Source organism: Moraxella nasibovis (assembly GCF_029581575.1).
In the GTDB taxonomy this organism is placed as follows: domain Bacteria; phylum Pseudomonadota; class Gammaproteobacteria; order Pseudomonadales; family Moraxellaceae; genus Moraxella; species Moraxella nasibovis.
The window spans coordinates 2186289-2227058 of record NZ_CP089975.1; the positions used below are offsets into that span (position 1 = coordinate 2186289).

At 45.3% G+C, this 40770-nt stretch carries 38 protein-coding genes (1 of these 38 cut by a window edge); 17 read left to right on the forward strand and 21 right to left on the reverse strand.

The genetic code is table 11. The annotated features are described in order from the left end of the window. Positions 1 to 97, forward strand: the end of a protein-coding gene (gene xerD / locus LU290_RS10455; protein WP_277808513.1) for a site-specific tyrosine recombinase XerD. 857 nt of this gene lie to the left of the window's left edge; only the last 97 of its 954 coding nucleotides appear in the window; the start codon falls outside the window, past its left edge; it ends in the stop codon at positions 95 to 97. Here xerD and LU290_RS10460 read toward each other — a convergent pair. From LU290_RS10460 to LU290_RS10470, 3 genes are read right to left on the reverse strand one after another with little or no spacing between them, the layout of a single operon-like run. Continuing rightward, on the reverse strand, positions 77 to 703 hold the full coding sequence (locus LU290_RS10460) for a hypothetical protein (protein ID WP_277808514.1): 627 nt from the start codon (positions 701 to 703) through the stop codon (positions 77 to 79). The genes xerD and LU290_RS10460 overlap by 21 nt on opposite strands. 2 nt (positions 704 to 705) lie before the next feature. After that, positions 706 to 2853 carry a restriction endonuclease subunit S gene (locus LU290_RS10465; protein WP_277808515.1) on the reverse strand — a complete coding sequence of 716 codons (2148 nt, stop codon included), beginning with the start codon at positions 2851 to 2853 and terminating at the stop codon, positions 706 to 708. Positions 2854 to 2900: 47 nt separating this feature from the next. Next, positions 2901 to 4886 carry a type I restriction-modification system subunit M gene (locus LU290_RS10470; protein WP_277808516.1) on the reverse strand — a complete coding sequence of 662 codons (1986 nt, stop codon included), beginning with the start codon at positions 4884 to 4886 and terminating at the stop codon, positions 2901 to 2903. Positions 4887 to 4990: 104 nt separating this feature from the next. Between LU290_RS10470 and LU290_RS10475 the strand changes: the two genes are divergently transcribed. Then, positions 4991 to 5596, forward strand: a complete 606-nt coding sequence (locus LU290_RS10475) for a class I SAM-dependent methyltransferase (RefSeq protein WP_277808517.1) — start codon at positions 4991 to 4993, stop codon at positions 5594 to 5596. Positions 5597 to 5695: 99 nt separating this feature from the next. Here LU290_RS10475 and LU290_RS10480 read toward each other — a convergent pair whose 3' ends face one another. Beyond that, entirely contained in the window at positions 5696 to 6148 is a 453-nt protein-coding gene (locus LU290_RS10480) for a type IV secretion protein Rhs (protein WP_277808518.1), read from the reverse strand. A 73-nt stretch (positions 6149 to 6221) separates the two neighbouring features. Here LU290_RS10480 and LU290_RS10485 point away from each other — a divergent pair, with 73 nt between their 5' ends. The 4 genes from LU290_RS10485 (at position 6222) to LU290_RS10500 (ending at position 10346) form a co-directional block, all read left to right on the forward strand. Next, positions 6222 to 7502, forward strand: a complete 1281-nt coding sequence (locus LU290_RS10485; RefSeq protein WP_277808519.1) for a replication-associated recombination protein A — start codon at positions 6222 to 6224, stop codon at positions 7500 to 7502. Beyond that, entirely contained in the window at positions 7489 to 7935 is a 447-nt protein-coding gene (locus LU290_RS10490) for a hypothetical protein (RefSeq protein WP_277808520.1), read from the forward strand. The genes LU290_RS10485 and LU290_RS10490 overlap by 14 nt, the downstream gene beginning before the upstream one ends. Before the next feature lie 172 nt (positions 7936 to 8107). After that, positions 8108 to 9301 (forward strand): MFS transporter, encoded by a 1194-nt coding sequence (locus LU290_RS10495; protein ID WP_277808521.1) that lies wholly within the window; start codon positions 8108 to 8110, stop codon positions 9299 to 9301. A 163-nt stretch (positions 9302 to 9464) separates the two neighbouring features. Continuing rightward, on the forward strand, positions 9465 to 10346 hold the full coding sequence (locus LU290_RS10500; protein ID WP_277808522.1) for a DMT family transporter: 882 nt from the start codon (positions 9465 to 9467) through the stop codon (positions 10344 to 10346). On the opposite strand, the gene LU290_RS10505 is transcribed toward LU290_RS10500, so the two are convergent. After that, positions 10324 to 10707 carry a winged helix-turn-helix transcriptional regulator gene (locus LU290_RS10505; protein ID WP_306417087.1) on the reverse strand — a complete coding sequence of 128 codons (384 nt, stop codon included), beginning with the start codon at positions 10705 to 10707 and terminating at the stop codon, positions 10324 to 10326. The genes LU290_RS10500 and LU290_RS10505 overlap by 23 nt on opposite strands. A gap of 209 nt (positions 10708 to 10916) precedes the next feature. Here LU290_RS10505 and LU290_RS10510 point away from each other — a divergent pair, with 209 nt between their 5' ends. Then, positions 10917 to 11396 (forward strand): NAD(P)H-dependent oxidoreductase, encoded by a 480-nt coding sequence (locus tag LU290_RS10510; protein ID WP_277809610.1) that lies wholly within the window; start codon positions 10917 to 10919, stop codon positions 11394 to 11396. 206 nt (positions 11397 to 11602) lie between these two features. Continuing rightward, positions 11603 to 12226 (forward strand): DsbA family protein, encoded by a 624-nt coding sequence (locus LU290_RS10515; RefSeq protein ID WP_277808523.1) that lies wholly within the window; start codon positions 11603 to 11605, stop codon positions 12224 to 12226. 25 nt (positions 12227 to 12251) lie between these two features. Here the strand turns inward: LU290_RS10515 and LU290_RS10520 are convergent, their stop codons facing one another. After that, positions 12252 to 13103: a helix-turn-helix domain-containing protein gene (locus LU290_RS10520; protein ID WP_277808524.1), complete on the reverse strand. Its 852-nt coding sequence runs from the start codon at positions 13101 to 13103 to the stop codon at positions 12252 to 12254. Between the two features lie 153 nt (positions 13104 to 13256). Between LU290_RS10520 and LU290_RS10525 the strand changes: the two genes are divergently transcribed. The 3 genes from LU290_RS10525 (at position 13257) to LU290_RS10535 (ending at position 15230) form a co-directional block, all read left to right on the forward strand. Further along, positions 13257 to 14162, forward strand: a complete 906-nt coding sequence (locus LU290_RS10525; protein WP_277808525.1) for an alpha/beta hydrolase — start codon at positions 13257 to 13259, stop codon at positions 14160 to 14162. A gap of 101 nt (positions 14163 to 14263) precedes the next feature. Next, complete coding sequence (locus LU290_RS10530; protein ID WP_277808526.1) at positions 14264 to 14680, forward strand: MarR family winged helix-turn-helix transcriptional regulator; 417 nt, start codon at positions 14264 to 14266, stop codon at positions 14678 to 14680. Between the two features lie 118 nt (positions 14681 to 14798). Continuing rightward, complete coding sequence (locus LU290_RS10535; RefSeq protein ID WP_277808527.1) at positions 14799 to 15230, forward strand: organic hydroperoxide resistance protein; 432 nt, start codon at positions 14799 to 14801, stop codon at positions 15228 to 15230. A gap of 96 nt (positions 15231 to 15326) precedes the next feature. Here the strand turns inward: LU290_RS10535 and LU290_RS10540 are convergent, their stop codons facing one another. Then, the gene (locus tag LU290_RS10540) at positions 15327 to 16697 is read right to left on the reverse strand and encodes a serine hydrolase domain-containing protein (RefSeq protein WP_277808528.1); all 1371 of its coding nucleotides are present in this window, start codon (positions 16695 to 16697) and stop codon (positions 15327 to 15329) included. A 364-nt stretch (positions 16698 to 17061) separates the two neighbouring features. Between LU290_RS10540 and LU290_RS10545 the strand changes: the two genes are divergently transcribed. From LU290_RS10545 to LU290_RS10565, 5 genes are all read left to right on the forward strand, one after another. Continuing rightward, positions 17062 to 17949, forward strand: a complete 888-nt coding sequence (locus LU290_RS10545; RefSeq protein ID WP_277808529.1) for a 3-hydroxyacyl-CoA dehydrogenase — start codon at positions 17062 to 17064, stop codon at positions 17947 to 17949. 268 nt (positions 17950 to 18217) lie between these two features. Next, positions 18218 to 19822 carry an MFS transporter gene (locus tag LU290_RS10550; RefSeq protein ID WP_277808530.1) on the forward strand — a complete coding sequence of 535 codons (1605 nt, stop codon included), beginning with the start codon at positions 18218 to 18220 and terminating at the stop codon, positions 19820 to 19822. A gap of 90 nt (positions 19823 to 19912) precedes the next feature. Beyond that, entirely contained in the window at positions 19913 to 21025 is a 1113-nt protein-coding gene (locus LU290_RS10555; protein WP_277808531.1) for an HlyD family secretion protein, read from the forward strand. A 626-nt stretch (positions 21026 to 21651) separates the two neighbouring features. Next, positions 21652 to 22740: a 3,4-dihydroxy-2-butanone-4-phosphate synthase gene (ribB, locus tag LU290_RS10560; protein WP_277808532.1), complete on the forward strand. Its 1089-nt coding sequence runs from the start codon at positions 21652 to 21654 to the stop codon at positions 22738 to 22740. A 227-nt stretch (positions 22741 to 22967) separates the two neighbouring features. Beyond that, positions 22968 to 23216, forward strand: coding sequence for a GlsB/YeaQ/YmgE family stress response membrane protein (locus tag LU290_RS10565; protein WP_277808533.1), 249 nt, complete (start codon positions 22968 to 22970; stop codon positions 23214 to 23216). Between the two features lie 76 nt (positions 23217 to 23292). Here the strand turns inward: LU290_RS10565 and LU290_RS10570 are convergent, their stop codons facing one another. The 3 genes from LU290_RS10570 to dprA form a co-directional block, all read right to left on the reverse strand. Next, positions 23293 to 25860, reverse strand: a complete 2568-nt coding sequence (locus LU290_RS10570; RefSeq protein WP_277808534.1) for a TonB-dependent receptor — start codon at positions 25858 to 25860, stop codon at positions 23293 to 23295. Between the two features lie 133 nt (positions 25861 to 25993). Continuing rightward, entirely contained in the window at positions 25994 to 26620 is a 627-nt protein-coding gene (locus LU290_RS10575) for an L-threonylcarbamoyladenylate synthase (protein ID WP_277808535.1), read from the reverse strand. Beyond that, entirely contained in the window at positions 26607 to 27803 is a 1197-nt protein-coding gene (dprA, locus tag LU290_RS10580) for a DNA-processing protein DprA (RefSeq protein ID WP_277808536.1), read from the reverse strand. Before dprA ends, LU290_RS10575 begins: the two co-directional genes overlap by 14 nt. 385 nt (positions 27804 to 28188) lie before the next feature. Between dprA and LU290_RS10585 the strand changes: the two genes are divergently transcribed. Continuing rightward, on the forward strand, positions 28189 to 29190 hold the full coding sequence (locus tag LU290_RS10585) for an IS110 family RNA-guided transposase (protein WP_277807698.1): 1002 nt from the start codon (positions 28189 to 28191) through the stop codon (positions 29188 to 29190). Between the two features lie 189 nt (positions 29191 to 29379). On the opposite strand, the gene thrC is transcribed toward LU290_RS10585, so the two are convergent. The 11 genes from thrC to rpmH all read right to left on the reverse strand — a co-directional run bounded on the left by thrC (position 29380) and on the right by rpmH (position 40080). Then, on the reverse strand, positions 29380 to 30795 hold the full coding sequence (gene thrC, locus LU290_RS10590; protein WP_277808537.1) for a threonine synthase: 1416 nt from the start codon (positions 30793 to 30795) through the stop codon (positions 29380 to 29382). 87 nt (positions 30796 to 30882) lie between these two features. Further along, complete coding sequence (gene rsmB, locus LU290_RS10595) at positions 30883 to 32232, reverse strand: 16S rRNA (cytosine(967)-C(5))-methyltransferase RsmB (protein ID WP_277808538.1); 1350 nt, start codon at positions 32230 to 32232, stop codon at positions 30883 to 30885. Further along, entirely contained in the window at positions 32210 to 33220 is a 1011-nt protein-coding gene (gene fmt / locus LU290_RS10600; protein WP_277808539.1) for a methionyl-tRNA formyltransferase, read from the reverse strand. Before fmt ends, rsmB begins: the two co-directional genes overlap by 23 nt. Before the next feature lie 37 nt (positions 33221 to 33257). Then, positions 33258 to 33923, reverse strand: coding sequence for a riboflavin synthase (locus LU290_RS10605; RefSeq protein WP_277808540.1), 666 nt, complete (start codon positions 33921 to 33923; stop codon positions 33258 to 33260). Between the two features lie 268 nt (positions 33924 to 34191). Continuing rightward, complete coding sequence (ribD, locus tag LU290_RS10610; RefSeq protein ID WP_277808541.1) at positions 34192 to 35265, reverse strand: bifunctional diaminohydroxyphosphoribosylaminopyrimidine deaminase/5-amino-6-(5-phosphoribosylamino)uracil reductase RibD; 1074 nt, start codon at positions 35263 to 35265, stop codon at positions 34192 to 34194. Between the two features lies 1 nt (position 35266). Then, on the reverse strand, positions 35267 to 35734 hold the full coding sequence (gene nrdR / locus LU290_RS10615; RefSeq protein ID WP_277808542.1) for a transcriptional regulator NrdR: 468 nt from the start codon (positions 35732 to 35734) through the stop codon (positions 35267 to 35269). A 9-nt stretch (positions 35735 to 35743) separates the two neighbouring features. Continuing rightward, on the reverse strand, positions 35744 to 37147 hold the full coding sequence (gene mnmE, locus LU290_RS10620; protein ID WP_277808543.1) for a tRNA uridine-5-carboxymethylaminomethyl(34) synthesis GTPase MnmE: 1404 nt from the start codon (positions 37145 to 37147) through the stop codon (positions 35744 to 35746). Between the two features lie 132 nt (positions 37148 to 37279). Next, a complete protein-coding gene (yidC, locus tag LU290_RS10625; protein ID WP_277808544.1) occupies positions 37280 to 38920 on the reverse strand; it encodes a membrane protein insertase YidC in 1641 nt (546 codons plus the stop codon). Between the two features lie 131 nt (positions 38921 to 39051). Beyond that, positions 39052 to 39402, reverse strand: a complete 351-nt coding sequence (gene yidD, locus LU290_RS10630; RefSeq protein ID WP_277808545.1) for a membrane protein insertion efficiency factor YidD — start codon at positions 39400 to 39402, stop codon at positions 39052 to 39054. Further along, positions 39396 to 39761, reverse strand: a complete 366-nt coding sequence (gene rnpA, locus LU290_RS10635) for a ribonuclease P protein component (protein WP_277808546.1) — start codon at positions 39759 to 39761, stop codon at positions 39396 to 39398. The genes yidD and rnpA overlap by 7 nt, the downstream gene beginning before the upstream one ends. 184 nt (positions 39762 to 39945) lie before the next feature. Then, positions 39946 to 40080: a 50S ribosomal protein L34 gene (gene rpmH / locus LU290_RS10640; protein ID WP_003662232.1), complete on the reverse strand. Its 135-nt coding sequence runs from the start codon at positions 40078 to 40080 to the stop codon at positions 39946 to 39948. Between the last annotated feature and the right edge of the window lie 690 nt (positions 40081 to 40770).

Consider the following 40770-nt stretch of genomic DNA (forward strand, 5'->3'; position numbering starts at 1 on the left):
ACAGATTTATACCCATGTGGCAACCGCACGCCTACAAGCCCTGCACAGCGAGCATCATCCTAGGGGGTGGTCATCTTTATCCACAGAATCCTTTTAAGCATTCAAATAAAATCAAATAACAGTAACGAACAACTTCATGGTTTTTGTCATTTGGTTCTAAGCTACCATGAACCAAATGACAGCGTACTTGATAAATAATTTCAAACAACCCTGCAAAAATTTTTTGCGAATCATCATGTAAAACCAAGGTTCCTAAATCGTGTGCAGAGGCAAAATCCTTTTTTAATTTTCCATTCTTGGTTTTGGCATTGTCAATAATTAAATTTTCAAAAATCTTAGGATTGGCATTAAAATCCATTAAGGCGTTATTTAGGCTCATCTTTGAATTATTGGGAATATTATTCCCTGAATAGTCAAGTTCAGCTTGGATTAAGGCATAATGCAACTGCTCAATACAATTATAAATATTGGCTCGCTCTTTTGGGTTGTCTGACTCCACAAGGCGTTTGAAAGCAAAATAAACTTTATTTTGATTACTTGCATCACTCTTAATTTTATTTATATGCTCTCTGTCGTTAGTCAGACCATAATGAAAGTTGTACCAACTATTGCAACTTAACCATAAGGTTACAAATGGTGCATGGTAGTCTATCTTGGACTTCATAAACCATTCTTTCTTTAAATCTTGTTGGTAATTTGCCATATCTATCTCATCTTTTCAATCTCATTTTCCACCAAAATTTTGGCTTGTGCTAACAAATTTTCGCTTTGCTGTTTTAAGTCAAAACTCAGTTGCACTTTATCGGCAATCATTTCTTGAATGTCTTTGGGTAAAATCGGAATCACCACTTCTAAAATTTCAGACGGTTTCCAATGCTGGATAATTGAACCGCCTGCATCTCGCTCGGCTTGTAGCTGTACCGCCTCTGAATTTAGCACCAATGCCAAATAATCGGGCAAAATTTCATCAGTTTTTGGCGATAAATGTACAATCGCCCCCGATGTAATCACCTCCAAATCAGACGGCACACGATAAGCAATCCCCACCGTACCATCTTTTGAAAGTAGAATGGTGTCTTTTTTGGGACGAATGATGTCGGCAAAATCCGCAGGACTCACAAACTTATCCGTCTGGCTAATCCCAAATTTGGAAAAATCCGCCACACGCACAAAAGGCAAGCCGTCATCACGGTAATTTTCCGACCCCACTTCTACCGATTTTTGCAAATCCACCAATTCACCCAATGATTTATGATTTTGCTGTTTCAATTTTTGCAATAATCGCTCAAATTTTGGCTGGTAATATTCGGCATCAAGGCGACTGCTTAACCCAAAAGATTGGCTAAATGATTGTACCGATACATTGTCAGGTTGTCCAAAAAGCACAGTTTCCAACACTGTCCATTCTGCCAATCTCAAATAATAATCAGACTCATTTAAAAGTCTCTCTCTCTCTCTCTCTCTCTCTCTCTCTCTCTCTCTGCGTTCTAGTTGAGAATTATTTTCAATTTCACTTTCCACCGTGTGCTTGGCTTGGGCTAATAATTGCGTGGCTTGTTCTCGTAAGTCATTGCTTTGTTGGATATAATTTGCAATTTGAATTTGAATTGTCATATCGGGTATGGGAATAGATAATTCACCAATCTCGGTTAAATTCAAATTGGTTTGCAAGCCTTGTCTGGCATATTTGGCAATAAATTGCTTGCCCAATTCCGAATTAAAAAATGCCACCAAATACAAACGATTGACTTTGCTCTCATCAAATCGCAAAATTGCCACAGCTTGATTGATATTAGCTTGCATATTATGAGAAAATAATGCACATCGCCCAACAGTTCCTGCAATAGAAAGCAGAACATCATTTTGTTTTAATTGCGTTCTTTTTAAAGTGGTTTCGTGAATACTGGGTTTAATGTAATTCAAATTGGCAAGGCTCACTTCACCATTTTGCAAATCTACGGCACGAATAAAGGCAATACCACTTTCTTTATCAGCATAATCATCGCCGTTAGCTTTTGGTGTAATGCCGCTTGAAATGGGATAATTCACCAAATCAGCTAACTTAATGCGTTCAAAACGATTAAACAAGTTTTCCAATTCATCATATTTGGATTGATAAAATTCCGCATCCAATCTACCTGTTTTTAAAAAACTTTCTTTTAAAGATTTGATATTGACAGGTTCACTATTTGCTTGGAAATTTTGCAAACCCAAATTTTCTAATAATAGAGTTTCGGCTTCGGCGTATTTTTGTTGCGATTGTTTTAAATTATTTTGACTATCATCAAATAGTTTTACAACCATTGGATAATTATCCAATAAAGGAACTTTCAAATCTTTAATAATTCCTGTTGATATGGTTGGTTGGGCTGCAATTTTCAGTTGTCTTTCCAATTGCAGAAATCCATATTTTGTTTTAAAGAAAATAGCAAAAAATTTTGAAAAGTCAGCATCATTAAATTCAACCGCAATAATATTTGGGCTGATGGTTGAATTTTTCTGATTAAGAACCCCAACTTTAATATCACCAACTCTTGAAAATAGCAAAGTATTGATTGGGTAAATTTTTAGGCTATTTTCTTTTACCAATTTTTCAGATATGTAAACCAAATTATCCTTTTCAACAGTACTATTTTTTAGATTGAATGGTCTCACAACAAGAACACCCTCATCTAAATATTCGGTATCTAATAAATTTGAACCAAATGGACCACACTCTATTCTTTTGCTAATACTTCCCAATTTCTCAAAAGACTGAATAATATTATCCAAATCGGTATATTTGGACTGATAAAATTCCGCTTCCAAACGAAACAACTTATTGTCAATATCTTTAAAATTAACCTCACTCACTTCCAGCCCTTCCAATAATGCCCGATATTTGGCATTATCAAAAGGGCTTAATCCTTTCCCACAAAAGACAATTTTTCCTTTTTGGCAAATTCAATAAAAGCCTCAGCGATACCGTCGCCCGTCAAACCATCGTGATTAAACAAATCGTGAGCGACAATCAAATGCCCGTGACTGTCTAATTTGGGCGTGCCGTCTGTGTGTTTAACATAGATTTTATCGCCTGAATTGTCCTTACTTGGACTTTGCATTGTGGCAAAAAATATCGGATAATCCTCCACTTTTGGACAAAGTTCATCGTGCCATTTTTGCACAAATAAGACCGATGTTTTTGTGCCTGTATGTGGTTTAAACACATTGCCGTGCAGCCCCACCACCGCTAAAATACGGCAACGCTCGGCAATAAAATCACGAATGTATTTATCGCTAGAATTATTAAAACGACCTTGTGGCAAAACAATCGCCATTCGCCCGCCGTCTTTTAAAAAGTCCAAATTGCGTTCAATAAATAAAATGTCTCGCCCAACTTTGGACTGTTGTTTGCCTTTGCTGTTTTTGCCAAGTTCATAGCGGGCAAGAATGCGAGTTTCTTTAATATCGCCTGCAAAGGGTGGGTTTGCCATTAACACATCAAACCCAAAATCACGGTTTTGGTCTTTGGTCTTGCGTAATTTTCTTAATTTTTTCCAGCCATTGCCATAAACATCACTCCATTCTTCATCTTTGGTAAAATCGTCCCAGCGTTCATAGTCCAAGGTATTTAAATGCAATACATTGGTTTGTCCATCGCCTGCAATTAAATTGAGTGTGCGAGCAACTCGTACGGCTTTTTCATCAAAATCAATGGCAAAGACTTTTTCGGTGACATAATCAAGCTGTTCTGGTAGTTTTTGTTCAGCGGTAAATAAATGCGAACGCTCCAAGCCTTTTTCTTTAAGCTGTTTCTCCCAAACGTGAAAAATGGCATGCACAGGAAACCCACAACTGCCCGCTGCGGTATCAATCACGGTTTCATCTGCTTTGGGGTCTAGCATTTTGACACACATATCAATGACATAGCGTGGCGTGAAATATTGACCTTTTTCGCCTTTTGATGATTTATTGATAAGATATTCAAAGGCTTCGTCCACCACATCAAGATTGGAATTAAATAATTTGACTTCCTCCAATGATGACACACAGATTGCCAAATGCGATGGCGATAGATTGATTTTTGAACTTTCAGCAAATACACCTTCCCATTTATTTTTGGCTTTGTCAAATAGCGATTGAATTTTGTTTTTTAATTCACTTTCAGTATCGCCATAGTTACGAAATTCCAAATGACGGCTTTTATTTCTGGTGCTTTCCATTTCATCATAAAGTTTGGTAAAGATGAGCTGGAATAATTCCTCAAAAACATCCACGCCAGCATTTGCCAAAACCTCATCTTCCATTTCAATCACCAAATCTTTTAGTGATTTTCGTTGTGTGGCGATTTTGTCATTTTTAATCAAATCATCAATCGTCCAGCGTTCTTGCAAAATATCGGATAATTTTTCGTGAACGCTTGGAATATTGGGAATGTCTTTAAAATAATTGGGGTCTCGGCGATTATAATAAGAAATACTATCGCCATTTGTCCACACACCAATCGGCGCACCTGTGGCATTACAATAGGATTTTAATTGTTCTTTACCGTCTTTTAATTTTGGTTTTTTAAGCTCCACCATAATATAGACAACATTGGGATTGTCTTTGTCAAAAATCACAATATCGGCACGCTTTTTTTCACGCCCAAAATGCACCGAATATTCCAATCCCATACGCTCATAAGGATAACCATAATCATGGTGTAATTTCATCAGATACAGTTGGCGAACCGCTTCTTCTGGGGTCAGTTTAATGTCCTTTTTGCGTATCAAGCAACGCACATATGGCACATCACCATTTTTACTGGATTTTTGAAAAATGGTATTTTCCAATAGCGTGATATGCTCGGCAGAAAACTGGGTAAGCTGGTAATTGGTGTCTTTGAGTAGTTGTGATAAATTCATGGCATTCTCATTGTATAAAGTTGGCATATTCTAGCATTTTTACACCAGATTATGTTAGCCGCTATGCTATAATAATGGTTGTTTTTTGTACCTTGGAGAGACTTGTGCATCAGATTAACCAAATATTATTAGAAAAATCAAAATCTTGGCGACAAGACATCACTTTTAGCCAAGAAGTGCTTGGCAAAGCCTTTGATTTTCGCACCACTTGGGGGATTTTTAGCCCAGAGAAGCTGGACGAAGGGAGCCTCATGCTCTTAGATTATATTGATTTTAAGGCTGATGATAACTCCATTGATTTAGGCTGTGGCTATGGTGTGCTAGGCATGACAGCAGCTCGTGAATGCCCAAACGGCTCGCACCTTTTGATTGACAAAGACTTTGTGGCGGTGGAATACGCTAAGTTAAATTGCCAAAAAAATGGGCTGACGAATACCGAAGTCATGCTATCTAATGGCTTTGCCCATGTGCCACAGGGACGCACTTTTAGCCTTGTGATGAGCAATTTACCTGCCAAAGCAAGCAAGGAACAGCATTACCTGTACCTACTAGACGCTTATGAACGCATGGAAGTGGGCGGACGATTCTATGTCGTTACCATCAATGGACTAAGAGACTTCATGAAACGCTCCTTCACCGAAGTGTTTGGCAATGCTGACAAACTAAAACAAGGCAAAACCTACACCATCACGATGGCGACCAAAGAATAACCCACCTCATCACAGTGGCGGTGCAACAAAGATGGGCGAAATCATCGCCCATCAAACCCACAAAAGTAGCAACCAAAAACCCGACAAGACCGACACCCATCACGCCAAAAACGGCACGCATTCTCGCCACGCACTACAATCCTTTCCTAGCTCTCTTCTTACATAAAAATCCTCGACCATTTTGGCTTGTTGTTCAATGCCGTAGTTAAAGAACGATTTGCCTTTTTTAAATTCATAGCCATATTTACGATTAAAAATCGCCCGTCTGACTACCGCCATGCCCTGCTGAATCTGCCAAACATGGGTCAGCTCATGAACCAGCCACGCCCTGATGTGTAAAGACTTATCGCTAAAATCGGCACAAAAATCGTCCCTATGAAAATACACCCAGCCATTGGGCGAGACCGCATAGCCACGCAATACCCACCACGCAGTCGTAAGCCTAATGTCATCAAGATCAAGATGATTACCAAACACCGAATGAGCAATGGCTCTCTCGCCTTGTGTTAAAGGGCGTGGTGCATTGGTATGTGTCGTGGATTTTTGTGTCATATCAGCCCAAAGCATAAAAATACCGTGTATAATAGCGGATATTTTAGCAAGTTTTCGTAAGTTTTTGATAAAAATGACCAACCAACACACCCCACTTGCCGAACGAATGCGTCCTAAAACCCTAAGCGATGTCATCGGGCAGACGCACCTGTTGGGCGATGATGCGCCGATTGCTCGTATGATTGCCAGCGGACATCTGCCCAGCCTGATTCTACACGGCGAAGCAGGTATCGGCAAGACCACGCTGGCACGCCTGCTGGCTCATGCAGTGGGGCGTGAATTTCACCTACTCTCTGCCCTTGATTTGACCGTCAAAGAACTTAGGGAATTGATCGAGCGTGGTGCAGGTACTGGCGGTTTGGATTTTGGCGCGCCTGTGATTTTTATTGATGAGATTCATCGTTTTAATAAAGCTCAGCAAGATGCCCTACTAGGAGCGGTAGAATCTGGCAAAATCACACTCATCGGAGCGACCACCGAAAATCCCTCTTTTAGCGTGAATAACGCCCTATTGTCTCGCTGCCAAGTCTATCGGCTCAACCCCTTGACCACAGACGAGCTGACTGCGGTACTACAAAGAGCCTTAAACCAAGATCCTTTTATCCGTCACATTCAAGTACAAGGCGAACTTGGCAAAATCGCTACCCTTGCCAGTGGCGATGCTCGAAAAGCCCTAAACCTACTAGAAATCGCCTGCCAAAACGCCAACAACGGCACACTCACAATTGACGATACTCTCATCAAAACCATTGCCCAGACCGTCCTGCCACGCTACGACCGAGCAGGCGACATGCACTATGATGTGATCAGTGCTTTTATCAAGTCTGTGCGTGGCTCTGACCCTGACGCTGCCATTTATTGGCTGGCAAGAATGCTCCACGCAGGCGAAGATCCTGCCTTTATCGGTCGCAGGCTTGTGATTTTGGCATCTGAGGACATCGGTCTTGCCAATCCCAACGCCCTGCTACTGGCGGACACCGCCTTGCGTTCGGTGCAGTCCATCGGCATGCCAGAGGCTCGCATTATCCTCGCCCAAGCCACCGTCTATCTGGCGACATCGCCCAAATCCAACAGCACCTACACTGCCATCAACGAAGCACTTGCTTTTGTTCAGCAGGACAATTCGCCCGTGCCACTACACCTAAGAAATGGCGTAACCGAACTGATGAAAGCCCAGGGCTATGGGGCAGGCTACATCTATCCGCACGACTATCCCAACCACTACCATCCGCAGCAATATTTGCCCGATGCGCTGGTGGGTAAGCGGTTTTATGACTTTGCGGACAATCAAAAAGAGCAGGCAAGTTTTGCCTTTATCAACTGGTTAAAGGGCAATATGAATGAAAGCAGATAAATCCGTTTATATTATTTGGGTGATATTACTGTTATTGGTGTGTTTACATTATAACACTTATCATGGCTGGCTTAGCCTTGCTTTCTTTGGCGTGTGCTTACTGGTCACCACAGCGCTTACCAGATCAAGAAAATTTTCAATAAAATCAAACGCCTATGCCCACATCGTCATCACGGTGCTTGCCTGCATGTTCATACCAAACATCATCGCTCATAAGGTCGTCAGTAAACATCGGCAAACGGACTGCGGTGTCATAAGCGAGGTCAAACAGTCGTTTTGGCGCGCTGATACTTTTTTGTTAAAAGGCAATCCCACCAATTTTAGCCTAAAAAGACAGGCGGTGGAAATTGGCGATAAAGTGTGCGTTACTTATAATCCCAATGAAAAATGGTATGGTTATGCTTATGTGTTTGAATTAAAAAAGCACTCCTAAATCCCAAAAATCAGCACAAGCAGCAACAATCAAGCCAAGATGTGCTAAAATAATACCGCAAACTGATGTTTGACGACCTCCTTGCAAGACACGCTAGATAAGACACGCCACGAAAGGTGCGCCAAACATTGTCATATTGCCAAACCATCAATCATCACAAGGATTGTTCCACGTGAAACAGCCATCAAAATCGCCATCCACCAAAGCCGTCCCCATCGCCCTACTTGCCATCGCATTGATTTTATTGGCAATCAATCTGCGATCGCCCATCGTCATGCTTGGCTCGCTTGCCCCCATTTTAAAAGACGCCTTGGGGCTGACAGACACCATGATCGGCTGGCTGGGGGCGTTGCCAATGCCCGCCTTTGCGCTTGGCTCACTGCTATCGCCTTATGTCGCCAGACGACTTGGGCTGGAGCGGACGCTGGTCATCATGGTGGCTTTGATTGGGCTTAGTCTTGTGGTGCGTGTTTTGAGCGGCTCATGGCTGTTTTTTATCGGCACAGGCGTGATGGCGCTTGCCATTGGTTTTGTCAATACACTTGGCGCCCCCATCATCAAAAAACACGCACCAAACCACATCGCCTTAATGACAGGCTTATTAAGCCTATGTATGTCAATCTTTGCAGGGTCGGTGGCGTGGGCGGTGGTGCCTTTGACGCAGGCGGTGGGCTGGCGGCTTGGCATGGGACTGTGGGCGCTGGCAGCGGCGGCGACCGTGATCGTTTGGCTTGTCGTCAGCAGATACGCCCAGACAGGCGAAGCCACCGCCCAAGCACGCACGCAGTTTAACGCATGGAAGGACATCAACGCATGGCTACTGGCAGCGTTCATGGGCATTCAGTCGATGCTGTTTTATGGCGTGGCAGCATTTTTACCGATGATTGGGGTTGATAAGGGTCTGCCACTGGCGCGCGCCACCGAGCTTGCTTTGACCTTTCAGATCGCCGCACCCATCACCATCATCAGTCTTACTTGGTTCATCAAGCGAGGCGTGTCCGTGCGTATCTTGGCGATGGTGGCAGCGTTGCTCAATGTATTGGGCGTGGCAGGATTGATCTATTTTCCCACGCAGCTGCACCTGTGGTCGCTGTCGATGGGGCTTGGCGCAGCGTCGATTTTTACGCTGTCTTTGATGATGTTTTCGCTGCGCACCTATGACAGCGACACCGCACGAGATGTCTCTGGCATGGTGCAGGCGGTGGGTTATTCCATTGCATTTTTTGGACCGCTGATGCTTGGGCAGCTGTTTGAGCGCTATCAAGACTGGCACGAGCCGCTCACCGCCCTACTGGCGCTCATGCTCGTCAATGTGGTGATTGCATGGTTTGCCACTCGCCCTTATATGTTTGCAAACAAAGCATGACTGGCTTTGCATCAAGCACCAAAGAAGGCAGACACATTGCACCCCATGCCAAAGCGTAGCCGATGCTTTGGCAAATTTAATCTGATTATCCGCCACCAACACATATTGTCAAAATGCGCATTTTTGCTTACAATAAAGACACTCCAAGCCCTGTGACGCCGCCATGAAGTCTTATCTGTCATTTTTGCCTTTGTTGATTTTGCCGCCATTATTTTGGGCGGGCAATTTTGTGGTGGGCAAGGCGCTGCACAGCGACATTGCGCCATTTTCCTTAGTGTTTTTGCGCTGGGTGATTGCGTTTTTGGTGATTTTGCCATTTGCGTGGCGATTTTTGTGGCGTGATCATGCCTTGTACTGGGCGCATCGATGGCGGGTACTGGCGACGGCGATCGTCGGTGTGACGAGCTTTAACGCCTTGATTTACAAGGGTTTGCACGACACGACCACCACCAATGCCCTTTTGTTAAACTCATGCATTCCTGTCTTGATCGTGCTTTTTGGCGGGCTATTCTATGGACAAAAAATCCAGCCAAAACAGCTCATCGGACTCATCATCTCGCTCATCGGCGTGCTGACGATCATCCTACAAGGCGAGCTGGTCAGGCTCTTGTCGCTGTCGTTTAATATCGGCGATGTATGGGTGTTTTTGGCGATGATTTGCTGGGCGTTTTATACCATTTGGACCAAGTCTTTTCCAAGCCAAATCAACAAAATCGGTCTCACCACCGTGCAAATTGGCATCGCCATCATCGCCCTTTTGCCGTTTTTTGTGTGGGAAATTACCTCAGGGCAAGTGCCGCATTTTCATCAAAAATCACTGGCAGGGCTTGCCTACATTGGCATTTTTCCCTCCGTGATCGCCTATCTGCTTTATACGCTGGCGGTCGAGAAGGTGGGTGCCGTACGAGCTGGGCTATCCATCCACTTAATTCCTGTGTTTGGCGTGCTGATCGCCACGACGATGCTGGGTGAGCGATTCTTAGGCTTTCATGCCACAGGCATCGCCCTGATTGCGCTTGGTCTCATTCTCTGCCAAAAAAGCTGACGCCCCAACGCACCGCTTGCACTGACCTGCAAAATCTCCGCCAAATTATTCTCAAGCCAATCCACCAAATGATAAATCCGCTCGCCTGCCGTCCGTATTCGGTGAGCGTATAATCGGTATGCGGTGGCACGGTGTCGTACGAGTGGCGGATGAGCATGCCGTCTGATTCAAGCTGCTTTAAGGTCTCCGACAGCATGCGCTCGCTCACGCCTTCAATTTCACGGCGAATTTCACTAAATCGCTTGGTGCCGTCAAGCAGCTCAATCATCACCAAAACACCCCAACGGCTTGTTAAGTGATGAAAAATCTCACGACTGGGGCAATCTTTGGATAAAACACGCCCTTTTTCAAAATCTTTCATTAAAATTACTCTGATAAATCAATGAATTAACAATTATTTTTATACTTACTTTTTTGTAAGTACTTCTATTTTTAAATTTAATAATTATAATAAATCATACCAACACAAAAATCAATTTATCGTTTGGAGTTTTTATGAGTAAAATCCTTGTCATTTCCGCCCATCAAGATTTAAATCATTCGGTCAGTAACTAGTTGATTTTAAAAGAATTGGAGAACCATTTTGGCGAAAAAGTGAGCGTTCGCCGCCTCTCCGAGCTGTACCCTGATTACAATATTGATGTGAATGCCGAACAACAAGCCTTGCTTGACGCTGATGTGGTGCTATTTCAATACCCCACCTTTTGGTTCAATGTGCCGTCTATTTTGCAAAAATGGCTAGAAAGTGTGTGGCTCTACGGCTTTGCCTATGGCGAAGGTGGCGATAAATTGCACGGCAAAAAACTCTTGGTTTCTACCACTACTGGCTCGGTGGCGGACACTTATGATGGGCAAATCGTGGCGACAATGGACGATTTGGTCAAACCTGTCAAGCATTCGGCTCTTTATACAGGCTGTGAGTGGCAAGGCGTGTATCCATTGCACGGGGCGTTGTATTTGGCGGGCGTACACGATGAGAATTATTTGGCAAAGGTACAAGCTAATGCCAAAGCCCACGCCAAAACTTTGATTGAAAAATTGAAAAATTGAAAAATTGAAAAATTGAAAAATTGAAAAATTTGTAACTAATAAATAGGATAATAACAAATTATCCCATTTTAAATTTTAATTCATAAAATTTAAACTTTACCATAAATAGAATTATGCCTAAGGTGCCTATTATGCACCAATAAAAAAACATAATTCAAAATGGTGCGTTGTACGCACCTTACGACTAGTTTTAATTAGGAATAAAAATGCAATTTATCTATCTCTTTGACCCCTTATGCGGCTGGTGCTATGCCTCATCAAAAGGCATTGGCGAGCTTGCCAGAACGCACGATATTGATGTGTATGCCACAGGACTTTTTGCCAATACAGGCAAAATGATTGACGCACAATTTGCCCATCACGCTTGGAGCAATAACACTCGCATTAACCAATTAACAGGCTTGCCATTTAGCGAAAATTACCGTCAATTATTATTAAAAGGTGGCGAATTTAATTCTTTTTATTTAATCGTTGCTTGTGTGTTGTTAAAAAATTCTAAGCCTGATGAATTATTGCCAGTATTCTCACAGTTGCAAAAAATGCGGTATGTGCACGGATTGGATACAAGCAGATTAGCAGTCGTTAAAAATGGTTTAATCGCACTTGAACAAACTGACATTGCCGAAAAATTGGAAAATGCCGACAGTCAAAAATTGGCAAATGATTGGATAGCACAAGGGCAAAAACTGGCGTATCAGTTTGCCATCAATGGTGTGCCCAGTTTGATTGCCAAAACTGATAAAGGTTATGTGAATATCCCAAGCCAATTTTTATATCAAGATACAGAAAATGTGGCGAAAAACATTGAGCAGTTTTTAAGCCAAATCTGATCACAACACCCCTCATCAGCGTGATTTATGTGATTTGATATTCCAAGCGAAACTCATTCGCCGTTTGACCTTCGTATTTTTTAAAAAACTTAGCAAATTGCGTGCCGTCAATGAACCCAAGCTCTGCTGCGATGGCATTGATGGAGGATTTGCTATGCACAAGTAGGCGTTTGCTTTCTAATAGCACCCGCTTTTCAATCACGGTTTTGACGCTCTCGCCCGTTTTATTTTGGCACGCCAGATTTAAAGTTTTGGGCGAGCAGTTTAGGGCATTGGCATAAAACTGCACTTGCTTTTGAGTCAAAAAGTGCGCCTCCAACAACGCCATGAATGCCAAAAAGCGTTTTTCGGCTGGGGTTTTGGGGTGGTCTTGGGTGAATTTTTGGGTGAGATAATACAAAAAAGCGGTCAGCTGACTTTGTAAAAAAGGGATTTTGGCGTCCAATTCCTCAAAGGCATTGCCACTTTGTAATAATTGTCCAAAACTGGTCAAATCATCAATGTCTTTTTGATCAAAGGGTTGTACGCTGGGTAAATTGCTCAAATCCACGCTTTTTAATAAAAAATCCTCACGCCACGCCACAAAAAAACCGTTGCCATTGTCAAAATCCAGCACTTGATGCACTTGATTGGGGCGGATCAGCATGGCTTGCCCTGCCGCTAGGGTAATTTGTTCGCAATCAAGCATTTGCTTGGTCTGCCCTTCGATGCAAATGATCCACACAAAAAAACTGAGCCGATGCACGCTAAAAAGTTGACTGATGATGTGCTGCTGCTGGTCGTCTGGGGACTTTAAATAAGCATTTAAAAAATTACAATTAAAGCCAATGTTGTTTGAAGGACTTGCCTTCAATAAAGGAATGTCAAAAGGTTTCATTTTTACCCTAAAACTGTTTTATTTTGCCCTATTTTAATGTATTTTACGCTGTTAAAATAGAGTGTTTTTATGATAATTTAAAAAAATGATGTATGGGAGCATTTTAAAGTTATAATAATTTCAATTTTCGCAATTTTTTAAAGACACTACAAAATGCTTAACAAACCCAATTTGTCCCACTTGCCAATGTCGGCAATCACTCGTTTGTTGTTTTTAATCAACCGTAGAGCAAAATTTGAAAATGCCTGTGCGGTGGAAAAACACATCGCCAAGCGAAAAGCACGAGCCGACATTCCCAAATCTTTGCGTAAAATTTGCGACATTTCGCATAATGATATAATGGAGCGAGAAGTCATCACCCTTAGCCCAAAGCACGGTAAAAGTACGGCAACGCTGATGTATTTGCACGGTGGGGCGTATGTGTTTGATTTGGTCAGTCAGCATTGGCAACTGGTTGAATATTTGATTAAAAATGGCGGTATTAGCGTGGTTGTGCCGATTTATCGCCTTGCCCCACAAGGCACAGCAGACACAGAGTTGCCGTTTGTGTTGGCGGTGTATGATAGAGTGTGTGCAATGAGCGACAGGGTGTTTGTGGCAGGCGACAGTGCGGGTGGGAATTTGGCGATGAATTTGACGCTCTCCTTGCGTGATAAGGGCGTGGCGTTGCCAAAGCGTTTGTTTTTGTTTTCGCCGTGGCTGGATTTGAATACCGATAATCCTGATATTGACGAAAAATTACAAGCAAAAGACCCAATGCTGGCGGTGGACGGCATCAGGTGGTGTGCTGGACTTTGGGCAAATGGGGCGGATTTAAATTCGCCACTGCTTAGCCCAATCTTTGCCGATTTGACAGGCTTACCACCCTTGCATATCTATCAAGGGGAAAATGATATTTTCTGCCCTGATGCCAAAAAACTTGCCCAAAAAGCAAGCGAGCAAGGAGCGGATTGTACCTTAAATCTTTATGAGAATGCCTTTCATGTCTTTATGGCATTGCCAAAACTATTGCCAGAAGCAAGGGCGGTGCTTGATGATGTGATTGAAAGAATGAAATAAGACAAACGCCGTCCAAGTGGAAATTTGGGCGGTGTTTTATTTAAAAATAAATTTTGCAAAATATGATTTTATGATAAAATATTTTATTTTAATCCATTGCCATGTACGAACAATTACGCTTATCCAATCAAATCTGCTTTCCACTTTACGCCATTTCCAAAGAAATCGTTCGCAGGTATTCGCCCTTTTTGGACGAGCTTGATTTGACTTATCCGCAGTATCTGGTGATGCTGAGCCTTTGGGAATTTGGTGAGCAGAGCGTGGGCGAGATTGGCGAAAAGTTGCACCTTGACAGCGGGACGCTAACCCCCCTATTAAAACGCTTGCAAGCCAAAGACTTAATCACACGCACCCGTAGCCAAACAGACGAACGCACCGTGATGATAACCCCGACCAATCAAGGGCGAGCCTTAGAGCACAAGGCGGTCGACATTCCAACCAAGATGGCGGACTGCTTTAACCTAACGGCTGATGAGATGGCGGTACTACAAAAAATCGCCCATCAAATAACCCTTTGATTTTTATTTAAAATTTAAAAAGCACAAAATTCGTGGAAAAATTTTATAAAAAATATTGCACACAATTTAATTTTAAACTATAATAATTTCATCAATAATTAACGCTTTGGAGCAATTTATGAAAATCTTTTATCACACTTCGGCAACCGCCACAGGTGGACGAAACGGTCATACTCGTGTAGATGACGGCTCAATTGGCTTTGATTTGGTCGGCTTTCAAAACACAGACGGCAAAACTGGCACCAACCCAGAACAGCTGTTTGCGATGGGTTATGCGGCGTGCTTTGACAGTGCGATGAACCATGTCGCCCCAAGTTTGGGCATCAAACCGACCAAGTCCAGCACCACCGTTGCGGTCGGTATCGGTCAAAAGGCGGAAGGGGCGTTTGCATTGGATTTGGACATCACCGTTAGCGTTGAAGGCGTGAGCCGTGATGATGCCAAAAAATTGATTCAAAAAGCCCACGAAGTTTGCCCGTATTCTAATGCAACTCGTGGCAATGTGGAGGTGCGTTTGCATGTGAAAGTGATTGACGAGTTTGATTTGTGATTTTATGCAATTTATAAAATCAGACAAATTATAAAGATGCACAAAAATCCCCCAATTCATACTGGGGGGTTTTGTCTTTGGCTAAGTTAATTTTGATTATTTTTTATTCATCAAATAATCCGCCACCGCTTGATACGCAGGCAATGACCATGGGTCGTTATTGGCGTTGCTGGCGATTGGGTTTGATGAGAAACGCACCAAAACCATCTCGGCTTTTGGATCAATATAAATCGCCTGACCGTGAATGCCTCGTGCCATATACGCACCGTTGTCGTTGTGCGTTACCCACCACATGTTGCGATAGCTCCACCCTTTTAAGTTCGGATAGCCGCCTGTGGAGAATTTGGCACGGTCGCCACCTTTTTGGGTGTCAGCAACCACTTCGGGAGCGATGATTTGCTTGCCGTTGAATTTGCCGTTATTACGCATCATCTCGCCAAACATCGCCATATCACGCAAGTTTAGACTCATGCCACCGCCTGCAAAGGGAATGCCCGAACCGTCAATTTGCATATAGCCGTCCACATTTGCCCCAAGTGGCTTTAAGAAACGCTCAGAAAACAGCTCGTCCACGCCTTTGCCTGTGGTGCGAGCGATGATCCATGCCAGCACATCAGTGTTCACCGTTTTGTATTCAAAGCCTGTGTCGTGCGGGTGGTCGGCTTTCTCGACAGTCGTTAGGTATTCATAAGTGTTCTTAGGACCAGAATAACCCGGCTCTTGCAGACCTGGCGTGCTTGCCTTGCCAAAAGCGTGAATCTCTGCCTCTGGGTCGGCATAATCCTCGCTGTAATCAAGCGATGCCGTCATGTCCATCACTTGACGCACGGTGGCATCTTTCCATGCAGAAGTTTTTAGTTCTGGCACATAATGGGTTACTAATTTGGTGTCATCAATCACACCCTCATGCACAAGCTGTGCTGCTAGTGTGCCTGTAAAACTTTTGGTAACCGACATCAAAAGGTGTGTGCCTTCTGGCTTTAACGCCCCAAAATAATTCTCATAAACAATCTTACCCTTGTGCAGCACAATCATGCCATCGCCATAGACTTTGCGAACAAAAGCATCCTCCACCGTCATTGGCTTGGTGTCAAACATGGGAACAAAGCTGACATTGCCGATGTTTTTGTCAAGTGCCACAGGGAAAGTGTAGCGGTCTTGTTGGGCGGCAGAGACCACTTTGGTCGGCGTGATGCTTCGCACATTGCTAAATGCCCAACGAATGTATGGGTATTGCTGAGCGTTTAATAGATTCACCGTTTTGTCAGCAGGTGGCGGAAAGCCTTGCATGATGCCTAATTTGACAGGGTCAGACTCGATGCCATCTGGATAAGTGGGCGTGTCAGATTTGGCGGCTGGCTGCGAGGTGGCTTGTGGTTTGTGGCTTTGAGCGTGGCTTTGGCAAGCAGACAGCGTTAAAGCAGACAAGGCAAGCCCCATCATCAGATACAATGGTTTGATTTTCATCACAATTTCCTATATTAAGTTCAATTTGGTTAAAAGTTGGATTAAAAACTTTAAGAGATACATCCCTAAAATTTATTATAAAACATCTTGAAAACGCAAGATAGAGACAAAATGCGAAAATTTCAGGGTAAAAATAGGAAATTGACCATTTTAAAAGAAGATTTTAAAAGAAATAGAAGTAAAAAGCACGCACCGATTAAATTGCAAATCCAAATAAAAATTTCATTTCCCAAAAACCCAATTTAAATGTTAAGCGTGCCAATATTACCCATTTTTACCCTAAAATGGTGTGATTTTGACATTTTTTTGTTTGCTTATTTTTTGTTAGAATAGGATGAAATTCATTTTTTTAACGGAGTTTATGATGAGCTTAAATAATCTAACAGTTTTGGGTGCGGGCGTTTTGGGTTCGCAAATTGCCTTTCAAGCGGCGTTTCACGGCGTGAAAGTGGTGAGCTACGACATCAACGAGCAAGCCTTAGCAAACGCCAAAAAACGCTATGACGCATTGGTCGGCGATTACAAAAAAGATTTGAGCGCCAGCGATGAGCAAATCGCCCAAGCCTTTGACAATTTGACCCTATCGTCTGATTTGAGCGAAGCGGTAAAAAATGCCGACATCATCATTGAAGCCGTGCCTGAGAATTTGGAACTGAAAAAGCAAGTTTGGGCGGATGTCGGACAGCTTGCCCCTGCTCACACCATTTTTACCACCAACACTTCTACGCTACTGCCAAGTGCGTTTAATGAAGCCTCTGGCGACAAATCTCGCTTTTTGGCACTACACTTTGCCAACCGCATTTGGGTGCAAAACATCGTGGAAGTGATGGGAACGGCGGATACCGATCCAGAAGTCGTCAAAGCCACCGAACAATTCGCCCGCCAAATGGGCATGGAGCCAATCGTCCTGCACAAAGAGCAAGCAGGCTACATCATCAACAGCTTGCTTGTGCCGTTCTTGCACGCCGCCAGCCACCTGCTTGCCAATGATGTCGCCAGCGCCAAAGACATTGACAAAGTATGGCGTATGGCGTCAGGCTCGCCCAAGGGTCCGTTTGAGGCGATGGATACGGTGGGACTTCGCACCGTGCATACCATTCACTCTGCCAAAGCTGAGGCGACAGGCGATCCTTTGACCGCTCACTTTGTCGAAATTTTAAAAAGTGAGTACCTTGATAAAGGCAAAACAGGTCGTGAAAGTCGCTCAGGCTTTTATGAGTATGACGACAACGGCAAGGTGATTTTGGATTAAGATCTGATCATCATTGTGACTGAGCCGATCCGCCTTAGACACTCTTGGATGTCTTAGCACAATGACAAACCGCTCCCCCCAATCAAATGAGGGGCTGAGCGCTTTTTTGTTTTTTGGATCAGTCCGCTGAATTTTTTGAGTTTGATGCTTTTTTTGGGGTGTTCGTCGGTTTAAAAACTCCCATTTTTACCCCAAAATTTTCCAATTTTGACCTATTTTATAATAACAAAATCCATTAAAATAGCAAAATTTATGATGATGCGTTCACATGGCACTCCACGATAACGGTTATGTTTTTAAACCTGACGAACAGCCCTTCATGGCAGGCTCGCCTGCGTCGCCCATTCACAAGGGCAAGCGCAAATTGGCGTATGTGCTGATTGGGCTGTTGCTCATTTTTTGTGCAGGTTTGCAAAATGGACTACTCTCTGCCAATGTGCCGCAAATGCGTGGGGCGTTGGCGCTTGATGTGATGCAAGGCGTGTGGGTGCAGTCGGCGTATCTGATGGGTAATGCGGTCATGGGATTTATGTGGCTAAAAATCCGTCAGCATTATTCTTTGCAAAAGTTTGTGCGTTGGACATTACTGCTCATGTTTGTCAGCAACATGCTCCAAACTTTCAGCAATCGTTTCGAGCTTGAACTCATCGCTCGTTTTGTCATGGGCGTTGGCACGAGCGGGCTTCTGACTTTGGGCATGTTTTATTCCATGCAGACCTTTCGAGCGGGCAGTGCGTTGATTCCACTTGCTCTATCGGCGGGGCTGATGCAGGCGGTGTCTAGCCTGTGTTACATGATTTCGCCCACACTGATGGCAGATGGCAACATTGAGGCTATTTTTGTTTTTCAGCTCGCCATCACGCTCATTTGTCTGTCGGCGGTGCTATGGCTGCCCCTACCAAAGGGTTATCACGAGCCGTCTTTGACTTGGCAAGACTGGCTAACTTTTGGGCTGTTTGCCACAGGCATGGCACTTTTGTGTGGCTATTTGAGCTTGGGCAATGTACTGTGGTGGACGACCAACTGGCTTGGGTTTTTATTGGCTGGTGGCGTGGGCTTGATTGGCTTGGCGTTGTGGTTTGAGGCGGGACGAGAGAGACCACTCATTAACTGGCATTGGATTTCGGCACGGCAGATTGCCTATTTTTTATTGATGGCGATGATGACACGGCTGTTTACCACCGAGCAGAGCGTTGGGGCAGGGGGCGTGCTAAACCTGATGGGACTGTCAAGTGAACAGTTGTACGATTATTATAAAATCATCTTTTTGGCAAGTCTGGCAGGGCTTGTGATGAGTATCGTTACCCTAAACCCCAAAGATGTGCGTAAAAACACCGTCATCGCCCTGTTTGGCATTGCGTTGGGGGCGTATTTGGACATTGGCGTTACGGTGGATACGCCTGTGTCGCATTTTTATGTGAGCCAAGCCTTGATCGCTTTTGCCACTTTTTACTTCTCAGGGCCTGTGATGTTAGAGGGTATGGTGCGAGCGATTGCCGAGGGCATTGACCAGATTGCAGGTTTTATCGCCGTGTTTTCGGCAACCCAAGTTTTGGGCGGACTTCTGGGCAATGCCGTGTTTGGGGCGTATGTGAACATCAAAACCACAGAACATTTATCAAATCTCGCCGCCCAAATCGTGCTTGACAACGGCACCATCACCGCCCAAAACGCCACGCAAGCGATGCAAATGGCGAATATGGAAGCTCGTATTTTGGCGTATAACGATTTGTTTTTTGTCATTTGGGTGGTGGTCAGTGTGATGTTTGCCGTCAAATTTGTGGTGTGGGCGTATCGGCGGTATCATAAAATTGATGTGCTTGAAGTGGAAATGCAAAAACTGCAAGCCTATTTGGAAAGTACAAAAGCTTAACGATGAATTTAAAATAACTTATTGATTTAGTTTGTTAAATGAAATTTAAGTTTGATTTTAAAACTTAAAATTGGCAAAGCGAGAACCAAAATGACCGACAACAATCCAACAAACAACAATGATTTGCCAAATGACGCACAATCAGCACAAGATCAAACTTGGCAACCCAAGAAAAAATCCCCTGCCAAACGCTTGCTCGTTTTAGCACTGCTCATCGCAGGGGTGATTGGGATTTTGTACGCTTATCAACTACCGCCTTTTTCGCCTAGTTACATCGAGACCAACAACGCCTATGTGCGTGGCAAGCCCACCCAAGTCAGCCCAAAAGTGGCAGGCTATGTGCGTCAGATTATGGTGCAAGATTATCAGTTTGTGGAAAAAGGTCAGCCCCTTGTGCAGATTGAAACCGACCAATACGAGATGAGACTTGCCCAAGCCAAAGCAGGCGTGCTAAGCCAACAGGCGACTCTTGGCAAAATCAAGCAAGCCCAAAATTCCGCCGCCGCCAATGTCGCTGTGATGGATGCTAATATTGAGTCGGCAAAGGTCAATCTTGCCAACGCCAAAGCCCAGCACGCACGACTGGCAGAGCTTGTCAAAATGGACGCCGTGTCTCGTCAGGATTTTGAAAACTCGCTTGCCAATGTGCAAAAAGCCGAAATCGCCGTCTTACAAGCCCAAGCCCAAAAGAAAAATGCCGAACAAGAGATTGCCAATGTTGTTGTCAATGAAAAGAGCAATCTGGTGGCGATTGACAATGCCAAAGCAGGGCTTGAACTTGCCGAATTGGAGCTGTCGCAAACCTTGATTAAAGCCCCGATTAGCGGACGGCTGAACGAGATTTTGGTCAAAGAAGGTCAGCTTGTGGCGGTGGGGGCGAATTTGATGAGCATTGTGCCGTCTGATTTGTGGATTGTTGCCAATGTCAAAGAAACCGAAATTAGCCAAATCGCCATCGGACAACCTGCAACCATCACGGTGGATGCACTTGGCAGTAAGCAAGTTTTGACAGGCAAAGTGGTGCAAATCGCCCCTGCCACAGGCTCAGAATTTAGCGTCAATAAAACCGACCCTAGCACGGGCAATTTTATCAAAGTCGCCCAACGAGTGCCTGTCAAAATCGCCTTTGACAACCCAACTGACGCCAGCCAAATCCAAATGGGAATGAGTGCGGTGGTGAGGATTGATAAGGTAAAAGAATGAACACTTAAAAACAGCATCAAAAGCACCGCCCAAGTAAAACTTGGGCGGTGTTTTTATACCCTAAACCTCAAAACTATAATGATTTCAACCCAAAACACAACAAAATTTTTTTCCGTTCGTGGTGAGCCTGTCGAACCATGAATGAAAAAACCGCCACCCTTCGACAAGCTCAGGGCGAACGGTTTTTGTAGTATTTTAATATGAATTGAGCATACCACATTGGGCGTGTAACACCCCACCCCACCAAAAAAACAATTCTGTGGTAATTTTGTGTTCGGTGGGTATAGCATACCAATTGAACTTAAAAATTGACACGGATTTGTAGGGACGCATCGCATACGCCCTTTGGTTTTTTGGCATATCACATACGCCGTTTGTAAATTCATCAGGACAAATGCCATTCACCCTTACGGTGGTAAAATTTGGCTGATGTGTTTTGAGGTTAATTAACCATACATGCTATTCATTTAACCTCAAAAGCTGCCACAATTCATCTTTTTAAATCTGGGCAAGCTGACTGATGAGTAAATATCCACAAAAAAGCTCCCAAATTTCGCCCATCATCCTTTATAATGAGCAAAACACCCCCATATCTTTTATAATTTTAACAACTAGGCAGAAAGCTCATGGCACTAAATACCGCCACCGAAATCATCGAAGACATCAAAGCAGGCAAAATGGTCATCCTTATGGACGATGAAGACCGTGAAAACGAGGGCGACATCGTCATCGCAGCCAGTCACATCACCCCCGAGGCGATCAATTTCATGATCACGCACGCCCGAGGCTTGGTGTGCCTGACCATCACTGAAGAGCGTGCCGAACAGCTTAATCTGGGACTGATGAGCGACAAAAATGGCTCACAGTTTAGCACCAATTTCACCGTCTCCATTGAGGCAGCGACAGGCGTCACCACAGGTATCTCCGCCACTGACCGCGCCCTGACCGTGCAGCGTGCCATCGCCCCTTATGCCAAGCCCACCGACATCGTCAGCCCAGGGCATATTTTCCCCATCATCGCCAAAAAAGGCGGCGTGCTGCACCGAGCAGGACACACCGAGGCGGGCTGCGACTTGGCACGCCTAGCGGGGCTTGAGCCATCATCGGTGATTTGTGAAATCATCAAGCCAGACGGCGAAATGGCTCGCCGTGATGACCTGGAAATCTTTGCCAAAGAGCACGGGCTAAAAATCGGCACCATCGCCGACCTTATCCACTACCGCCTGACCAACGAGCAGACCGTCGAACTCATTGACAGCAGCACACTAGATACCGAGTTTGGCACTTTCAAACTACATCGCTTTAAAGAATATGGCGCCAGCGAGACGCACATCGCCTTGGTCAAGGGCGACCCAAAAAATGGCATCAGCACCGTGCGAGTACATAGCCTAAACCCGCTCAAAGACCTGTTTGGCGCCCATGTCAAAGACGGCTGGGACATGCGCCTAGCACTACAAACCATCGCAGACAGCGAACAAGGCGTGTTTTTGTGGATCGCTGATGGGCGAGTGCTCGATGTCAGCGCCGCCATAGACAAATGCCATCAACACAGCAGCGTGCATGAAGAAAGCGAGCCCTACCGCACCATCGGTGTCGGCGCACAGATTCTCAAACTCTTGGGCGTAGAAGACATGCGCCTATTATCAAGCCCTGCCAAATTCAATGTCTCAGGCTTTGACCTAAACATCGTAGAATCCATCAGCGCACCGAAATAACATCACAAAATCTGCCCCAAGCATTCACACAAATTTACAGTTTGGTCATGTTTGGGGCAGATTGGCGAATTTTAAGACAGACCTTATACAAATGTTTGCCTACCTTAACCAATAAACCCGCCCAAGTTATGTATAATTGACCCAAGAGCAATTCTCTTACTAGGTAAATTTATTTAGTAAATTTATTTAATAAATTTTAAAGAAATCAACAACATAGGAAAATTATCATGATTTGGTCAATTATTGTAGGTTTGGTTGTAGGTCTGTTGGCACGAGCCATTAAACCCGGTGCAGACAGCATGGGCTGGATTCTCACCATCATTCTAGGCATGGTCGGTGCGTCGGTGGGTGGATTCATCGCAAGCGCACTTGGCATCCACACAGATGGCGGCATCGGCGGTCTCATCATCTCGGTCATCGGCGCCATCATCGTGCTATTCATTTATGAATTGATCGCTGGTCGTACCAGACGCTGATTTTGGGCAATTTTATAAAAAAAGCAGAAAAGTTTTTTCTGCTTTTTTTATTTGGCGGGTATTTTGCTTAGACGGCTTAGAATTTGACATTCACACCTAGGCTAAAATTTCGCCCCATCTGCGGGATATAAGACAGATGCGACTCGTGCGCATAGACTTTCTCGTCAAGCAGGTTGTTGGCGTTAAAGAACACAGAATAATCCAGATCATCTTTGTAGTTTTGGTAAGTCAGACCCAAATTGAGCAGATGATGCCCTTTGGTCGGCGCCTCAAATTTGGAGATCTTATCTTGATCAAAAGTGCGTACATACTCCAGACTACCCGACCATTTGTCATCAAAATCTGCCTTCACACGAGTCCCCAGACGCATCGGCGGCAGGCGTGGCGTGTGGCGGTCTTCTTGGGCGGAATAGACTTTGGTGTCAGGATTGCCCCACCCACCCAAAATAAGATCCGAAACAATCGGCGGCATGTCGTGCAGCTTGCCTTTGACATAGTCACCAAAGACAGACACATGATACACATCGTTTAGCTGATAGCCCACCTTCGCCTCCACCCCATAAAACCTAGCAGGGCTTTGGTCATAGCGGTTGATGCGGAGTTTTTTAAGATGATTGACTCTGGCTGTGCCTAGATATTCGTTGATCGTGGACAGATAAATATAATTATCAAAATCGTACAAATAGCCTGCCACCGCATAGTCCAATTTATCGCCATTAAACTTCAAGCCCAACTCATAATTATTGGATTTTTCTTTGGTGAGATGACGGTTGCCAATCTCAAAAGAATTGGTGGCAAGGTGCATGCCATGCGTGTACAGCTCTTGGCTGTTTGGCAGGCGCTCTTGGTGCGATGCGTTCAAAGACAGTGTATATTGTGGCAAGAATTTCCAATGCACGCCCAGCGCATAAGAGCGAGCCGTATTCTTATGCGGCTTTGTGGCAGCCAAAGCATCATCGATCGCAGCTTGTAGCTTTTCTGGGTTTAGCCTTAGGCGGCTGCGCTCTTTCATGATGTCTTGGATATGGTCGGTATCATAATCCATCGCCACCTTTTGTTTTTCAAGGCGAGTACCAAATTCAACCGACACACTGCCCACATCATACTGACCCATTGCAAATAAGGCTTTGTTTTTTAGGACATTTTGGGTCAAAAGCTGGCGCTTACGCCATTCGGTTTGTGTGGATAGGGCGCTGTTGTCTTGCTCGGTGTACTGCACACCCCACAGGGCTTTGAGTCGGTCGGTTGGCGTGTGCGTCAGCTCCACTCGTGCCACCTTGCCTTTATTCATAAAAGAAGTGGTGACGACATCACCTTCTTTTTCATCGTGCTGATAATCCACATAGCCCACATTAGCACGCACCTTATCTACAAATGGCGCAGGGTTGTCCCACTCAGTGCGCAAATCATAGCGGCGAGTGGTCAGATCCACAAATGGCGCACCGTGACCATCATGCTTTCGGTGCACGCCGTGCGAATGGTTGAAATTCTCAAGAGCGTGGTCGGCGCAGTCTGGGCGTGGGTTGATGTAATTGACATCATCTTCATTGATGAGCTGCGGGTAAGTCGCCAAATATGGTCGATCCCACAGGCTGTCAAAGATAGAAATCACCCCACAGCCTTCATAGATGGCATTGTGCGCAGGCAAGCCGTACTTATCTTTGCGCTCGCTCACCGCCACACCCACATAGCCTGCATCCCCAATCCAAGACACACCCAAACTGCCAGATTTTGAATCTGCCCAGCTTTCAGGCAGATGATCAAAATGATAATTTTGAATGGTGGATAAATCCTGCTCCAAGATCGCTTTTTGTCTTAGATAGCCCGCCTCATCGCTGATAAAATAAGTCTTATCTCGCCAAGAAAGCGGTGTGCCATCTTTAATGGCTTGCCATTCTTTTTCCAAAGCAGCCAGACGCTCTGGGGCTTTGACATAGCGGTCGATTTGGTTTTCATTGTCAAAAGTGGTGTAGGCGTAGTTTGGTGTGCGGTAGTTGCCAGCAGATTTGCCAAGACCTTCTAAATGCACGGCGACATTTTGCCCCATCGCAAAAGTAATCGCCCCCGTGCCAAGCTTTTCGTTATTTCCTGTATTAAACCGCAGACCAGCCTCACCGACGATGGGCTTGGCAGGCATTTTTGTGGGAATTTTATTATCAACAATATTTACCGCCCCTGCCGAATTACCCGACTTATAAAGCAAAGTACTCACCCCTCGTACCACCTCGGCTTGTTTGGCAAGTACAGTATCTACCATGACCGCATGATCTGGTGACAGGTGCGCCATGTCGATGACATCAGCATTGTTTTGCAAAATGGTGATGCGCTTACCCTCTTGCCCACGAATGATCGGTGCAGATGCTCCACCGCCAAACTGATTGGAATGAATGCCCAGCTCACCATCCAAAGCATCGCCAAGCGTGGTGGCTCGCTGTTTCAACTCGTTGGCACGCACGGTTACATCCGAGACATTCTCCCTGCGACCTAGCAAATTAGTCTGGGTCCCCGCACCACTCACCGTCACCACCAGCGTATCCATCGTCACGCTTGGCTCGTCAGACACCTCATCATCAGCATGTGCCGTATGCGCAAAAAAAGCCGTCATCACAGCCAAATACAGCGCATTTTTTGTCATTTTTGTCATAACATTAGCCCAATAAAAAGAATTTGGCAATATTATAACATCATTGTTAATAAATGCAATAACATAACTTTTTCAAGTATAAAAAAACCACCCAAAGAAACCTTTGAGCGGTTTGATAAATCTGAATCAAAAACTAGCGCAGTATTTGACCAGTCAAAATATCAATGATTTGGCTTGGCTGATCAAAGCCTAGACCCTGATCGTCCAAATAAGCGACTTGTTCACCAAAATACGCCATCGCCTCGCTCAAAGTGGTCGCTGACGGCTGACCGCTTGGGTTGCAACTGGTGGATACCAAAAACCCATAAGGATTGTCCGCAGTTGTCATCGCTTGGCAAAGATGGCGTAGGTTTGGCTGATGGGTAACGCGCACCGCCAGCGTATCAAAACCACCCGTCAAAACCTTCGGCAGTCGCACCGATTTTGCCACAGGCACAAGCCAAGTTTGGGCTTGTTTGGCATTTGCTAGGTCAAACGATGCATTCAGTGTGTGCATTTTTTGTTCAAGCTGTGCCTGAGTGTTATTGGATAAATCCGCAAGCAGCGGCATTAATTTCTCCACGCTGTCGGTCAGCACGATCAAGCCTTTATGCTCTGGGCGAGCTTTTAGGGCAAAAATTCGCTCAATCGCCGCCGCATTCATCGCATCACAGCCCAAGCCCCACACGCTTTCGCTCGGATACGCAAGCACACCGCCCGCCTTGACAAAATCCGCCACCCAAGCCATGTGTGTCGGCATAAACACCTTAGGCTCTGCCATAGCGACCCCCTACTTGACACACCAACCCCAAAATTTCAAGCTCCATCAGCTGCGCCAACAAACTGCCTGCATCCATCGCCGTGCGTGCCACCAATGCGTCCAAATCCAGCGACGCATCGCCAAGCACGCCCCACACCGCTTGCAAATGCTCTGGCACATCAGATGGCACGACAGGGCTTGGTGCAGGATTTGTGTTTGGCTCTATGGCAGACTTTGTCATTGGCGTTTTAACATCATCAGCTGCCGACTCGCCACGAGTAAAAGTCTTTGGCAAATGATCATAAGCAATTTCGCCATTTAAATCTTCCAAAATCTGATCAGGATGATAAATCAGCGTCGCCCCTTCACGAATCAGATGATGGCAGCCTTCGGCATTTTTATTATCAATCAAACTTGGCACACAAAAGACCTGCTTACCCTGCTCAGCGGCTAGGCGTGCCGTGATGAGCGAGCCACTTTGCAAAGCAGCTTCTGTCACCACAGTCGCCAAAGACAGCCCTGCCACCAAGCGGTTTCGCCTTGGAAAAGTGTGCTTACTGGCAGGCGTGCTGGGCAAAAGTTCGGTAATCAGCACACCACCTTGTTGAATGATTTGGGCGAATAGGGCATTGTGATTTTTTGGATAACACACATCAATGCCTGTCCCCATCACACCAATGGTGCGTCCAAAATCCGCCGTCTGACTCATCGCCCCCAAATGTGCCGCACGATCCACGCCCTGAGCCAGACCGCTGGTAATGCTAAATCCTGATTGCACCAGATATTGAGCCATGTCAAAAGTGATTTTTTGGGCATGCTCGCTGGGATTTCGGCTACCAACCATGGCAATCTGTCGATCCGCCAACCGCTCGACATTGCCACGATAAAACAACACAGGCGGCGGGTCGTAGATGTTTTTGAGCTGGTTTGGATACTTTTCATCATCCAAAAACAACAGCCCATACGCCCCACGAGCCACTTCATCAAACACCCTTGCCACAAACGCAAGCACATCTTGGGCATCATCAAAGCGTTTGACATGGGCGGCATGCACCGACAGCGAACGCCAGTCCCGCCCCCGTGCCAGTGCCGACTTCGCATCGCCAAAGGCATCGATGAGCTTATAATAAGACGACAGCGATGTATTGACAATGTACCACAATGCCAATACCGCAGCCTGCTGATTAAGTGCTTGATATTGCATGAAAAATTCTTAGTTAGGGTTGTTAAATTTTAAAAATCATAAAAATGGGTGATGCACCCATGAATGGTAAGGTTATCACAAAATTAGGTAATCGTGTAGGGTGGGCACAGCCTGCCATTTCAAATGCAAGTCTTTGAATTTGTTGGGTTTTCGTTGCACTCAACCCAACCTTGTATCTCACCACCAAGACTAGCTATCTTGGTGATGGCATGGTAGATTATACCATCACCCTAAGTTACTTGGTAGTTTCTACCCAACCTGAGTACTTTGATGCTGTCTCGTAGATTAAACCCAAGTAGCTTTCTTATCATCGTACAATCTGAATGGTATCCAAGCGCTTGATTGATTTTCAATCATGACGCTGAATGAACAAGGCTAGATGACAATGACTTATTATGTTGGTATTGATGTTAGCAAGCACAAGCTGGATGTGGCTTGGCTTAAAGAGTTAAGTACAATGAAAGTCAAAACCAAAGTCTTTAATAATCACTTTGATGACTTTGAACACATCATTCATTGGCTTAAAACCAATCTTGGTGCAAGTGTCAGCTTTAACGACATTCATCTTATTATGGAAGCCACAGGGGTATATCACGAACCTTTGGCGTATTATTTACACGATTTAGGCTTTAAAGTCTCTATCATCAATCCTGCCTTTGTCAAACACTATGCGGACAGTTTAGGCGTAAGACAAAAGACAGATAAAAAAGACAGTATTGTCCTTGCCAGATATGGCAGAGCCACCCACCCTGATGCTTGGATTGCCCCAAGTATTGAAGCTCGTCATTTAAAGTCTTTGCTTTCTCGTCTTGATGCTCTAAATGAAGACTTACAGCGAGAAGAAAACCGCAAAGAAAAAGCAGAAGTGGCAGACACAACCCCCATTGTTAAACAATCCATTGACGAGATGATTGTGGCATTAAAATTGGCAATCAGCAAATTAAACGATGACATTGACACTCATATCAACAACCACCCCAAACTTAAAGAAGAGCAAACACTCTTACAAAGCATCAAAGGAGTGGGACAGGTGGTGTCAAGACAAATGCTTAGTTTGTTTAATACCAAACAATTTAACAATGCCAAACAAGTCTCTGCTTTTTTAGGGTTGATTCCCAAACAACAAGAATCAGGATTGTTTAAAGGCAGATCAAGACTTGCCAAAACAGGCAATGCTCAATTAAGAGCTAAGCTGTATATGGCAGCAGTCGTTGCCACCAAGTACAATCCAGACATTAAAGACCAATACGAACGCTTACAACAAAATGGCAAATGCAAAATGCAAGCTTTATGTGCTTGTATGCGTAAATTGGTGCAAATCTGCTTTGGTGTGATCAAACACCAAACTCCCTACACCCCACAAGTTAGGATAGATAATATGGCTTGACAAGGGGTGGGGAGAGATGGTATCTACAATATCTCAAAAAATTCAATGGCTTATGCCTAAACAGTGGGTAAAACCCACCCCAAACGACTATATTGCCTTCTCGGTTCGGTTGGTATATTTTATCAAATCCCAAACCACACTCATTGAAAAACAGCCAACACAAATGGCTGGCTGTTTTTACAAAATCGCTTATTTGGCGGTGACAAATTTTTGGATTTCTGCCGCCACCAGTGCCGCGTCATTATCCAGCACCGTCACAAACTGCGGCTTGTCTTCTAGCCCCACTGTGTGAGCAGGTCTTGGCAAATCCACCTTGCCCAAAGACTCGGTCATCGTCTCTTCAAATTTGATGGGCAATGCCGTTTCGGCGACGACGATTTTCTCGCCTGCCTTTTTCACATCCAGTGCCACTTTCACGCCATCTGCGGTGTGCGGGTCAATCAAGCGACCTGTCTCAGCATGGACTTTTTTGATGGTATTTAGGCGGTCAGCGTGCGTGGATTTGCCCGCCACAAAGCCAAATCTGCCCTGAATGTCGCCCAATTTGTCCTTAACATCAAAGCCCTTACCCGCCTTGACATCACCAAATAAAGCACGCACCTTATCGGTGTCTTTGTCCAGCAATAAATACACAAAACGCTCAAAATTAGACGCTTTGGAGATGTCCATTGATGGGCTTGAAGTCACATAAGTCTCGCTGGCTTTGCGTGGGGCGTATTTGCCTGTGTTGAAAAATTCGTTCAACACATCGTTTTCGTTGGTCGCCACGATTAAGCGATCAATCGGCAAGCCCATCTGTTTGGCGATGTGTGCCGCACAGACATTGCCAAAGTTGCCAGACGGCACGCAGAAACTTACCGTCTCATCATTGCTGTCGGTCGCCCCAAAATAGCCTTTAAAATAATAAACCACTTGGGCAAGAATACGACCCCAGTTGATAGAATTGACCGTACCTAGGCTGTACTTCGCCTTAAAATCTGCATCTTCTTGCAGTGCCTTCACGATGTCTTGGCAATCATCAAACATCCCATCAATGGCGATGTTGTGGATATTTTTGTCATCTAGGCTGTACATTTGGGCGCGCTGGAACGCACTCATTTTGCCATGTGGCGACATCATGAACACTTCAATATTGTCTTTGCCACGCAAGGCGTACTCTGCCGCAGAACCTGTGTCGCCTGAAGTTGCACCGATGATGGTCAGACGCTCGTTTTTTTGTTTTAGCACATATTCAAAGGCATTACCCAAAAACTGCATCGCCATGTCTTTAAAGGCAAGCGTTGGACCATTGGACAATTCAAGCAAAGCAACATCGTCATACAGGCGAGTCACTGGCGTGATGTCATCGCTATTAAAGGTCGCCTTGGTGTAAGTCTTGTCAATCAACGCCTTTAAATCCACCTGCTCAATGTCAGTGGCAAACAGACTCATGATGGCAAAGGCAAGCTCGGCATAAGACAGATGGCGCCACTCATCCAAAGTCGCACGGTCAATCTGCGGATAGTTCTCAGGCAACATCAAGCCGCCATCAGGCGCAAGCCCCATAAGCAGAACATCGCTAAATGACATGGGGGCGGTCTGCCCACGAGTGCTGATGTATTTCATACTTTTATCCCATATTTTACAAAATCAATAACTCAAATTTTAGCATAATTTTTAAGCAAAAACTAAAATTTTATCAAACGCCACTTCTTACAGTTTTTGTAATAAGCCATAATAAAAACCATCGCCATCATCTGCGTGCAATGGTAGGCACTGATAGCCGACCGCTTGCTTGATTTGGTTGGGTAGATTTAGGGTGAAATCCACCACTTTGGCGTTGGTATTTTTTGCCAAAAAATCAAGCAACTGGCTCTCATTTTCCGCCTTTAATAGCGAGCAGGTAACATATAATAAATAACCGCCCACCGCCAGCTGTTGCCACAAATTCACCAAAATTTCGCTTTGCAGTCTGACCGTCTGCTCAACATCAGACTCATCACGCAGTAGTGCAATGTCAGGGTGGCGACGCACCACACCTGTCGCCGTACAAGGGGCATCAAGCACAATCACATCAAAGGGTGTATCCGCCTGATATGCTCGTCCATCGGTGCAGATGATGTCAGCTTGGTCTGTGAGCTGTAAGCGAGCCAAATTCTCATGCACTCGCTGTAATCGGCGTTCGTCATTATCCAGTGCGACGGTATGTTTCATGTGGAACACCCCAGCTTTTGACAATTCAAGCATCTGTGCCAGCTTACCACCAGGGGCAGTGCAAGCATCAAGCAATGAAAAAGACGGCAAATTCAGACCTGCCAAAATATGCCCACAAAGCTGAGCATGGCGGTCTTGGACGCTGACCCAGCCATCGGCAAAATGTGGCAGGTTTTGGATTTTGACGCTGCCTTTAAGCCTAATGGCGGACGCATCTGCCATGCCAAGTGGCACGATTTGATGAGCGATGTTCGCCTGAGTGAGTAATTTTGCGTACTCATGCACGCTGGTAAATTTGGCATTCACTCTTAAAAACACAGGGGCGGATTGACGCAGATTTTGCCCCAAAAGCTCATAATATTCTTGGTGTTCTACACCCCAGTCCTGCTTGATTTGCTTGGCAAGCCAGTTGGGTAAGCTGTGATTTTTATCAACCTTTTTGCGGTATTTTTCACGGCTACTTGCCACTTTTCGCAAGATGGCATTGACCAGTCCTACGCCATAATTTTTATCAACCGCTTTTAGGGCGTTTAAGGTTTCGTTGATGGTGGCATACTCTGGCGTGGTCATATAAAGTAGCTCATACAGCCCCATATTCAACGCACAAATCATGCCCACATCGGTAGGCGGTGTCTTGATCAAACTCTCGCCAATACGATTGATGGCGTGCCACTGGCGGAGCGTGCCAAGCAACAGCTCATGAGCAAAGCCCCGCTCGTTGTCGCTCACATTGCCCAAAAAACCATCTAACAACAGCGACAAAGACTGTCCCTGATGGATTTTTTCAAGCGTTAAAATGACATTGGCGCGGACAGAGAGCTTTTGTTCAGACTTCACGATTTGCCCCATCTGCCACGCCAAGCATTTGCCCATCTTGCAATTTATCACCCACCGCGATTTGCTCAGCACTTAAGGGCTTGCCACCTGCCCACTGCATTTTGGTGATGTTAATCAAATGCTGTTTACCGTCATCATCGCCACAAGCAACCAAAATCGCTTTTTTGCCCACGCTGACGACCCTGCCAGCATTTTGCGTGCTAAGCTGATCGGCTTTGATTGGCAAGCATTCAAGGACTTTCACACGCTCGCCATCAATAAAGGTATAAGCGTTTAACGCACGGATTTGGCGAGCGATGGCGAAGGCGGATTTTGTCCAGTCAATTTGCCCTTCTTCGGTGGTGATTTTTTGAGCGTAATTTGCTTGAGTTTCGTCCTGTTTTTGGGCACCCGCTTGATATTTGGGCAAATCTTTTAACACTTCTGCAATCGCCTGTCCGCCAAGCTCGGCAAGTTTGTCATGCAAAGTTTGCGTAGTGTCTAGTTCATTGATTTTATAAGAAATTTTATAAAGCATATCGCCCGTATCTAGCCCCTGAGCCATCTGCATGATGGTAATGCCCGTCTCGTCATCGCCTGCCAAAATCGCACGATGAATCGGTGCCGCACCACGCCAGCGTGGCAGCAGCGAGCCATGAATGTTCAAACAGCCAAAGGTTGGTGTATTTAGCACGCCCAGTGGCAAAATCAGCCCATACGCCGCCACAATCATCACATCGGGACGATAATCAGCGAGCGTTTGCCGTGCATTTTGACCGTTTTCATGCTTTAAGCTAAAACTGACAGGTTGCTCCACAGGGATATGATGAGCAATTGCCAGCTCTTTGACAGGGCTGCAAGTCAGCTTTTGCCCACGCCCTGCCTTCCGATCAGGCTGTGTATAGACCGCCACGATGTCAATGTTTAAAGACGACTGCTCATCAATGAGCTTTTGTAAGGCGACTCTGGCAAACTCTGGCGTGCCTGCGAATACCACACGCATTTTTTGATTGGTTGTCATTATTTTCCCATTATTCTTTCAAAATCATTCAAACTTTTTATTTAAAAAACCCACTTTTAATAAGTAGCTCTTCTGTTACCTTACTGGTGGGTGTATTGTCCGACTTTGCACCGATTAGGCGTTCTAAATATCGTGCCACCAAATCTACTTCAACATTCACACTTCGCCCCACCGACCAATGCCGAGCGATGTTCGTCATCTCGGCGGTGTGCGGAATGATGTTCAGACAGACGACATTTTCGGACGGCTTGATGCGGTTGGTGGTTAGGCTGATGCCATCTACCGTGATGGAGCCTTTATCCGCCGTGTATTTCATCAGCTCAGGCGGAATCAGCACTTCAATATATACCGAGCGTGCGTCTTTGGCAATCTTGGCAATCCTGCCCACGCCATCCACATGACCTGCCACAATATGACCGCCAAAACGCGTGGTTGGCAACATCGCCTTTTCAAGGTTTAAAGTATCGCCCACCTTCCAAGCGCTCAATGCCGTGATGGACAATGTTTCCCGTGAAACATCCACCGCATAGCTGTCGCCATCTACCGCCACCACCGTCAAACAAATGCCATTTGACGCAATGGAATCGCCAAGTTTCACATCGCCAAAATCAAGATTTGGGGCGTGAATGGTCAATCTCACATCACCACCTGTTGGCGTGATGGCCGTCAGTGTGCCAGTCGCCTCTATGATTCCTGTAAACATATCTATCTCTTTTTATTGGGCTGTGGATAAGTTTGTGGAGTTATATATTTTATCTTTGCATGATGCGGCAAACAAGAACTTATCCACAGGTAAAAATTAGTAAAATTTATCAAAATTTTTGCTCGATTTTATTATTAAAAATCAAACACTTAAAAAATAAAAATCCAAAACATACCCGTAAACACAACCAACTTATCCACAGTCAATTATTCTGGCTGAACACACCCTAGGTTGCACCATTTTTAGCTGTGGATAACTTTATAGCTCATCAAGTTTTGGTAAATACCAATTTTAAATCAGTGCCGATGCGCTCATGACTCATCAGGGCAAATCGCTTTTGTTCAAAGAGCTTTTCTATCGTTAAGTCAAAGGCAGGGCGAGCTGTCGCCCCCAAGATGCACGGTGCTTGATAAATGATCAGCTCATCCACCAAATCCGCCTCAATAAAAGCCCCCGCCAGTCGTCCGCCAGACTCCACCAGTACATCATAGCACTGTTGCTGTTTAAGTTGGCTTAGCAAGCTAGGCAAATCCTCTCGCCAAAGCAGTACATCTGAGCGTTTAAATAGCTGATAATCACTGTCATAAGTTAAGCGAGCACTTCTATCCGCCACCACGACAGTCGGCTGAACGATACCAGCAACAGGCACACCCAAGCGATCCGAACGCACGGATAGGGCGGGATCGTCAGCCATCACCGTGCCAGAACCTGTGATGATGGCAGCACTGATTGCACGCAGTGTTTGCACATCTTCTCTGGCCTCATCGCCTGTGATCCACTTAGATTCGCCACTTTTCATGGCGGTGCGACCATCCAGACTCATCGCCATCTTAAGCCGAACATAAGGCTTGCCTGTCTGCATGGCGGTCAAAAACCCTACATTCAGTGCGTACGCCGCCTCTTGGCAAACACCGACACTTACCTGAATACCTGCATCGGTCAGCTTACGAATGCCAGAGCCTGCCACCAAAGGATTGGCATCAAGACAAGCCACCACCACTCGTGCCACGCCTGATTTAATCAACGCATCGGCACAGGGTGGCGTTCTGCCTGTATGACTGCACGGCTCAAGCGTCACATAAGCGGTCGCCCCAGCCACATCAAAACCCTGATTTTTTGCGTCATTTAATGCATAAATTTCAGCGTGTGGCAGTCCTGCCTTTGGGTGAAATCCACGACCAATTATTAAGTTATCTTTAACAATGACACAGCCGACATTCGGATTTGGCTTGGTGGTAAAACGCCCTTTTTTCGCCTCAGCGATTGCCAAATTCATATAATACACATCGGCTGATGTGTGATTTTGACCGCTCATTTGCTCGCTCAATAACAGCTCATTCATGTCATTTCTCAGCCGTCAAATCCGCATGGATATTGGCAAGCTCTGCCTGAAATGCCGCAATGTCCTGAAAATCTCGATAAATACTGGCAAAACGCACATAAGCAACATCGTCCAATGATTTAAGCTCAAGCATGACCACCTCACCCAAGATCTTGCTAGACACCTCACGCTCGCCCATGTTGCGAAGTTTATGCTCAATGCGACCGATGGTGGCATCGATTTCATCGGTGGTGACGGGGCGCTTTTGCAGCGGCAGCGAAATGGAGCGTCTAAGTTTGTTTTGATCATAAGGCTCAATACGACCGTTTGACTTGATGATGCGTGGCATCACCACTTCCACCACCTCAAAAGTCGTAAAACGCTCGCCACACTCCGTGCATTGACGGCGGCGGCGCACCTGCGCACCTGCTGCTGCCAGTCGAGAATCCATCACTTTGGTATCTATCGCATTACAATAAGGACAGTACATTTTAACCCTTTACTTTCCAATACAAAAACTTGAAAAAATCTTACCCAAAAGCTCATCCGCCGACATTTGCCCTGTAATCTCACCCAGTGCCTGCTGAGACAATCTTAGGCTTTCTGCCACCAATTCGCCTGCAAAAAACACGGTCAGCTGTTCCTTAGCGTCCAGCGTGTGAGCCTTGGCACGCTTGAGTGCGTCAATGTGTCTGGTACGAGCAATCAAGCTGTTTTCTGGCGGATGAAAGCCTACTTTATCTTTAAGTTTTGCGATCAGCTCATCAATACCAAAGCCTGTTTCACATGAAACATAAACTGGCGCAATATCCACCCCAGCCACATCAAAAGTTTCACATGAAACATTCAAATCCTGCAACAAATCAGATTTATTGGCGACCATCAGTAGTTTTTTTGACACATCGTCAAAGTTTTCGGTGGCAAATAGCTCTTTTGCCAACGCCACTGGGTCTTTTTCAGCCGCCGCATCATAAACCATCAATAGTACATCCGCCCGACTGATCGCATCGATGGCACGATGAATGCCAATTTGTTCAACCTTATCATCAGTCTGCCTTAGACCTGCCGTATCCGTCAAATGCACCGTCAAACCGTCCAGATTCACACGCTCTTCTAGCGTATCACGAGTCGTCCCTGCCACATCGGTTACGATGGCACGCTCCACGCCCGCCAGACGATTGAGCAGGCTGGATTTGCCTGCATTAGGCTTACCTGCCAGCACCACCTGCACACCATCACGCAAGAGCTGTCCTTGCTCAGCGGTCGCCAAAATACCGTCCAATTTCGCCAAAATGTCGTTGATTTTATTTTCGATCACACCATCGGACAAAAAATCCACATCTTCTTCATCAGGAAAATCAATGCTCGCCTCCACATACAGACGCAGCGTGGTCAATTTTTCAAGCAACTCATTGATTTTATTAGAAAATTCCCCAGACAACGAGCGAATCGCACTGGTCGCTTGGGCAATGGAAGTGGCACTGATGGCATCAGAAATCGCCTCAGCCTGCACCAAATCAATCTTGTCATTTTCAAAGGCGCGCATGGAAAATTCGCCTGCGGTCGCCTGTCTTGCCCCCAGCTCAAAACAGCGAGCAAGCAGCAGATTTTGTAGCACGACACCGCCATGCCCCTGAATCTCCACCACATCCTCGCCAGTGAATGAATGCGGTGCTTTAAAATAAATCACCACCCCTTCATCGATGGTCGCCCCTTGTGCGTCTTTGAATTTGGCAAAATGGGCGTGGCGTGGCGTAAGCGTGGCTTTATCGGACATGGCACAGCCGATGGCGTATGCGGTACGCCCTGACAGACGAATCACACCCACGCCGCCCTGACCGATGGGCGTGGCGATGGCAGCGATGGTTGGCTGCATGGGTGTGGTGGCGTTGGTGTTGGACATGATATGGCTCAATTTGACACTCTAACTTTTAATCAACCTTATATTGTAGCATTTTTAGTGAAAATTTTGGGAAAATCAGCACAAAAAAAATCCCGCCATCATGACGGGATTTTCCAAGTTAGGCAATCAAGATCACACTCTTGCTTGCATTTGCTTTTCAACACGCTTATTTACCCAGTGCTGATGCACCATACTAAACAGGTTATTCACCGTCCAGTAAAGCACCAGACCTGCTGGGAAAAACAGCATAAACGCAGCAAAAATCAGCGGCATGATTTTCATCACCTTTGCTTGCATTGGGTCGGTAGGCTGTGGGTTTAATAGCTGCTGAATGAACATGGTCGCACCCATGATGATGGGTAGAATGAACCAAGGATCCATCGCAGACAAGTCCTTAATCCACAAAATCCACGGCGCATGACGCAGCTCCACAGACTCAACCAAACACCAGTACAACCCTAGGAAAATCGGCATTTGAATCAGAATCGGCAGACAGCCCGCCATCGGATTGACCTTCTCATCACGATACAGCTGCATCATCTCTTGGCTCATCGCCATGCGGTCGTCGCCATGCTTTTCTTTAAGGGCTTGTAGCTTTGGGGCGATGGCACGCATTTTTGCCATCGAGACATAGCTCTTATTAGACAGCCAGAATAAGGCGATTTTTACCAAAATGGTCAAACCAATGATTGCCCAACCCCAGTTGCCAAGCACCTTATGAAGCGCTTCTAGCACGGCAAACAAGGTCTTAGAGATCGGCCACAGCAGACCATAATCGACCGTCTTTTCAAGACCTGCCGCCACAGGCGCAAGCTCTTTTTGCACCTTAGGACCTGCGTACAGCGTGGCATCCATCGTGATCTGCTTGCCAGCACCGACATTGATCAAGGGGCTGTTAAAGCCGATGAAATGATCGCCACCGTTGTCACGGCTATAAAACTGCGCATCAAAATCACCTGGCGTCCATGCAGACACAAAATAATGCTGAATGATGCCCACCCAGCCATCACGGCTGACGACATTAAGCTTGCCATCATTAAAGTCGGCAAATTTCAGCTTATTGTACGGGTCTTCAGGTGTGCCCCAAGCGCCGCCAAGATAAGTCGCCATACCCATCATGCCCTTGTCTTCAACCCCAGGGTCTGAGCTGTTGTCACGCTTTAACTGCGCATACATTTGACCCTGCCAAGCAGCCTGTGACGCATTGTTGATGTTATAGCTTAGATTGATGGGGTATTCACCTGCCTTAAAGGTGTAAGTCTTGGTGATGGTGACGCCATCTTGTTGGTGCGTCAGCGGCACTTCAAGCACTCCAGCACTACCCATCTCATAGTGAGTCTGCGGCGAGGTGTAAGTGGCACGCCCCGCCGAGGTGTCGATACCATTTTGCCCAATCAAACCTGACTGCGCCACATAAGTGCGAGCCTGAGATTCAAGCAGTACAAAGCGCTCTGGGCTATTGAGTGTGGCATCATACTGCTTTAAGGCGGCATGCACGATGTCGCCACCAACAGGGTCGATGCGGATGTCATAGCGGTCGGTGGAGACGCTGATGAGCGCAGATGAGGTCGCTGCTGGCGCATCGGTTGAGATGGTGTTGGCGGTGGCTGGCACATCACCCAAGGTGGCATTTGGCACATCTGCACCTGTCGTCTGAGTCGCCACTGGTGCAACTTTGGGGGCGTTAGCCATATCATCACGCCAAGCCAGCACGAGCAGATAAGTCGTGATTAAAATGGCAATGATGATTAAAATCCGAAGAATTTTTTGCATGGAATGATTCCTAACAATGCGTTTGGGCACACATCAAGCGTGCTGTGATCAAAATTCGTCAATAAATTTTCTAAAACAAACCCTTTATTTTACTAAACTTTTGTGCAAAATCCTAGAAAATATTTGCAAACTTAGCAAGAAACGCCATCACAAAGCCCTACTTTCATCAGCCAATTTAGCCGAGAAGCATAGTCGTGAGCGCCAACATACACACCAAAACCCAACATCAAGGCAGCATCCGCACTGTGATAGCGGTAGGCATACATCGGCACTGGCACAAAATCCACGCCATGCCCACCCCAAGGATGGCAGCTAAGCACCCGCCTGATCGTCAGCATCAGCCCCATCTTGGTGCCGTGCCAGATGAACGCCTGCCGACCATACTCTGAGCAGGTTGGGTAATAGCGGCAGCGGGCAGGCAGCAAAGGACTGATGGCTTTTTGATAAAAACGGATTACGCCCAAAAAGATGCGCTTTAACATGAACGGCCGTATTTAATCTTAACTGTTTCAAAAAGCTGGGTGATCTCAGTAAAAATATCGCAGTCTTTTGTGTAGCTTTTCTTAACAATAAGCACAAGATCAACACACGCCAGCTCATTTTGGTTGAGTCGAAACGCTTCTTTGGTGACACGCTTTAAATGATTACGCATGACGGCGTGCTTAAGCTTTTTTTTGGTGATGGCAAGTCCAAGCCTTGGGGTGTTTTTGTCATTATTTTTGACAAAGATCAAACAGTGCTCGGAGTGAATTTTTTTGATGGGTGCATCAAACACCGCCTTAAACTCGGCAGGTTTTAGCAGCCTTTTGGACTTATCAAAGCAAAATAAAGAGGGGATCATGGCAGCCCTTTTGGGTTTAAAAACGCTCAGTATATCAAGCAAGCCTGAAAATTACCACCCCAGCTCACCAAGGGAGTCGCACAAAAGCTTGCGTGAGCGGAAAAGGGGTAGGTATGGAAAGCAAACGACAGATACAAAAAAAAGCACCAATAATGGTGCTTTTTTATTCATCGCTGTTTTGTGATTACACAGTCAAACGATGGCGACCTTTAGCACGGCGGCGTGCTAGAACTTGACGACCTTTTTTAGTGGCCATACGAGCACGGAAACCGTGGGTACGCTTGCGCTTCAATACGCTTGGTTGAAAAGTACGTTTCATAATACACCTTAAGGTTGATAGGCATCACTAAGCTCTGCAGAAGCCTGATAAGTGAAGACTTTTTTGTGCCGCAGCTTAACAACTGTGGCGGTTTCATTCAATGTTTTTCACCAAATATCATGAAAAACCGCACAATTTTATCAAAGCCCGTCTATTATGTCAAGACAAAGATGGCGTTATTTGTTCAATGCTCAATTAAGATGGTAAAACCTGTCCCAAAAAGAGGTGGGGTTGCCCATTTATTTTGTTTGTCAGGGCTGTTAAAATAAGCGCCAGCATTGCCAGAAACAAAAAAAATTAAAAGTTATCCACAGTTTTGTCGTTTTTCATTTATTGATTTATGAATATAAAGATAGTAATAATAAACAAGCATAATATCTGTGGAAAACTAAAAAAATATTATAAAAATCATAAATTTATATTGTGGAAAAATATGTTTATTTAATGTTTAAAAACTGTGCATTACTCCCAAAAACAACTTATCCACAGTCTTTTCCATAAAGTTATCCACAGAAAATTTTTCTTTGAAATTTTAAAAAATTGTGCTAATATTTGCGCACATTTTGAGTAAGTATAGAGATTTTCTGCTTTTCTTGTATAAAGTCTTAATAGAATAATTATTTTTTCTAAATTTATTTTGATTTAACTGTCTGTTTAGATTTTTAAATCAATATATGAAGGATTGATGAG

Bases quoted from the DNA above. Each gene is read 5' to 3' on its own strand.
- thrC (WP_277808537.1), bottom strand. From the start codon at position 30,795: ATGAAATACATCAGCACTCGTGGGCAGACCGCCCCCATGTCATTTAGC.
- mnmE (WP_277808543.1), bottom strand. From the start codon at position 37,147: ATGTCCAACACCAACGCCACCACACCCATGCAGCCAACCATCGCTGCC.
- LU290_RS10585 (WP_277807698.1), top strand. From the start codon at position 28,189: ATGACTTATTATGTTGGTATTGATGTTAGCAAGCACAAGCTGGATGTG.
- LU290_RS10520 (WP_277808524.1), bottom strand. From the start codon at position 13,103: ATGAAACCTTTTGACATTCCTTTATTGAAGGCAAGTCCTTCAAACAAC.
- yidD (WP_277808545.1), bottom strand. From the start codon at position 39,402: ATGTTAAAGCGCATCTTTTTGGGCGTAATCCGTTTTTATCAAAAAGCC.
- LU290_RS10500 (WP_277808522.1), top strand. From the start codon at position 9,465: ATGAAGTCTTATCTGTCATTTTTGCCTTTGTTGATTTTGCCGCCATTA.
- yidC (WP_277808544.1), bottom strand. From the start codon at position 38,920: ATGCAAAAAATTCTTCGGATTTTAATCATCATTGCCATTTTAATCACG.
- nrdR (WP_277808542.1), bottom strand. From the start codon at position 35,734: ATGTACTGTCCTTATTGTAATGCGATAGATACCAAAGTGATGGATTCT.
- LU290_RS10605 (WP_277808540.1), bottom strand. From the start codon at position 33,923: ATGTTTACAGGAATCATAGAGGCGACTGGCACACTGACGGCCATCACG.
- LU290_RS10530 (WP_277808526.1), top strand. From the start codon at position 14,264: ATGTACGAACAATTACGCTTATCCAATCAAATCTGCTTTCCACTTTAC.
- LU290_RS10575 (WP_277808535.1), bottom strand. From the start codon at position 26,620: ATGGCAGAGCCTAAGGTGTTTATGCCGACACACATGGCTTGGGTGGCG.
- LU290_RS10565 (WP_277808533.1), top strand. From the start codon at position 22,968: ATGATTTGGTCAATTATTGTAGGTTTGGTTGTAGGTCTGTTGGCACGA.
- ribD (WP_277808541.1), bottom strand. From the start codon at position 35,265: ATGAATGAGCTGTTATTGAGCGAGCAAATGAGCGGTCAAAATCACACA.
- LU290_RS10570 (WP_277808534.1), bottom strand. From the start codon at position 25,860: ATGACAAAAATGACAAAAAATGCGCTGTATTTGGCTGTGATGACGGCT.
- rsmB (WP_277808538.1), bottom strand. From the start codon at position 32,232: ATGGGGCAAATCGTGAAGTCTGAACAAAAGCTCTCTGTCCGCGCCAAT.
- rpmH (WP_003662232.1), bottom strand. From the start codon at position 40,080: ATGAAACGTACTTTTCAACCAAGCGTATTGAAGCGCAAGCGTACCCAC.
- LU290_RS10490 (WP_277808520.1), top strand. From the start codon at position 7,489: ATGAAAGCAGATAAATCCGTTTATATTATTTGGGTGATATTACTGTTA.
- ribB (WP_277808532.1), top strand. From the start codon at position 21,652: ATGGCACTAAATACCGCCACCGAAATCATCGAAGACATCAAAGCAGGC.
- LU290_RS10525 (WP_277808525.1), top strand. From the start codon at position 13,257: ATGCTTAACAAACCCAATTTGTCCCACTTGCCAATGTCGGCAATCACT.
- LU290_RS10480 (WP_277808518.1), bottom strand. From the start codon at position 6,148: ATGACACAAAAATCCACGACACATACCAATGCACCACGCCCTTTAACA.
- LU290_RS10540 (WP_277808528.1), bottom strand. From the start codon at position 16,697: ATGAAAATCAAACCATTGTATCTGATGATGGGGCTTGCCTTGTCTGCT.
- LU290_RS10460 (WP_277808514.1), bottom strand. From the start codon at position 703: ATGGCAAATTACCAACAAGATTTAAAGAAAGAATGGTTTATGAAGTCC.
- dprA (WP_277808536.1), bottom strand. From the start codon at position 27,803: ATGCAATATCAAGCACTTAATCAGCAGGCTGCGGTATTGGCATTGTGG.
- LU290_RS10505 (WP_306417087.1), bottom strand. From the start codon at position 10,707: ATGAAAGATTTTGAAAAAGGGCGTGTTTTATCCAAAGATTGCCCCAGT.
- LU290_RS10555 (WP_277808531.1), top strand. From the start codon at position 19,913: ATGACCGACAACAATCCAACAAACAACAATGATTTGCCAAATGACGCA.
- fmt (WP_277808539.1), bottom strand. From the start codon at position 33,220: ATGACAACCAATCAAAAAATGCGTGTGGTATTCGCAGGCACGCCAGAG.
- LU290_RS10515 (WP_277808523.1), top strand. From the start codon at position 11,603: ATGCAATTTATCTATCTCTTTGACCCCTTATGCGGCTGGTGCTATGCC.
- LU290_RS10470 (WP_277808516.1), bottom strand. From the start codon at position 4,886: ATGAATTTATCACAACTACTCAAAGACACCAATTACCAGCTTACCCAG.
- LU290_RS10535 (WP_277808527.1), top strand. From the start codon at position 14,799: ATGAAAATCTTTTATCACACTTCGGCAACCGCCACAGGTGGACGAAAC.
- LU290_RS10545 (WP_277808529.1), top strand. From the start codon at position 17,062: ATGAGCTTAAATAATCTAACAGTTTTGGGTGCGGGCGTTTTGGGTTCG.
- LU290_RS10550 (WP_277808530.1), top strand. From the start codon at position 18,218: ATGGCACTCCACGATAACGGTTATGTTTTTAAACCTGACGAACAGCCC.
- LU290_RS10485 (WP_277808519.1), top strand. From the start codon at position 6,222: ATGACCAACCAACACACCCCACTTGCCGAACGAATGCGTCCTAAAACC.
- rnpA (WP_277808546.1), bottom strand. From the start codon at position 39,761: ATGATCCCCTCTTTATTTTGCTTTGATAAGTCCAAAAGGCTGCTAAAA.